The 57,356-nt window shown below is 73.0% G+C and carries 52 protein-coding genes and 1 pseudogene (1 of these 53 running past the window's edge); 21 read left to right on the forward strand and 32 right to left on the reverse strand.

What is annotated here, in order from left to right; all coding sequences use genetic code 11:
- Positions 1–1,743 (forward strand): FtsX-like permease family protein (locus tag KJS59_RS19570; RefSeq protein WP_307852679.1); only part of this gene is annotated, 1,743 nt, incomplete at its 5' end.
- A 124-nt stretch (positions 1,744–1,867) separates the two neighbouring features.
- Here the strand turns inward: KJS59_RS19570 and KJS59_RS19575 are convergent.
- A complete protein-coding gene (locus KJS59_RS19575) occupies positions 1,868–2,542 on the reverse strand; it encodes a hypothetical protein (protein WP_213454390.1) in 675 nt (224 codons plus the stop codon).
- Positions 2,543–3,024: 482 nt separating this feature from the next.
- Between KJS59_RS19575 and KJS59_RS19580 the strand changes: the two genes are divergently transcribed.
- Together KJS59_RS19580 and KJS59_RS31310 are read left to right on the forward strand one after the other, a co-directional pair.
- Entirely contained in the window at positions 3,025–3,741 is a 717-nt protein-coding gene (locus KJS59_RS19580) for a DUF1275 family protein (RefSeq protein WP_213454391.1), read from the forward strand.
- A 442-nt stretch (positions 3,742–4,183) separates the two neighbouring features.
- Positions 4,184–4,462, forward strand: coding sequence for a hypothetical protein (locus KJS59_RS31310; protein WP_249714457.1), 279 nt, complete (start codon positions 4,184–4,186; stop codon positions 4,460–4,462).
- Positions 4,463–4,654: 192 nt separating this feature from the next.
- On the opposite strand, the gene KJS59_RS19590 is transcribed toward KJS59_RS31310, so the two are convergent.
- The 3 genes from KJS59_RS19590 to KJS59_RS19600 form a co-directional block, all read right to left on the reverse strand.
- Positions 4,655–5,521, reverse strand: coding sequence for an SAM-dependent methyltransferase (locus KJS59_RS19590; RefSeq protein WP_249714458.1), 867 nt, complete (start codon positions 5,519–5,521; stop codon positions 4,655–4,657).
- 92 nt (positions 5,522–5,613) lie between these two features.
- Positions 5,614–6,789 carry a YncE family protein gene (locus KJS59_RS19595; protein ID WP_249714460.1) on the reverse strand — a complete coding sequence of 392 codons (1,176 nt, stop codon included), beginning with the start codon at positions 6,787–6,789 and terminating at the stop codon, positions 5,614–5,616.
- A complete protein-coding gene (locus tag KJS59_RS19600) occupies positions 6,786–7,586 on the reverse strand; it encodes a polysaccharide deacetylase family protein (protein WP_249714462.1) in 801 nt (266 codons plus the stop codon). The genes KJS59_RS19595 and KJS59_RS19600 overlap by 4 nt, the downstream gene beginning before the upstream one ends.
- A gap of 119 nt (positions 7,587–7,705) precedes the next feature.
- Between KJS59_RS19600 and KJS59_RS19605 the strand changes: the two genes are divergently transcribed.
- From KJS59_RS19605 to KJS59_RS19615, 3 genes are all read left to right on the forward strand, one after another.
- Positions 7,706–9,169, forward strand: a complete 1,464-nt coding sequence (locus KJS59_RS19605; RefSeq protein WP_249714464.1) for a PQQ-dependent sugar dehydrogenase — start codon at positions 7,706–7,708, stop codon at positions 9,167–9,169.
- Between the two features lie 129 nt (positions 9,170–9,298).
- Entirely contained in the window at positions 9,299–10,219 is a 921-nt protein-coding gene (locus KJS59_RS19610) for a 1-phosphofructokinase family hexose kinase (RefSeq protein WP_213454443.1), read from the forward strand.
- 217 nt (positions 10,220–10,436) lie between these two features.
- Positions 10,437–11,600: an LCP family protein gene (locus tag KJS59_RS19615; protein ID WP_213454394.1), complete on the forward strand. Its 1,164-nt coding sequence runs from the start codon at positions 10,437–10,439 to the stop codon at positions 11,598–11,600.
- Here KJS59_RS19615 and KJS59_RS19620 read toward each other — a convergent pair.
- The 5 genes and pseudogenes from KJS59_RS19620 to KJS59_RS19640 form a co-directional block, all read right to left on the reverse strand.
- Complete coding sequence (locus KJS59_RS19620) at positions 11,597–12,724, reverse strand: hypothetical protein (RefSeq protein WP_249714466.1); 1,128 nt, start codon at positions 12,722–12,724, stop codon at positions 11,597–11,599. The genes KJS59_RS19615 and KJS59_RS19620 overlap by 4 nt on opposite strands.
- A 3-nt stretch (positions 12,725–12,727) precedes the next feature.
- Entirely contained in the window at positions 12,728–13,510 is a 783-nt protein-coding gene (locus KJS59_RS19625; protein ID WP_213454395.1) for a TIGR03943 family putative permease subunit, read from the reverse strand.
- Entirely contained in the window at positions 13,507–14,565 is a 1,059-nt protein-coding gene (locus KJS59_RS19630) for a permease (protein WP_376771210.1), read from the reverse strand. Before KJS59_RS19630 ends, KJS59_RS19625 begins: the two co-directional genes overlap by 4 nt.
- Positions 14,566–14,621: 56 nt before the next feature.
- Positions 14,622–14,801, reverse strand: a pseudogene (locus KJS59_RS19635) (hypothetical protein); the annotation flags it as partial.
- Positions 14,802–14,861: 60 nt separating this feature from the next.
- Complete coding sequence (locus KJS59_RS19640) at positions 14,862–15,128, reverse strand: DUF3040 domain-containing protein (RefSeq protein WP_213454397.1); 267 nt, start codon at positions 15,126–15,128, stop codon at positions 14,862–14,864.
- 347 nt (positions 15,129–15,475) lie between these two features.
- Between KJS59_RS19640 and KJS59_RS19645 the strand changes: the two genes are divergently transcribed.
- Positions 15,476–16,810: a DUF1996 domain-containing protein gene (locus KJS59_RS19645; RefSeq protein WP_213454446.1), complete on the forward strand. Its 1,335-nt coding sequence runs from the start codon at positions 15,476–15,478 to the stop codon at positions 16,808–16,810.
- 80 nt (positions 16,811–16,890) lie between these two features.
- Here KJS59_RS19645 and KJS59_RS19650 read toward each other — a convergent pair whose 3' ends face one another.
- On the reverse strand, positions 16,891–18,384 hold the full coding sequence (locus tag KJS59_RS19650; RefSeq protein WP_213454398.1) for a glycosyltransferase family 39 protein: 1,494 nt from the start codon (positions 18,382–18,384) through the stop codon (positions 16,891–16,893).
- A gap of 183 nt (positions 18,385–18,567) precedes the next feature.
- Entirely contained in the window at positions 18,568–19,473 is a 906-nt protein-coding gene (locus KJS59_RS19655; protein WP_213454399.1) for a dihydrodipicolinate synthase family protein, read from the reverse strand.
- Positions 19,474–19,543: 70 nt separating this feature from the next.
- Here KJS59_RS19655 and KJS59_RS19660 point away from each other — a divergent pair, with 70 nt between their 5' ends.
- Positions 19,544–20,605: a LysR family transcriptional regulator gene (locus KJS59_RS19660; protein WP_213454400.1), complete on the forward strand. Its 1,062-nt coding sequence runs from the start codon at positions 19,544–19,546 to the stop codon at positions 20,603–20,605.
- Between the two features lie 62 nt (positions 20,606–20,667).
- Here the strand turns inward: KJS59_RS19660 and KJS59_RS19665 are convergent, their stop codons facing one another.
- The gene (locus KJS59_RS19665) at positions 20,668–21,240 is read right to left on the reverse strand and encodes a GNAT family N-acetyltransferase (protein ID WP_249714468.1); all 573 of its coding nucleotides are present in this window, start codon (positions 21,238–21,240) and stop codon (positions 20,668–20,670) included.
- A 517-nt stretch (positions 21,241–21,757) separates the two neighbouring features.
- Here KJS59_RS19665 and KJS59_RS19670 point away from each other — a divergent pair.
- Positions 21,758–22,198 carry a hypothetical protein gene (locus KJS59_RS19670; RefSeq protein ID WP_213454401.1) on the forward strand — a complete coding sequence of 147 codons (441 nt, stop codon included), beginning with the start codon at positions 21,758–21,760 and terminating at the stop codon, positions 22,196–22,198.
- Between the two features lie 150 nt (positions 22,199–22,348).
- Here KJS59_RS19670 and KJS59_RS19675 read toward each other — a convergent pair whose 3' ends face one another.
- The gene (locus KJS59_RS19675) at positions 22,349–22,669 is read right to left on the reverse strand and encodes an inositol monophosphatase family protein (protein ID WP_283775811.1); all 321 of its coding nucleotides are present in this window, start codon (positions 22,667–22,669) and stop codon (positions 22,349–22,351) included.
- Positions 22,670–23,260: 591 nt separating this feature from the next.
- On the opposite strand from KJS59_RS19675, the gene KJS59_RS19680 reads away from it, so the two are divergent.
- Together KJS59_RS19680 and KJS59_RS19685 are read left to right on the forward strand one after the other, a co-directional pair.
- A complete protein-coding gene (locus KJS59_RS19680) occupies positions 23,261–23,458 on the forward strand; it encodes a hypothetical protein (protein WP_213454403.1) in 198 nt (65 codons plus the stop codon).
- Positions 23,459–23,502: 44 nt separating this feature from the next.
- Positions 23,503–24,096, forward strand: coding sequence for a hypothetical protein (locus KJS59_RS19685; RefSeq protein WP_376771212.1), 594 nt, complete (start codon positions 23,503–23,505; stop codon positions 24,094–24,096).
- Positions 24,097–24,178: 82 nt separating this feature from the next.
- On the opposite strand, the gene KJS59_RS19690 is transcribed toward KJS59_RS19685, so the two are convergent.
- From KJS59_RS19690 to KJS59_RS19700, 3 genes are all read right to left on the reverse strand, one after another.
- Complete coding sequence (locus KJS59_RS19690) at positions 24,179–25,372, reverse strand: ABC transporter permease (RefSeq protein WP_213454404.1); 1,194 nt, start codon at positions 25,370–25,372, stop codon at positions 24,179–24,181.
- Entirely contained in the window at positions 25,369–26,271 is a 903-nt protein-coding gene (locus KJS59_RS19695; protein ID WP_213454405.1) for an ABC transporter ATP-binding protein, read from the reverse strand. Before KJS59_RS19695 ends, KJS59_RS19690 begins: the two co-directional genes overlap by 4 nt.
- A gap of 269 nt (positions 26,272–26,540) precedes the next feature.
- A complete protein-coding gene (locus KJS59_RS19700) occupies positions 26,541–28,301 on the reverse strand; it encodes an alkaline phosphatase family protein (RefSeq protein WP_249714470.1) in 1,761 nt (586 codons plus the stop codon).
- 242 nt (positions 28,302–28,543) lie between these two features.
- Here KJS59_RS19700 and KJS59_RS19705 point away from each other — a divergent pair, with 242 nt between their 5' ends.
- A complete protein-coding gene (locus KJS59_RS19705) occupies positions 28,544–29,794 on the forward strand; it encodes an SGNH/GDSL hydrolase family protein (protein ID WP_249714472.1) in 1,251 nt (416 codons plus the stop codon).
- Positions 29,795–29,837: 43 nt separating this feature from the next.
- On the opposite strand, the gene KJS59_RS19710 is transcribed toward KJS59_RS19705, so the two are convergent.
- The 4 genes from KJS59_RS19710 to KJS59_RS19725 all read right to left on the reverse strand — a co-directional run bounded on the left by KJS59_RS19710 (position 29,838) and on the right by KJS59_RS19725 (position 34,047).
- Positions 29,838–30,863 carry a LacI family DNA-binding transcriptional regulator gene (locus tag KJS59_RS19710; RefSeq protein ID WP_249714474.1) on the reverse strand — a complete coding sequence of 342 codons (1,026 nt, stop codon included), beginning with the start codon at positions 30,861–30,863 and terminating at the stop codon, positions 29,838–29,840.
- Positions 30,864–30,942: 79 nt separating this feature from the next.
- Positions 30,943–31,776: a carbohydrate ABC transporter permease gene (locus KJS59_RS19715; RefSeq protein WP_213454407.1), complete on the reverse strand. Its 834-nt coding sequence runs from the start codon at positions 31,774–31,776 to the stop codon at positions 30,943–30,945.
- Positions 31,773–32,711 carry a carbohydrate ABC transporter permease gene (locus KJS59_RS19720; RefSeq protein WP_213454408.1) on the reverse strand — a complete coding sequence of 313 codons (939 nt, stop codon included), beginning with the start codon at positions 32,709–32,711 and terminating at the stop codon, positions 31,773–31,775. Before KJS59_RS19720 ends, KJS59_RS19715 begins: the two co-directional genes overlap by 4 nt.
- 10 nt (positions 32,712–32,721) lie before the next feature.
- Positions 32,722–34,047, reverse strand: a complete 1,326-nt coding sequence (locus tag KJS59_RS19725; RefSeq protein WP_249714475.1) for an ABC transporter substrate-binding protein — start codon at positions 34,045–34,047, stop codon at positions 32,722–32,724.
- A gap of 163 nt (positions 34,048–34,210) precedes the next feature.
- Between KJS59_RS19725 and KJS59_RS19730 the strand changes: the two genes are divergently transcribed.
- The 4 genes from KJS59_RS19730 to KJS59_RS19745 all read left to right on the forward strand — a co-directional run bounded on the left by KJS59_RS19730 (position 34,211) and on the right by KJS59_RS19745 (position 39,489).
- A complete protein-coding gene (locus KJS59_RS19730; protein ID WP_249714477.1) occupies positions 34,211–36,265 on the forward strand; it encodes a beta-galactosidase in 2,055 nt (684 codons plus the stop codon).
- Between the two features lie 129 nt (positions 36,266–36,394).
- Positions 36,395–37,501: a glycoside hydrolase family 53 protein gene (locus KJS59_RS19735; RefSeq protein WP_213454409.1), complete on the forward strand. Its 1,107-nt coding sequence runs from the start codon at positions 36,395–36,397 to the stop codon at positions 37,499–37,501.
- Positions 37,429–38,346: an alkaline phosphatase D family protein gene (locus KJS59_RS19740; RefSeq protein ID WP_213454410.1), complete on the forward strand. Its 918-nt coding sequence runs from the start codon at positions 37,429–37,431 to the stop codon at positions 38,344–38,346. The genes KJS59_RS19735 and KJS59_RS19740 overlap by 73 nt, the downstream gene beginning before the upstream one ends.
- A 174-nt stretch (positions 38,347–38,520) precedes the next feature.
- Positions 38,521–39,489 carry a TerC/Alx family metal homeostasis membrane protein gene (locus KJS59_RS19745; RefSeq protein ID WP_213454411.1) on the forward strand — a complete coding sequence of 323 codons (969 nt, stop codon included), beginning with the start codon at positions 38,521–38,523 and terminating at the stop codon, positions 39,487–39,489.
- 122 nt (positions 39,490–39,611) lie between these two features.
- Here the strand turns inward: KJS59_RS19745 and KJS59_RS19750 are convergent, their stop codons facing one another.
- Both KJS59_RS19750 and KJS59_RS19755 read right to left on the reverse strand, forming a co-directional pair.
- Positions 39,612–40,436, reverse strand: a complete 825-nt coding sequence (locus tag KJS59_RS19750) for a MerR family transcriptional regulator (protein ID WP_213454452.1) — start codon at positions 40,434–40,436, stop codon at positions 39,612–39,614.
- A gap of 48 nt (positions 40,437–40,484) precedes the next feature.
- Entirely contained in the window at positions 40,485–41,366 is an 882-nt protein-coding gene (locus tag KJS59_RS19755; RefSeq protein WP_249714479.1) for an alpha/beta fold hydrolase, read from the reverse strand.
- 690 nt (positions 41,367–42,056) lie between these two features.
- Here KJS59_RS19755 and KJS59_RS19760 point away from each other — a divergent pair.
- Positions 42,057–42,434, forward strand: a complete 378-nt coding sequence (locus tag KJS59_RS19760; protein ID WP_213454413.1) for a hypothetical protein — start codon at positions 42,057–42,059, stop codon at positions 42,432–42,434.
- A gap of 177 nt (positions 42,435–42,611) precedes the next feature.
- On the opposite strand, the gene KJS59_RS19765 is transcribed toward KJS59_RS19760, so the two are convergent.
- Entirely contained in the window at positions 42,612–43,358 is a 747-nt protein-coding gene (locus KJS59_RS19765; RefSeq protein WP_213454414.1) for an SAM-dependent methyltransferase, read from the reverse strand.
- A 175-nt stretch (positions 43,359–43,533) separates the two neighbouring features.
- Between KJS59_RS19765 and KJS59_RS19770 the strand changes: the two genes are divergently transcribed.
- Entirely contained in the window at positions 43,534–44,190 is a 657-nt protein-coding gene (locus KJS59_RS19770; protein ID WP_213454415.1) for a class I SAM-dependent methyltransferase, read from the forward strand.
- A gap of 2 nt (positions 44,191–44,192) precedes the next feature.
- On the opposite strand, the gene KJS59_RS19775 is transcribed toward KJS59_RS19770, so the two are convergent.
- Positions 44,193–44,399 carry a phosphatidylethanolamine-binding protein gene (locus tag KJS59_RS19775; protein WP_213454416.1) on the reverse strand — a complete coding sequence of 69 codons (207 nt, stop codon included), beginning with the start codon at positions 44,397–44,399 and terminating at the stop codon, positions 44,193–44,195.
- A gap of 87 nt (positions 44,400–44,486) precedes the next feature.
- Positions 44,487–45,542, reverse strand: a complete 1,056-nt coding sequence (locus KJS59_RS19780; RefSeq protein ID WP_249714481.1) for an NADPH:quinone reductase — start codon at positions 45,540–45,542, stop codon at positions 44,487–44,489.
- 369 nt (positions 45,543–45,911) lie between these two features.
- On the opposite strand from KJS59_RS19780, the gene KJS59_RS19785 reads away from it, so the two are divergent.
- Positions 45,912–46,139: a preprotein translocase YidC gene (locus KJS59_RS19785; RefSeq protein WP_213454418.1), complete on the forward strand. Its 228-nt coding sequence runs from the start codon at positions 45,912–45,914 to the stop codon at positions 46,137–46,139.
- Between the two features lie 33 nt (positions 46,140–46,172).
- Positions 46,173–48,275, forward strand: a complete 2,103-nt coding sequence (locus KJS59_RS19790) for an alpha-glucuronidase (RefSeq protein WP_213454419.1) — start codon at positions 46,173–46,175, stop codon at positions 48,273–48,275.
- Here the strand turns inward: KJS59_RS19790 and KJS59_RS19795 are convergent.
- The 6 genes from KJS59_RS19795 to KJS59_RS19820 all read right to left on the reverse strand — a co-directional run bounded on the left by KJS59_RS19795 (position 48,269) and on the right by KJS59_RS19820 (position 56,088).
- Entirely contained in the window at positions 48,269–50,296 is a 2,028-nt protein-coding gene (locus KJS59_RS19795; protein WP_213454420.1) for a beta-galactosidase, read from the reverse strand. The genes KJS59_RS19790 and KJS59_RS19795 overlap by 7 nt on opposite strands.
- Positions 50,293–50,973 carry a DUF624 domain-containing protein gene (locus KJS59_RS19800; protein WP_213454421.1) on the reverse strand — a complete coding sequence of 227 codons (681 nt, stop codon included), beginning with the start codon at positions 50,971–50,973 and terminating at the stop codon, positions 50,293–50,295. Before KJS59_RS19800 ends, KJS59_RS19795 begins: the two co-directional genes overlap by 4 nt.
- Positions 50,970–52,496: a GH39 family glycosyl hydrolase gene (locus KJS59_RS19805; RefSeq protein ID WP_213454422.1), complete on the reverse strand. Its 1,527-nt coding sequence runs from the start codon at positions 52,494–52,496 to the stop codon at positions 50,970–50,972. Before KJS59_RS19805 ends, KJS59_RS19800 begins: the two co-directional genes overlap by 4 nt.
- A 5-nt stretch (positions 52,497–52,501) precedes the next feature.
- Positions 52,502–54,154 (reverse strand): ABC transporter substrate-binding protein, encoded by a 1,653-nt coding sequence (locus KJS59_RS19810; RefSeq protein WP_213454423.1) that lies wholly within the window; start codon positions 54,152–54,154, stop codon positions 52,502–52,504.
- Positions 54,155–54,229: 75 nt separating this feature from the next.
- On the reverse strand, positions 54,230–55,105 hold the full coding sequence (locus KJS59_RS19815; protein WP_249714491.1) for a carbohydrate ABC transporter permease: 876 nt from the start codon (positions 55,103–55,105) through the stop codon (positions 54,230–54,232).
- On the reverse strand, positions 55,102–56,088 hold the full coding sequence (locus KJS59_RS19820; RefSeq protein WP_213454425.1) for an ABC transporter permease: 987 nt from the start codon (positions 56,086–56,088) through the stop codon (positions 55,102–55,104). The genes KJS59_RS19815 and KJS59_RS19820 overlap by 4 nt, the downstream gene beginning before the upstream one ends.
- Positions 56,089–56,307: 219 nt before the next feature.
- Here KJS59_RS19820 and KJS59_RS19825 point away from each other — a divergent pair, with 219 nt between their 5' ends.
- On the forward strand, positions 56,308–57,336 hold the full coding sequence (locus tag KJS59_RS19825) for a LacI family DNA-binding transcriptional regulator (protein WP_213454426.1): 1,029 nt from the start codon (positions 56,308–56,310) through the stop codon (positions 57,334–57,336).
- 9 nt (positions 57,337–57,345) lie between these two features.
- On the opposite strand, the gene ctaD is transcribed toward KJS59_RS19825, so the two are convergent.
- Positions 57,346–57,356, reverse strand: partial view of an aa3-type cytochrome oxidase subunit I gene (gene ctaD, locus KJS59_RS19830; protein ID WP_213454427.1) — the 3' end only. It continues 1,960 nt past the right edge of the window; 11 of the gene's 1,971 nt are visible here — the last part of the coding sequence; the start codon falls outside the window, past its right edge; the stop codon is at positions 57,346–57,348.

Below are 57,356 nucleotides of genomic sequence, written 5' to 3' on the forward strand. Positions count from 1 at the left end.
GTGGAGATCCTCGCCGCGGGCGACCGGAGCAGCCCGCTGGCGTACGCGGCGCCGCCGCTGGTCGCGCTGCTCGCCGGGCTGGTCGCGGCGCGGGTGCTGGGCCGCTGGGCGCGGCGGCGGGCACGCCGGATGGCGGACCGGGGCCGGCTGCCGGCCGTGCTGACCGCCGCGTCGCTGGCCCGCCGGCCGGCGACCGGGCGGGTCGTCGCGCTGCTCACCGTCGCCGTGGCGCTGCTGACGTTCGCGGCCACCGGGTGGGACGTGGCCGCGGGCAACCGCGAGCGGACCGCCCGCGCCGCGGTCGGCGCACCCTGGGTGTACCGGGTCGACGCGCCGGACCCGGGCACCCTGCTGAAGGCCGTGCGCCGCGCGGACCCGGGCGGGGAGCGGGCGATGGCGGTCGGGCGCTGGTACCAGTTCTACGGCGAGGGCGACACCATCATGGTCGGCGTGGACAGCGCCCGGCTGCCCGCGATCGGCGTCTGGCCGGGCGGCGGCGCCGGCACCCTGGCGTCGGTCCGCGACCTGCTCCGCCCGGACGCCGCCCCGGGATTGCCGCTGCACGGCCCGACCGTCACGGTCGAGGCGGCCACCACCCGGGCCACGGCGACCCGCCCCATGTCCCTGGCGATCATCCTGGACGACGGCACCGGGCCGCGCCGGGTCGACCTCGGGGAACTGGCCCCCGGCAGCCGCGGCTACACCGCCCCGCTGACCGGCTGCGCGGACGGCTGCCGGCTGATGGCCCTTTCCGTCCGCCGGTTCCCGGGCGACGAGGCACCGATCGCCGCCACCCTGACGATCGGGAACATCCGGGACGCCGACGCGACCGCCCCGGCCGGCCTGACCGACCCGCGAAACTGGCGCGCCGCGCCGGCCGCCCGCGCCGGCCAGCGGCTGGATCTCAGCTTCTCGCCCGCCGGGCTGGGCGTCGCGCTGGAGTCCACGGCGCCCGAGGACGCGGTCATCGAGTACGCCGACACGCCCACCCGGCTCCCCACGGTGCTGGCCGGGCCGGCGCCGGCCGACGACGCGGACGCCGGGGAGTTCGCGTTCCCCGCCTTCGGCTCCGCCCCCGACCAGTGGCGGGTGGCCGGCCGGTTCCCGGCGTTGCCCGGCGCCGGTGCCCGGGCGATGCTGTTCGACCTGGAGACCGAGGTGCACCAGGCGGTGCGGGTCGGCCTCGCGGCCGGCAGCCGCTCCCAGTTCGAGGTGTGGACCCGGGGGCCGATGGAGCCCGGCCTCCGGTCGGCGCTGGCGGCGGCGGGCGTCCGGGTGGTCGCCGAGCACAGCCTCGCGGCCGAGCGGGTCGCGCTGGCCCGGTTCGCGCCCGCCCTGGCCCTGCGGCTGTACCTGGCCGCCGGCGCGACCGCCCTGCTGCTGGCCGTCGGCATGCTGCTGCTGACCGCGTCCGTCGGGGTCCGCGCCCGGCTGCGGGAACTGCACGCGCTGCGGCTCGTCGGTGTGCCCCACGCCGTGCTGCGCCGAGCGTTGCGCGGCGAGTACGCGGGTCTGCTCGCCACCGCGATCCTCGTGGGCGTGCCGGCCGGGATCGCCGGCGCCGCCCTGCTGCTGCCGGCCATCCCGCTGGTCAGCATCGACCAGGACGCGCTCGCCCCGGTGTACCGGCTGGCCGGCTGGTGGCTGCCGGGTGCCGTGGCGCTGCTGCTCGCCGTCCTCGCCGGCACGGTCATGGCCGCGCCCCGGCTGGTCCGCAGGGCCGAGCGCCCGGCGCCCCGATGAAGACCCGGACGAGACGGCCTGTGCCCTGCTCGGGTTTCTCGCCGGCGCGTAGCCCGGTACGACCGTCCCTTCAGGACCTATTCCCGACCCGTACCGCCTCGGCACGGGAGCCGTGCTCGCCGCCTCACTCCGGTTGGCGCGCGCCCAGGCGCTCCCGGCTGTTCTGCTCGCGGATGCGGGCGAGCGCGTCGTCCCACGCGGTCGGCGCGGCCTCGGTGGCCCGCTTCGCGACGAAGTAGTCGGTGTGCCACATCGCCGCGACCGCGAGCGCGACGATGACGGCGAGTGACGCCAGAACCTGCGCCCCCTGGGCGATGTCCTCCAACCAGGGGTACCAGTCGGCGTAGAAGAGAGCCTTGATCGTCGGGATATGCGCGCCGGCTGTGGACTGCGCCAGGGTGTGGTAGTACCCCTCGCGGTCCTGCAGCGCCCACGAGTCGGCGCCGATGCCCATCAACCCGAGGACGAACGTTCCCGTGCCGACGGCCAGCACGCAGGTCCGCGCCCATCGCCGCCCCCGCGCCACCAGCGGCGCCAGGGTGGCGCAGGCCGCGCAGACGACGCCGAGGACCACGAGTTCGACCGCGCCCTCCCGGCCGCCGCGGAGCAGGGCCGGCGGCGCCGCGCCGTACTCGGCCTTGAGCGAGGCGAGCAGGGCCACCAGACGGGACGCGGACGGCGTGCTCCACCAGCGCAGTTCGAGCAGCCCGGCCAGCACGAGCAGAAGGCCGGTGGGCGCCATGACCCACGTCAGTGCGGCGGCGGTGCGGACCCGTCGCGGAGTGTCCTTTCCTGTCACAGCCCGGATGGTAGTGCCCACCCGTCGCCCCCGCGCCCGCATTAACAGCGCCGGTGCTGTATCTGCTTCCGCATAGGAAGCACCACCCCTTACAGGCCGGCGCCCGCGGCCGGCGCCCGGGCCCACCCGCTCTAGCGCCGCGACCGCCCGCCAGCACCGGCTGTCCGCGTCGGCGCCGTGTCGGCGCCCGTGGCGGCCGCCGGGTGGGAGATCTTGGTACCGATTGGCCAGAAAAGCGGCGTTTCTTACCAAGATCTCGACCCGGGCTGCCCTCCGGGCGGCGTGGCTGCGCGGTGGGGGTGTGGGCTGCGCGGGTGGGGGTGTGGGCTGCGCCGGGAGGTGCCGCAAGAGTCAGGGCGAGCCTCGCTTCTGGCCTGCGGCGCCAGCGGCAAACGTCCGAGCGTCGAGGGGCACCACTCCAAGATCGACCGAGTGGGGGCGGGGCGGCGAGTAGGGGCGGGTCTGGCGGTAACTGTCCCCGGGTGCGTCACCAGCGAGACCGGGGCGCCGGCGCCGAGCGGGCCGTGCCCGAACCGGTGGTCGGGTGGCTGCTCGCGGTCCTGGCCGCCGCGGCGGGCTGCCTCGACGCCGTGTGCCTGATCCGGTTGGGCGGCGTGTTCGCCAGTGTCATCACCGGCAACCTGGTGCAGCTGGGGCGGGGCATCGTGAGCGTGGACGGCCGGGCGGCGGTGGCCGCCGCGGCGGCGGTCGCCGGGTACGCGGTGGGCGTGGCGGTGGGCACGGCGGCGCTGGGTGGCGACGCCCCGGGGTGGCGCCGACGGACGACGCTCGTGGCCGCCGCGGAGGTCGTGCCGGCGGTCGGCGTCCAGGTCGGGTGGGTGGTGAGCGGTGGCCGGGCCGTCGGGGGCAACGCCTGGCTGCTGCTGGCGCTGGCCGGCGTGGCCATGGGGATGCAGAGCACCGTCACGCTCAGTTCCGGCGTCCGGGGCGCGTCGACCACATACCTCACCGGCACCCTGACCACGCTGGTGCGCACGGTGACGGGGCGGCGCCGGTTCGCGGCGGTGCGGGGTGACGCGGCCCGGCTGGGGGCGCTGCTGCTGGGCGCCATGGTGGGGGTCGCGATGCTCCGGGTCGCGCCGCTGTGGGCGCCGGTCGTGCCGGTGGGACTGGTCTGCGGCGTGGTCGTGGCCGCCGCCGTCGCGCGGCGGCGGGCGGCCGACGCGCAGGACCCATGAGGTCCGCCGATACTGGCCCGGCAGGCCGGGCTGCCGTCGGGCAAGCCCGAGCCGGCGAACGCCGGCCTGGTCGCGACGGCGATGAATGAGCGGTGCGCCGCCCTTGTGGACATCATGCCGCGCGACCTGCGCTGGCACTCGGCAGCCCGCACCGGGATCCCGCCGGCACGGGCCCCGGCCGGGATCCGCTGGCCGCTCCGATCGTCGAAGTCGACGACTTTGTCTCCTGGGACTGCTTCGCCGGATGGTGGCCACGGTTCGACGCCCAGGTGCTCACGCCGCTACTCGCCGGCCGGGACGCCACCTACCAGGCCCGGGACTGGACGGACTGGTACGGCAACTCGCTCGGGGAGTGGAAGACGCTGCCCTGGTCACCCACCGTCATCGTCGAGGGCGTCACCTGCACCCGCCGGGAGGCGGCGGGCCGGATCGCGTACGCCGTGTGGGTCGAGGCGCCCGGGAGACCCGCCTGGCGCGGGGCCTGGCGCGGGACACCGACTTCGCCGGCAAGGAGGATCTGTGGCGGCGGTGGATGCGCGAGGTGAGCGCGCACCGGATCGTGGTCGGCACCGACAACGGCGCCTCGATCCGCGTCACCGGCCTGGAGCGCGGTTTCCTGCTCGGCCCGGACTACGCTCCGCAGCCGTCCTTCCTCTCCTGGACCGGCGATGTCCTCCTGGACCCGTCAACCCCCACCGCCGTGATCTGGCACCGCAACTAACTCACCGCCGGCACCGCAACCCGACCCGGTTGAACCGCAAGATCCCCGTCCGGCGGCGTCACAGGCCGACCCCGCCGGACACCCCCTCAACGGGACGCCACCCAAACAGGGCACCCCCGCGAGAACACACCCACCCGGATCCGTAAGCAGCAGTGACACCTCAGCTACCCCTACAGAAGGCAGGACAAACACTCAGGGCTTGCGCCCGATAGCCGCGTACACCGCACTCTCGGCCGGGCTCGGCCGCGGCTGCGGCTCGTCGTCGGCGCGCCACTGCGAGACCGGCTGGATGCCGGGCTCCACCAGGTCCAGCCCCTCGAAGAACCGGCCGAATTCCGCCCGGTTGCGCAGCGCCATGTTGATCCCGCTCCGGGCGCTGATCGCGTCGGCCTGGGCGGCGAGTTCCGGCGGCACGAAGTCCAGGGTGCCGTTGGTGACGGTCAGGTGGCTGCCCGAGGGCATCGCGTCCACCAGCCGCCGCACGATTTCGTGGGCGCCGTCCTCGTCCATGATGAAGTGCAGGACCGCGACGAGCATCAGCCCGATCGGCTGGGACATGTCCAGCGTGCGCAGCAGGTCCGGGTCGTTGAGGATCTTCTCCGGGTCGCGCAGGTCGGCGTCGATGTACGCGGTGGCGCCGTCCGGCGAACTGGTCAGCAGGGCCCGGGCGTGTACCAGCACGATCGGGTCGTTGTCGACGTAGACCACGCGCGCGTCGGGGACGATCGACTGCGCCACCTCGTGCGTGTTGTTGGCGGTCGGGATGCCGGTGCCGATGTCCAGGAACTGGCGGATCCCCGCCTCGCGGACCAGGTACGTCACCGCCCGCCGCAGGAACTTCCGGTTTTCCACGGCGGCGATGCGCACCGGCGGGTAGGCGGCGGCGATCGCGTCGCCGGAGGCGCGGTCGGCGGCGAAGTTGTCCTTGCCGCCCAGCCAGTAGTCGTACCGGCGGGCCGGGTGCGGCACGGTCGTGTCGATCCGCTGCGAGGGCGGCGTCGCGTCGCCTGTCCTGGCGCCCGGATCGGGCGTAAACGGATCACGCTGCTGGTCAGTCACCCGGAAACCTCCGCTACGCCGACTCCGCATTGAGCGCCGACATAGTATCCAGGTTGTGCCCATCCGGCACACCGGTACCGGCTGACCCGTTATCAGCGCAGGATTCCCGTGTGGCCCAGTGAGTAGCGACCCGGCTGCGGCCAGACGCAGAGCCCGTGCGGCTCCGAGCCGACCTTGATCCGGGCCAGCAGCCGGCCGTTGGTGGTGTCCATCGCGTACACCTCGCCGTTGTACCGGCCGGAGAGCCAGAGCACCTTGCCGTCCGGGGAGAGGCCGCCCATGTCGGGGCTGCCGCCGCCGGGGATGCGCCACTTGCCGGTCAGTTTCTCGGTCGCGAAGTCGAGCAGCGAGACGGAGCCCTCGCCCCGGTTGCTGATGTAGAGGAGTTTGGAGTCCCGGCTGACGTACAGCCCGTGCGTCCCCGCACCGGTGGGCAGGAAGGAGCGCACCTTGAACTGGTCGCCGTCGATCTTCCAGACCCCGGAGGTGTGCATGTCGGCCACGTACCAGGTGCCGCCGTCCGGCGAGATCTTCACGTCCTGCGGCATCGGGTGGGCGGCGGGCAGCTTGAGTGTGCCGACGAGCTTGCGGTGCTGGACGTCGATCTTCAGCAGTTCGCCGGAGAACTCGCAGGTGGCGATCGCGTAGCGCCCGTCGGCGGAGAAGTCGGCGTGGTTCACGCCCTCGCACGGGACGTTCAGTGTGCTCTGCGGCGCCATCGTCTGCGGGTCCCGGAACAGGATCTGGCGCATGGCCTCGGCCATCACCATGGCGTGCTTCCCGTCCGGGGTGAAGTACAGGTTGTACGGGTCCACCACCGGTACCGCCTGGCCGAACTCGCCGGTCACGGGGTCGATCGGGATGAGGTTGTTGCCGGTGTGGTTGTTGACCCAGAGCGTCTTCAGGTCCCAGGACGGCACCACGTGTTGCGGCCCGCCGCTCGACTTGACGGTGCGCACCACCTTGTAGGTGGCCGGGTCGATGATCGACACGGTGTCGCTGAGCAGGTTGGGCACGTAGACGAGGTGCTTGTGGTCGCGCACCACCGCGGACAGCGCGTTGGGCCGGTCGGCGGCGTAGATGTCCTTGGGGTCCAGCAGTGGTGGCATGCCCGGCAGCCCGCGGTCCGGCACGGCGACCTCGCCCGGCGGGTGCGCGGGTCCCGGCTTGGGTGCGTTGTCGTTGCTGTCGCTCGGCTTGGGTGAGGTGCACCCGCCCAGCAGCGCGAGTGCCGCCGCCACCGCGACGCCCAGCCGTAGCGCGGTCACCGGCTCACCAGCTCTGACATTGTGACCGCGCTCAGCCCCCGGGTCCGCAGCCCGTCGAGGATGCCGGGCAGCGCCGTGACGGTGTCCTCGTGCCCGAGGTGCAGGCTGACGATGGAGCCGTTGCGGACCGCGCCCAGCGTGGTGCGCGTGATGGCACCCGGGCCCGGGTCGGTGTAGTCGAGCGAGTCGACGTCGTATGACACGCAGGCGGAGTACCCCGCTCTTGCGGCGGCAGCCCGGATCGCGGGGGTGCTGTTGCGGGTCTGCGACGGCCGGAACCAGCGGCCGGGCGAGCCGGTGAGCCGGCGCAGGGTCCGGCCACACTTGTCGATCTCGGTGAACGCCCTCCCGGGTGCCAGGGTGGCGATCGCCAGGTGGTGTTCGGTGTGGTTGCCCAGTTCGTGGCCGCCGTCCAGGATCCAGCGCGCCACCTCGGGGTGCTCGCGCAGCCAGGTACCGACGGCCAGCACGGTGGCGCCCGCTCCGGCGTCGGCCAGGGTGGCCAGAACCCGGCGGGTGATCGCCGGGTCGCCCTGGCCGTGGAAGGTCAGCGCCACGTACGAGCGGTCCCGGGGTCCGTGCACGAGCTCAATCGGCGCGTCCGTTTGCCCGGGCGATGGCGCGGCCGTGCGGGGCGCCGGCGCCGACGGTACTGCCTGCGGCGGGGCCTGTGGCGCCGATGGTGGTGGTGCCGGGGTGGCCGCGTCGCAGCCGGCCAGGGCCGCCGCGCCCAGCCCGGCGACGCCCCGCAGCGCGGCGCGCCGGCTCAGCCGGGGGCCACCGTCCAGTCCGCTCACGCCCGGGAGCCTTCCCCGCAGGGGCGGGACGACGCCGAAGATCGGCGGCGCCACCCGACCGGGGGACACCCACAAACAGTGATACATTCACAAACATCATTGGATGGAGGGAGTGGAGCGTGCGCAGGCGCCTTATCGCGGTAGCGGCCGCCGGCGCGGTCGTCCTCGCCGGAACCCTGGCGCGGACGGCCATCGCCGCCGGTGATGTGACGATTCAGGCCGGAGGATTCGATCTGACCCGCCCGGAGGTCGTGGCCACGGGGCTGGAGGTGCCCTGGGGAATGGCCTTCCTGCCGGACGGCAGCGCGCTGGTCGCCGAACGGATGCGCGCCCGGATCATGCGGGTGCGCCCGGGCACGGCGCCCACGCAGGCGGCAAGCGTGCCGAACGTGTCGCCGACCGGCGAGGGCGGGCTGCTGGGCATCGCGCTGTCACCGACATACGCGCAGGACGGCTGGGTCTACGCCTACTTCACGGCGGCCAGCGACAACCGCATCGTGCGGTTCCAGCTCTCCTCGCCGCAGAACCAGCAGGTGATCCTCTCGGGGATCCCGCGGGGCAGCATCCACGACGGCGGGCGGATCGCCTTCGGTCCGGACGGCATGCTCTACGCCGGGGTCGGCGAGGCCGGGCAGACGGCCAACGCGCAGAACCTGAACAGCCTCGGCGGGAAGATCCTGCGGATGCGCCCGGACGGCAGCGTGCCGCCAGACAACCCGTTCGCCGGGTCGCTGGTCTACAGCTACGGGCACCGCAACGTGCAGGGTCTCGCCTGGGATGCGCAGGGCCGGCTGTGGGCCACCGAGTTCGGCCAGAGCACCTGGGACGAGATCAACCTGATCGTGGCCGGGGGCAACTACGGCTGGCCCACGGTCGAGGGGCGGGCCAACAACCCCAACTTCCGGGACCCGCTCGTGGTCTGGAGCACCTCCGAGTCGTCGCCGAGCGGCGCCGCGATCGCCAACGGCACCCTGTTCGCCGCGGCGCTGGCCGGTCGGCGGCTGTGGCTGGTCCCACTGAACGGGACCGCCGTCGGCACCCCCACGGCCGAGTTGCAGGGGGCGTACGGGCGGCTGCGCACCGTGATGGTGGGCCCGGACGGCTACCTCTGGGTGGCCACGAGCAACCGGGACGGCCGGGGGACCCCGACCGCCGACGACGACCGGATCCTGCGCTTCCCGCCGATGGGTGGCGGCACACCCACGGCGAGCCCCACGGTCACCCCCACGACCCCGCCGACCACGACCCCGCCGACCACGAACCCGCCCGGGGCGTGCTCGGTCCGGTATGTGGTGAACCAGTGGAGCAACGGGTTCACCGCCGACATCACCGTGACCAACGGCGGGCCGGCGCTCAACGGCTGGGCACTGACCTGGACGTGGCCGGGTGACCAGCGGGTCACCAACGCCTGGAACACCGAGCTCAGCCAGTCCGGGCGGGCGGTGACCGCGCGCAACGCCGCCTGGAACGCCGGCCTGCCGGCGAACGGGACCGTCACCCTCGGCTTCCAGGCCACCTACAGCGGCACCAACACGCGCCCGTCCGACTTCCGGCTGGGCACCGCCGCCTGCTCCGTCAGCTGAGCACCGCCCGGGCTTGCCGCCGTGCGCCGGTGGCGAGCCCGGGCACCGGCGCGCCGGTGGGGCATGTTCAACGACTGTTCACGCCGGTGGCGGCCCGGCGCGCACACTGCGAGGGTGAGCGGAAGCGTGATGGTGTTCGCCCCGGCGCCGGTGCTGACGGTGACGATCGAGCGGCACCAGGGCGGCGCGGAACTGCACATCCACCCGGGCGGCCAGGGCGTCTGGCAGGCCCGCATGATCGCTTCGCTGGGCGTCGAGGTCACCCTGTGCGCCGCCACCGGGGGTGAGACCGGCGCGATCCTGACCGACCTGCTCTCCCGCGAGCCGATCTCGGTGCGCACGGTGCACCGGCAGTCGCCGAGCGGCTGGTACGTGCACGACCGCCGGGCCGGCCGCCGCGACGAGGTGGCCCATGAGCCCGGCGACGCGCTGGCCCGCCACGACCTGGACGAGCTGTACAACGTCGCCCTCGCCGAGGGCCTGCGCGCCCCGGTCGCCCTGCTCAGCGGGCCCGCCGACCCCTCGGTCCTGGCCCCGGACGGCTACCGCCGCCTCGCGGCCGACCTCGGCGGCACCGGCTGCCGGGTGGTCGCCGACCTGTCCGGCGACCACCTCACCGCCGCGCTCGCCGGCGGCCTGGCCCTGGTCAAGGTCGCCCACGACGAGCTGCTCAAGGACCGGCGCGCCGCCGCCGACACGGTGCGGGATCTGGTCGCGGCGGCCCGCCGGCTGCGCGCCGAGGGCGCGGAGAACGTCCTGGTCAGCCACTCCGACCGGCCCGCGCTGGCGCTGCTGGGCGACCGCGTCCTGGAGATCTCCGCCCCCCGCCTCCAGGCCGTCGACCCGCGCGGCGCCGGCGACTCGATGACCGCCGGCGCGGTGGCCGTCCTGGCCCGGGGCGGTGACCTGACGGAGGCGGTCCGCACGGGCGCGGCCGCCGGCGCCCTGAACGTCACCCGCCACGGCCTCGGCACCGGCCGTGCCGACGCGATCCGGGAGCTGATCGAACGGGTGGCGATAGCCCCGCTTGAGGGCACCGGAGCGTCCTGAACCCGGGGGTGTTCGCCACCCGGCGGCCCGCTGGCCGCGGTCTACCCGGCGCTGTTGCCGCTTTTGGCCCGGCGCGGGTGATTCCTGCCCGGGCCGGCTGAGCGGTACCGGAATGCCAGCTGAAAGGTGGCTGGAGGGCTCAACCGCCCGGTGGTCGTTGGGCCGCCGGACCTCGTAGGGTGGCGGGCGTCTCGCCCCCTGACGAGAGCAGGACCCCGTGTATGACCCCTCGCGGCCCCCGGGTCGCTCCCGGCGGCGCCGCCCGTGGTGGCCGTGGCTGCTGGTCGTGTCCGGCACGCTGCTGCTGGTGGGCAGCAGCGGAGTGCTGCTGGCGGGCCGGGTGCTGTTCTCGGCGGCCACGAACAGCGTCAACCAGCAGAACCTGCTCGGCGCGGTGAATCCCGAGCGCGAGCACGTGTCGATCACCGGTGCGAAGAACATTCTGCTGGTCGGGCTGGACACCCGCCCGGGGCAGGACCCGAGCGAGTTGACCCGGTCCGACTCGATCATCATCATGCACGTCCCGGCCAGCCACCAGGGCGCGTACCTGATCTCGATCCCGCGCGACAGTTACGTGCGCATCCCCGCCTACGACAACGGCAAGGTGCCGTTCAACGGCGGCGAGAACAAGATCAATGCTGCCTTCGCGTTCGGCAGCCGGGGGCTGACCGGCGACGCCGCCCTCTCGCACGGGTTCGAACTGCTCGCCCAGACCGTCGAGGGGCTCACCGGGATCACCCCCGACGCCGGCGCGATCATCGACTTCCAGGGCTTCAAGGAGGTCGTCCAGGTCCTCGGCAAGGTCTGCATGTACGTGGACGAGGACACCACCTCGATCCACATCGGGCACACCGAGGACGGCACCTTCGCCCCGCCGTACAAGATCAACCCGGACGGCACGCTCAACCGCCGGAACCCGGGGGTCACCCCCAACTTCTACGCCAAGGGCCAGCACTGCTTCACGCCGACCGAGGCCCTGGACTTCGTGCGCCAGCGCGACCTGCTGGCGAACAAGGACTTCGACTACGGGCGCCAGCGCCACCAGCAGCAGTTCATCAAGGCCGTGCTGCAGGAGGTGGTCGACCGGGGGCTCAGCTCGCCGACGAAGCTGCCCGGCCTGCTCAGCGCCGTCGGCAAGACGATGACGGTGGACAGCGGTGGCATCCCCCTGGAGGACTGGGCGTTCGCCATGCGGGGCATCGACCCCAAGGACCTCGTCAGCATCAAGACCAACAACGGCAAGTTCAACAGCCGGTCGATCCCCGGGGTGGGCAGCGCCGAGGTGCTCAGCGACACCAGCCTGGAGTTGCTGCACGACGTCAAGAGCGACCGGGTCGACGAGTTCATCACCGCCCACCCCGACTGGGTCGCGGCCAGTTAGCCGCCGGAGATGGTGCGCAGGTCGATGGCGTGCCAGGTGAGCGCGTCCTGGTCGCCGGTGGACCACCACAGCACCCCGTTGCGGCTGAACGTGCCGGTCGCGCCGGCGGCGACGTCCACGGTCCGCCGGGTCGCCAGGTCGTAGACCAGCAACCGTTGGCTGCCGCTGACCGCCGACGAGACCTCGTCCTCGGCGAGGATCGCGTACCGGTCCAGGATGGCGGCGTCGGTGACCGCGACGCTCGCGCCCGGGCCGGCGATGCGGTGGCGCTGGGTGCCGTCCGGGTGCATGGCGTCGATGCCCGCCAGCCCATCGCTGGACATGACCATGATCCGGCACCAGGCCGGTCCGCAGGTCGTCAGGTCGTTGCCGCCCGTCTCGACGGCGATCCGCCGACCGTCGGTCAGGCTCTTCAGCACGGTGGCGCTGGTCTGGTCGTCGGGCGCGGTGACCAGCCAGGGCCAGGCGCTCAGCGACCAGACGCCGGGCTCCCGGCGCACCCGCACCGGCCCGCCTGCCAGCGGAACCGAGCGGACCTCCGTCAGCTGGGTGCCGGCGCTGGGATCGCCGGCCAGCCAGTACACCCGGTCGCCCTCGATGACCAGGTCGTGCTGCGTACCGTAGAAGATCGCATCACCGGTCTCGGCGGTGAGTTGGTGCGGGGCCGCGCCGCCGCGCAGGTCCACGCCCCAGAGCCGCAGCCCGCCGGAGTCGGTGGACTCGGTCCACACCAGGTCGTCGCCGCGGGCGGTGAGGTTGTAGAAGTCGGGGCTGTCCGTGATCGGCAGCTTACGCAGTTGGCGCAGCGAGCCGTCGCCGCCGCGCAGCACCAGCCGGGTGGACCGCCCGTCCGGGCTCGGCGCGGTGCCGACCGAGGTGCCGGCGTCCAGGAAGATGCCGGGCTGGTAGGCGGGGCCGTCCGGAAGGTTGCCGGGCGTGTCGGCCTTCTGGGCGTTGGGCCATACCGTGGCGGCGGGTGCCCGCCCCGGCGGTGGGGGCTCGCGCCGGGGCGACGGGGCGGTGAGCAGGGCCCCCGCGGCGGCCAGCGCCACCACGAGGGCGGCGGCGCGGACCCGGCGTCGCACGGGCGAGAGCGCGGGGAGGGCTTCGGTGACGGCGACCATGGGCTACTCGTACTGCTCGGTGGGCGCGGCGACCTGCTGCCAGGAGCGCACCTCGACATAGGGGACCGTGGCGTCGTTGATCGGGTCCTTGGCGGTGCGGTCGGAGTAGACGCCGACGATCCGTACCCAGGTGTCGGCCGGCAGGCCGGCGGGCACGTCCCCGGTCAGCCCGATCTTGATGGGTCGCCCGTCGGCCGCGCAGCAGGTCAGCACGATCCGGGCCAGCATCGGCTCGCCGCCGGGACCGGGGGTGAGGAAGCCGGTCAGCCGCACCTTGCGGTCGGCGAGGCTCCGGCCGCCGTCGAACACCGCCCGGGACGCGTAGTCCAGCAGCGTGACCGGCGCCGGGTCGCCCGGGGGCAGCGGCGGGTAGTCCGAGTCGGGCTCCTGGGCGGTGAGGACGGTGCCGGCCTGGCCGGCGGCGTAGGAGCCGAGCGGCGGCGGGGCCACGAGCAGCAGGCCGAGCACCGGCAGCAGGAGCAGCCACCCCACCCGCGGCTCCCCGTGCCCGTGGCCGTGCCCCCCGCCGTGCTCGTCGTGGACGCTTTCTCCGTGCGGGGCGCCGGGCTCGTCGTGCTGCCCGTGCTCACCGGCCGGCTCCCGCGGCGGCGGGCGCAGGTCGTACCAGAGGGTCATGGCGGCGGCGACGACCAGCAGCACCCCGGCGGCGATGAGCAGCGGGCGGAGCCCCTGCTTGACGAAGCGCAGGTACATGTCGCTGAGGCTGGCGCGCAGGATCGCGCCGCCGAACAGCAGCATGACCACGGCCTGGGCGCGGCGGTTCACAGCAGCACCAGCCCGACACCGGAGCCGATCAGGACGCCGGCGACCACCGTCGCCGGCGCGAACCGGGCGGCGAACCGGCCGCCGAAGGCCCCGCTCTGCATCGCGATCAGCTTGAGGTCGACCATCGGACCCACCACCAGGAACACCAGACGGGCGGTCAGCGAGAACTGGGTCAGCGAGGCGGCGACGAACGCGTCCGCCTCGCTGCAGATGGACAGCACCACCGCCAGGGCGGTCAGCGCCAGCACGGAGAGCACCGCGTTGCCGGCCAGCCCGCGCAGCCACGACTCCGGCACCGCCACGTTGATCGTCGCCGCGGCGGCGGCGCCGAGCACCAGGAAGCCGCCGGCGTGCATGAGGTCGTGCCGGCACGCCGCCCAGAAGGCGCGGCCGCGCGACCGGTCGTCCAGGTGCGGGCGGTGCGGCAGGCGGATCCAGTCGGCGCGGCCCAGGCGCAGCCACAGCCAGCCCATGGCGACCGCGACCGCCAGGCTGGCCACCCCCCGGGCGAGCACCATGCCCGGGTTGTTCGGGAACGCGATCGCGGTCGCGGTCAGCACGATCGGGTTGATGGCGGGGGCGGCCAGCAGGAACGTCAGGGCGGCCGCGGGCGCGACGCCCCGGCGGATCAGCGAACCGGCGATCGGCACGCTGCCGCACTCGCAACCGGGCAGCACCACGCCGGCCACCCCGGCGGCCGGCACCGCGAGTGCCGGGTGCTTCGGCAGCGCCCGCGCCCAGAACGAACGCGGCACGAACACGGCGATCACCGCGGACAGCGCGACCCCGAACACCAGGAACGGCACGGCCTGCACCAGGACGGACACGAACACCGTGGTCCAGGTCTGTAGCCACGGGGCGGAGACCAGCCCGGCGATCGGCGCGCGCAGCAGCACCAGCGCCACCAGCAGGACGGCCAGCACCTCCACCGAGCCGATCCGCCCGCCATCGCGCCGGGAGCGGCCCGGCGCGCGCCTGGTGGCCGGTGGTGCGCTCCAGTCGATGTCCTCGGTGGCGACCGGGCGCCGGTCCGCCACTTCCTCGGGTGCGCTCACCCGACACAGGGTAGGGGAGCCGCCCCTCGGCGACGCCCCCAACCCCGTCCGATCCGTCAGCAGTTGCGCAGTTCGGGCGACTGGTTGAGCGTGCGCCCACGCTCGGTCCCACCCGGCGGGGCCCGCTCGTGGTCGGCCACCTCGACGCCCGGCTCCGCCACCTCGGCGGCGACCGATGAGACCACGCTCCACGCGTACGGCAGCGACCGGCGCACGCGGTCGACGAACTCCGCGTCGCCGACCTCGCCGCTTCAGCAGGGCCGTTGGTACCTCCAGCGACACGGGGGCCGGTCGGGTCAGACCGGTATCCGGTGCCGGCGGCGCCACAGCAGGATGCCGAGGATCGCGGCGCCGAGCAGGGCCAGCGCCGGTAGCACCGCGGCCCAGCCGCCGAGGAGCATCAGCAGCGGGGACAGGATCCAGCCGAGGACGCACAACACCGGTATCACGGGGAACGGGCGTTCCATGGTCGGCGTGCGCATCCGCGCGGCGAGGTCCGGGTCGTCGGCGGTCAGCCGGCGCTCGATCTCCCGGCACCGCCGGCGCTCCTCGGGACTGAGCACCGGCGCTCACCTCCTTGTCGCGGTGCCGTGGGCTGGCTTCCCCGCAGCGCGGCGGTTAGGCGGAATGCCGCACCGGCGCCGGCGGTCGCCGGCCGGGCGGGCTCGGGGCGGGTGGTGACGTATTGACGGGTGCCGCGGTTTGGCGTTCACTGGGAGAGCGCTCTCCAAGCCCGTTCCCCGTCCGAACTGCCCTGTCGGCGAAGGGCCCGCCCACCCGGGAGCTCACCGTGGATCCAGCCAGCACCAGACCAGCAAGACCGAGAACCGGCCGGCCGGCGTCGCCGGCCCGCCCAGCCCGTACCGTTCCGCGTACCGCCGCCGTCCTCGCCGCCGTCCTCGGCGCCTCGCTGCTCACCGGCGGGTACCGGGCCGAGGCGGCGGACGCGCCGCTCTCCCAGGGACGGCCCGCCCTCGCCTCGTCCACCGAACTGGGGGAGACCCCGGCCGCCGCCGCCGTGGACGGCAACCCGGCGACCCGCTGGGCCAGCCAGTGGAGCGACCCGCAGTGGCTGCGCGTGGACCTCGGCGCGACCGCCAACGTCACCCAGGTCGTGCTCCAGTGGGAGGCGGCGTACGCGCGGGCGTTCCAGATCCAGACCTCGCCGGACGGCAACGCCTGGACCACGATCTACAGCACCACCACCGGTGCCGGCGGCACGCAGACCCTCGACGTCATCGGCAGCGGCCGCTACGTGCGCCTCTACGGGACGGTCCGCGGCACCGGCTACGGGTACTCGCTGTACGAGTTCAAGGTGTTCGGCACGCTGGCGGGCAGCCCGCCGCCGACCGACGGGCCCGGCTTCGTCATGGCGGACCCGCCGGTGACCGGTGTCGTCCCGTCGACCGCCACGCCGCCACCGACCAACCCGCCGACCACGCACCACGAGTTCCAGGCGAACTGCTCCGTCAGCCGCACCAACCTGCCCGACGACCCGATCGTCTTCTTCGGACTACCGGGCGCCTCGCACTACCACACCTTCATGGGGAACACAACCACCAACGCGAACACCACGCTGCCCTCCCTCCAAGCGGGCGGCACCTCCTGCATCACGCCGGGCGACAAGACCGGGTACTGGATGCCGACGCTCTACAACGGTGACGAGGCGGTGCAGCCGGTGGGCCGGCAGGTCATCTACTACAAGAGCGGCGTCCTCGACTACCGCAGCGTCCGCCCGTTCCCGCCGGGCCTGCGGTACGTGGTCGGCAGCCCGAGCGCCACGCTCGACGAGTTCCGCACCTCGCCCGGCGCCGTGGAGGGCTGGGAGTGCGGCGACAGCTCCCGCAACGGGGACTTCCCGGCCACCTGCCCGGCCGGCTCGCAGCTCAATGTCCGGTTCCAGTCGCCGAGTTGCTGGGACGGGCTGCACCTGGACACGCCCGACCACAAGAGCCACCTGGCGTACCCGGTGGTCGGCGTCTGCCCGGGCGACCACCCGGTCGCCGTGCCGATGATCGAGTTCAAGATGGCCTGGCCGGTCAGCGGCGACATGTCGCGGGTCCGGCTGTCCAGCGGACGCGGCTACTCGTTCCACTACGACGTCTTCAACGCCTGGGACCCGCCGACGCTCGCGGCCCTCACCACGCACTGCGTCAACGGCGGCCTCCAGTGTGACCCCCGCGGCTTCGACCAGTACAAGCCGGACCGCGGCGCCGCACTCAACGAGCAGTACCAGCTTCCGTGACCGCCGCCGGCCCGGCCGTCGCCCGTGTGGCGGCCGGGCCTGCGGCCCCGAGGGCGTGGGCCAGCGACGGCCCTATCTGCTCAGGCGGGTTTGCGAGCGGTGAACAGGGTGACCCGGAGGCCGGGGAGTGACCACTGCCGGAGGGCGACGAACCGCTCCCGGATCGCCTTGGCCTTCCGCTTTTCCATCGCCCCGAGCGGGTCGGAGCCGCGCGGAAGGGCGACCACCCAGAGCCGGCCGGTGCCCGCCAGGCAGGCGGCCGGATCCGGACACTCCTCCGCCCACAGGCTGTGCCGCTGCAACGCGCTGCTTCGCACCAGGGGGTCGCGCGGAAGGTGCCCGCGCAGGTGGTACGCCATGCCGGCGTCGAGGAAGCGCCCGCCGTCGCGCGGGCCGTAGGCGATGGCGTCGCCGGGGCGCGCGTTCGCCCGGACGATGGCCGCCGCGCCCGCGTAGTCGATCTGGTCCGGGTCGTGCGACCGCCGCACGGCCCGCTGGTCCGGCACGGCCAGCGCCAGGCAGAGCAGCACGATCGCCAGCGCGGCCGGCGGCCGGGCGAGGGCCAGCGCGGCCCCGGCCAGCAGGCAGGCCAGCGGGACCACGAACGTGAGGTACCGGGTCACCCACAGCGGGACCACCGAGCCGGCGGCGAACAGCAGGAGCGTGGGCAGCAGGACGCAGAGCCCAAGCACCCAGCCCCAGCGGCCCCGCAGGGCCCAGCCCAGCGCGGCGAGGCCGACCACGAACCCGGCCGTGATCGCCGAGCGGAACACGGAGCCGGGCGCCCGGAACAGGTCGCCCAGGTGAGGCATGGGGACCCAGTTGAGCTGCCGATCGTGCTCCGCGCCGCCGAGCAGCGCCAGGGGCAGCAGGGCGAGGCATGCCGCCCCGGTCACGGCCAGCCAGCGCAGCGCGGAGCGCCCGTCCCGGTCGCGCAGCCAGGTCAGCAGCGCCGCGACCGCGTGCCCCGCAACCAGGAGTACCGCGACCAGGTGCGCAAACCCGAGCGCGAAGACGGCCAGTCCGTAGGCTGCCCAGCGGCCCCACCCCGCTGGCCGACCGGCGGGTGGGCCGGGGCCGGCGTTTCCGCCGGAGTGGTCCGCGGTCCAGCGGTGGGTCAGGCAGCAGGCCAGCAGGTAGGTTGCCAGCACCGCGAGGGCGGTCGCGGCCGCGTACGGCCGCGCCTCCTGCGCGTACCGGGCGGTGCTCGGCTGCACCGCGACGAGCAGCCCGGCGGACACCCCCGCCCAGGGTCCGAACAGGTACCGCCCGAGGTGCGCGGTCAGGCCGGCCGCGACCACCATGGCGGCGAGGCTCGGCGCCCGGAGCGCCGGAACGGAGTCCCCGACCAGGGCGATCCAGCCGTGCAGGAACAGGTAGTACGGCGTGGAGACGGCGTCCACGTGCGGCACCATCCGCACGATCTCCGGGATCGACCGCCGTGCGGCGCTCCAGGTGGCCAGTTCGTCCCGCCACGGCTGGGTGGACGCGACGCCGGGGCCGGCGATGAGCAGCGTGACCGCGGCCGGGCAGAGCCAGACGAGCCAGGTCCGCGGACGCTCGGGCTTGACCACCGGCGGACCTGCCGATCATCGAGACGGGGGGCGGTCAGCCTGGACGCGCTGCGCAGCCGGCCGTTGCCCCTGACCTCAGACCATTGTGGGCGGACGCCGAGGTCAAGTGGGTGGTACGGGGCGGCCTGTCACCCGTTTCAGTCGTGGCCCGAACCCGGGCGTGAGCCGCGGGACGGGCCGTTCTCATGCCGCTTCCGTGACGGCTGTGCCCGGCTGGGCGGTCGGCGCCGCGTCCAGGAGGCGCAGCGCGGACCGGACGGTTCCGGGAGCCGCCGGCAGCAGCGGCAGCCGGACGTCGGCGCTCGGAATACGCCCCTGGGCGTGCAGGACGCCCTTGATCACGGTGGGGTTGGGTTCCGCGAACAGCGCCCCGGACAGCCGGGCGAGGCGGTGGCCGAGCGCCCGCGCCCGCCCGGTCGCCCCGGTACGCCAGGCGTGGACCAGTTCGGCGAAGCCGGCGGTCTCGACGTGCGCGGAGGCGAGGATGCCGCCGTGCGCGCCGAGCGCCAGCAGCGGTGCGACGAAGGCGTCGTCCCCGCCGAGGACCGCGAAGCCGTCCGGCGGGTCCGCGAGCAGGTCGACCGCCTCCGCGTCGATGCCGCCCACCGCGTACTTGATGCCGGCCACGCCGTCCACCGCGGCGAGCCGGCGGATCGCTTCGGCGGACAGTGGCTGCCCGGTGCGGTTCGGGACGTGGTAGACGACGAGCGGGACGGGGCTGGCCTTGGCCAGGGTGGTGAGGTGTGCGACCACACCCGCCTCGCCCGGCCGCACGAAGGGCGGGACCAGGCTGAGCGCGGCCGTGACCCCGGCGCACCGCGCCAGGGACCGCACGGCCGCCACGGTGTCGGCGCCGACCAGGAGCGGGGAACCGCCACGGTCCCGGCAGATCTGGGCGATCACGTTGAGGACGGTGTCGCGCTCGCCGGCGGTGAGCGCGCCGGCCTCGGCCGTCGTGCCCAGCGCCACGAGGCCGGCGGCGCCGGCGTCGAGCACGTCGTGGGCCAGGCGCTCCAGCGCTACCACGGCCACCGCTCCGGTGGCCTCGAACGGGGTGATCAGCGGGACGTACAGGCCGGTGAGTGTCATGGATCGAGGGTCCGCCGGGGCGACCATCAGGTCCAGTTCACATTCGTTACCGGAACCGTAAGCTGATCTGATGCTGGATGTGCGCCGCCTCGGCCTGCTCTGCGACCTGTCCCGCCTCGGCACGATCGCCGCGGTCGCCCAGGCGCACACCTACACGCCCTCGGCGGTATCCCAGCAGCTGTCCACGTTGGAACGCGAGGCCGGCGTGCCGCTGCTGGAGCGGACCGGCCGGCGGGTCGCCCTCACCCCGGCCGGCCGGGTACTCGTCGAGCACGCCGAACAGGTCCTCGCCGCCCTGGAGCGGACCTCCGCCGCGCTCGCCGCGGTCACCGCCGGGCTCACCGGTCCGCTGCGCATCGGGGCCTTCCCGACGGCGGTCCGCACGCTGCTCCCGCCGGCCCTGGTCGACCTGGGCCGGTGCCACCCCGGCCTCGACCTGATGGTGACCGAACTGGATCCGGTGGCCGTGCCGGCGGCGCTGCGCGACCGCCGCCTCGACGTGGGCCTGCTCCAGGACTACGACGCCGTACCGGCCCTGCCGGACTCCACACTGGACGCCGTGCCGCTGATGGACGAGACCGTGTACCTCGCCGTGCCCGCCACCGGCACCGCGGGTGCGCTGCCCGCCGCCGGCTACCCGGCTGGGCTGCCGGCCGCCGGCGCCGTGGACGGGCTGGCCCCCCTGGCTGGGCTGCCCGCTGCCGGTATCGCGGCTGGGCTGGCCGCCCTGGCTGGGCTGCCGGCCGCCGGTATCGCGGGCGGGCTGGCCGCCGCGCGCGAGGCAAGCTGGATTCTGGCCAGCCCCGGCACGCTCTGCCACACCGCCACCCTCAACGTCTGCCGGGCCGCCGGCTTCGCGCCCCGCGCCCGCCACCACGCCGACGACTTCGCGACCGTGCTCGCCCTGGTCGCCGCCGGGCTGGGCGTCTCGCTGGTCCCCGAACTGGCCGCCGCGGAGCTGCCCGGCGGCGTGCGCCTGATCCCGCTGACCACCCGGCGGCGCACCCGTATCGCCTACCGCCGGGGCGCCGGCGCCCACCCGGCGGTGAGCGCGTTCGTCACCGCCCTCCGGGCCTCGGCCGGCGCCTTCCCGGCCGCCACACCCGGCCAGGCACCGGCGGATCGGGCATAGCGGTCAGGCTTAGCTGGGTGGTCGGGCATTGCGGGTCGGGCACCGGCCGGGGCGGGGTGGCGTCAGCGGTTGGCGAACCACTCGTCCGCGAGCATGGCGAAGTCCAGTTCGGTGCTCCACTCGCCCTTGAACCACTCGTTGCGCACCAGCCGCGCCTCCTGCCGCATGCCGAGCCGGCGGGCCAGCCGGGCCGAGGGCTCGTTGCGCTCGTCGATCCGGGCAATGACGCGATGCAGGCGCAGCTCCTCGAAGCCGAGGCGGAGCATCTCCCGGGCGGCCTCGGTGACGTAGCCGTGCCCGCCGTGGTCCGGGTGCACCACGTACCCGATCTCGCCGGTCCCGTGCAGGCGGCTGTGCCAGAACAGGATCACGTCGCCGATCAGTTCCCCGGTCGCGGCCACCTCGATGCCCAGGGTCAGGTGCTGGCCCTCGTCGGTCAGTTCGGTGTTCGCCCACTGGGTGGCCAGCCGGTCGTGGATGACCTCGCGGGTCATCGGGTGGAAGGGCACGTAGCGGCACACCTCGGGGATGCTGCGGTAGGCAAGGAGCGCGTCCACGTCCTTCCCGGTCAGGGGCCGCAGCAGCAACCGCTCGGTCCGGACGGGGTAGGCGGGGCGAAGCACAGGATCCGACACGGCGACCATCGTGCCAGCCACCGGCGCCCGCATCGAGCCGGTTTCGGGGTTGGCTGACCTGCTGGCGGCTCTGGCGTGGGTTCCTGACCCGGGTGACGACCCGCGAGGGATCCGGTACCCCTGGCGAGCGCGCTCGCGGTGATTGCCGACTGGGCCGAGGATCTCGATGCGCTCGGGTTCGACGGCCGGTTACCGATCTTGATCACGGCGTGCTGTTGCCCGGGCGAGTTATCCCAACAGGCATGGTCGAGTCGACTATGGACCGAGCGGATCGGGCGTCGTAGGAGCGCGTACCCTCAAGTCCGTGATCGTTGCCGACGTGCCCCATCGCAGCATGCTTAGGACAGCTGTCGACCAAGACCCCAGGTCCCGGCCGGAAGCCTCGCCACGAGCTGTCCTACCCCGCCGCAGGGCCATGCGCTTCGCCGGGGCCCTAGCCACCTGCGTCCTGGGACTCGGCCTGACTGCCTGTTCCGCCGACACCGCCGAGCTCGGCCAGCTGCACGATCCGTGCCCGTTGATTACTGACGACATGCTCGCGCGGCTCGCCCCCGGCGCCGCCCGCGAACCCGACCGGGACGTCAGCTCGCATGGCGCCACCCTCGGGTGCGGCGTCGACCTGAACGCCGCTGACGGGTTCCGCGGCGACCTCAACGTCAAGGTCATCGCCGAGTCCTCGTCCTCCTACAACCCCAGCTACAACGAGAAAACACAGACCGAGGAGTGCGACGGCATCGGCGCACCGCTCAGCCAGGACGGCCCCGGCGACCGTTCCTGCTTCGTCGTACACCCGTGGGACGGGAGCCAGTCCCGGATCGATGGCTGGGCCTTCGTCGGCGGACACTACGCCGCCAAGGTCGCGTACCAGCTCCAGGAGCCGCAGCAGTTCCCGGCCGGTGCCGAACAGGATCTGCGTGACCTGCTCGACGCCGCAGCCGCCAGCCTGCCCGCCGACTGAGCACAGTGGAAGAACGGACGGCAACAGGCCGTCGGTCATGCTCGGCGGGTTGCGGTAGACGGGTGTCGCCCTATTCGGGGTGACGCGCCGATCACGCCGTCGACCTGCGGCGACGGCGATGGAGTGGTCGCTACTCCCGGCCGGGTGCGCCTACCATGTCGTAGATGTGGCGGTGGCTGCCTCGGCCCTACCGAGCAAGGCGAGCAGTTCCCTACTAATACCGGGTGTAGCAGCGATGGTTGCTCGGGAGCCTAGGGTGTGCTCACTGCCGTCCTGGTCCATGATGATGGCTCCGGCCTCTCGGGCGATGACTACACCCGCCGCGACGTCCCATGGATGGTTGGCGAGTGTTACTGAGGCGTCGAGTTTGCCTTCGGCTAGCCACGAGAGGTCCACGGCCGCTGATCCGTTCATGCGAACCCGGCCGTGCTCAACGAGGTGCGCCAGGCGTTGGCGCGGCGCGGGGCCCACCTGGGGATGCTGGACGCACCGCTGTAACGACGGTGTTTCAACGAAACGCCCGCGGGCCCGCCGAGAGCGGCGGCCCCGCCGGGGCGTGGCCTCAGCGCGGGGCGATGTCCGGGAGCGTCGCCGGGGCCGGCAGGCGGTGTGCGGGAGCGGTAAGCGTCGCCGCCGTCGTCGCCCCCAGCGGGGCCCGGCGGAACAGGCGTCCGCCGTACCGTAGCCACGCGACCTGGCCGCGGGCGCCCCGGACGAAGTCGGATCGGGTGCCGGGGCGCCGGCGCCGGGCGTCAGCGGCGGAAGAAGACGTTGAGGCAGAGGGTCAGCAGGATCGAGCCCACCACCGAGATCAGGATCATGACCAGGCAGCCCGGCCCGCCGCCGAGGGGCCTGATCTCCACGTTGCCGAACCGCATTCCGCCCGGTACCCCGCCCGGCCGCCCGTCATGCGCCGCACCCGAGTTGGCCCGCGGTACCCGGGCGTGGAAGCCAAGCTCGCGGGCGGCGCGTGCCTGACCGTGAGCGCGTTTGCCCCCGCCGTCGCCGGGAAGGACACCGGGGGTGCGTGCCTGACGGCGCGCCGGCACCGAGGGGGACGCGATGGACGAACGCCCCGCAGCGCGGGTGGAGCAGGGGCTCGACGATCTGCTGGCGGGCGCGCGCGACAAGCCCCCGGACGAGCGGGTGAAACGCATGGGCACGGCCGGCGTGCCTGTCGAGGGCGAGGACGACGCGATGACCGACGATGACGCGCGCACCCCGGACGGCGCGACGTTCGGCAGCACGAAGGAGCCGTGAGGCGCCGGGCCGCCTCCTGCCAGTATCGATTCGGAAGGCACGCCATGATCGCAGCGACGCTGCCCACGATGTTCAAGACCCACCGCCGACCCCACACCATGCACCCGGCCCGCCTGCTGCACATGGGAGGCAGCCAGCGACGAGCTCGGGGAAGCAACGGGATGGACGGGACCGCCGGACTGCTCGCCGGAGCGGCCGCCGGCGCCGCCGGTACCGCCGCCCTCAACGCCGCCACCTACCTCGACATGGCCGTCCGCGGCCGTCCCGCCAGCGACACCCCCGAGCGCACCGTGGAAGCCGTCGCTGGCCGCGCCCACCTGCCCATCCCGGGCAAGGGTGAGAAGCGCTCCCACCGCGTCACCGCCCTCGGCGCCCTGAGTGGCATGACCACCGGTGTCGCCGTCGGCGTCGCCGCGGCTGCCCTGCACCGCCTCGGTGTGCGTCCACCCACGCTGGTCGGCGCCGCCTTGACCGGCCTTGTCGCGATGGCCGCCACCGATGCCTCGATGGCCGGGCTGAAGGTCACCGACCCCCGCACGTGGTCCGCCACCGACTGGATCAGCGACCTGCTCCCGCACTTCGTCTACGGCGCCGTCACGTACGCGACCCTCCGGGCCCTGCACGATCCCACCCGCTGATGGCACGGCGCACCGGGCCGCATTCCGCTCGGTGCGCCGTACCGTCCGGGAGCCCGCACCGCCGCGGCGTGACCGAAACGGATCAGCGCGCCGACAGCGCCTCGGTCAGCTTGATCCGGGCGCCCACCCGCAGCACCGCGTTGTGGTAGACCCGCCCGGCGAACCAGACCAGGCCGGCGATGAGCGCGACCGTCAGCACCAGGGACAGGGCGATCTGCCACGCCGGCGCCACGCCCAGCGCGATCCGCATCGGCATGATCATCGGGGCGAAGAACGGCACCTGGGAGGCGATCGCCATGGCCTGGTTCTCCGGGTCGGCCGGGAGGATCGAGATGGCCAGCACGTACGGCAGGATGATCGCCATGAGCGCCGGCGCGGTGGCCCCGCCGACCTCCTCCTGCCGGGACACGAGCGCGCCCAGCGCCGCGAACAGCAGCGCGTACGCCAGGTAGCCGAGCAGGAACCAGAGCACCGCCCAGGCCGCGGCGCTGGCCACGATGCCGGTGGGGAAGTGGAACGCGTCCAGGGCGAGCCCGGCGCCGACCCCGACGACCGCGGTCGAGCCGAGCTGGATCAGGCCCACCGTGCCGATGCCGACCACCTTGCCCAGCATGAGCTGCCACGGCCGGATCGTGCTCAGCAGGATCTCCACGATCCGGCTGGCCTTCTCCTCCACCACACCCTGCGCGACGAGCTGCCCGTAAATCATGATCGACACGTACACCAGGATGCCGGCGATGATGGCCAGCACCATCCGCGGACCCTGGTTGTCGCGGGCCGGCTCGAGGCTGCGCACGTCGGGGCGGGCGGCGTCGGCGGCGGCGTTCACGGCGGCCGGGTCGCCGCCGGCGCGGGCGATGCCGGCGTTGAGCGCGAGCTGGCGGGCCAGCACGGTGAACGCGTTGCGCAGGTTCGGCGAGAGGTCCTGCTTGACCACGACCTCGAAGTGCTCGGGCGTGCCGGTCACGAACGCGTCCAGCTTGCCCTCGCGCACCTGGTTCTCGCCGGTCGCCTGGTCCACCGTGGACGGTTTGATCCGGTTGCCGAACCCCTCCGCCACCGCGGCCAGCGGCTGGGACAGCGGTTCGGCGGACGGCGTGAAGCCCACCGCGTCGCCGGAGCTGCCACCGATCAGCTTCATCGCCAGCAGGAACCCGACCACGACGACCAGGTTCACCACCGTGGTGATCCGGAACGACTTGGATCGCAGCCGGGTGGAGATCTCGCGCCCGGTCACCAGCCGGATCACCGCGACGGTACCCATCGACTCGCTCATGCCTCGCTCACGACGTGCCGGAACAGTTCGGTCAGTGACGGGGGGTTGGGACCGAACTCGTGCACCGGTCCCGTCTCCAGCGCCCGTCGCAGCAGGGCCTGGTCGTCGGCGTCCCGCTCCAGCAGCACTAGCGTGGTGCCGTCCGAATAGGACGTCTCCCGCACGCCGGGCAGGCCGTCGGCCCAGCCGTGCGGCGCCTGCGGGGCGGCGACGGTCAGCCGAACAGTGTCGCCGGTGCGCAGTTCGTCGACCGGCCCGAGCGCCACCATCCGCCCGCTGCGCACGATGCCCACCCGATCGCACAGCCGCTCCACCAGGTCGAGCTGGTGGCTGGAGAACACGACCGGGATGCCCTCGTCCGCCTTCTCCCGCAGCACCTGGCTCATCACGTCCACGGCCACCGGGTCCAGGCCGGAGAACGGCTCGTCCAGGACCAGGATCGACGGGTCGTGCACCAGCGAGGCGGCGAGCTGCACCCGCTGCTGGTTGCCGAGGCTGAGCTTCTGCACCTCGTCGTCGAGGCGGCCGGCCACGCCGAGCCGCTCCGTCCAGGTGCGCACCGACTCGCGGGCCGCCGGTTCGGACAGGCCGTGCAGCCGGGCCAGGTACACCAGCTGCTCGCCGACCTTCATCTTCGGGTACAGGCCGCGCTCCTCGGGCATGTAGCCGATCCGCCGGCGGGTGGGCAGGTCCAGCGGGCGCCCGGCCCAGCGCACCTCGCCCGCGTCGGCCGAGAGCACGCCGAGGATGACGCGCATGGTGGTGGTCTTGCCCGCCCCGTTGCTGCCCACGAAGCCGAACAGCTCGCCGGCCCGCACGTCGAAGGTCATGTCCTCCAGCGCGACCAGGTCGCCGTACCGCTTGGAGACGCCGTCGATCTCCAGCCGCTCGCCTGTCATCCCCCGCCTTTCGTCGCCGGCGACCCTACCAACTCTGATCAACTGACGGGTAGCCGGGCGCCTCGGCTCATTTGCCCGGGATGTCATCGATCCACGGGTCGGAGTTGAGATGCGCCTCGACACGGTCACGGTCACGGTCGCCGCTTCGCCGCGAGAGCACGCCGCACTGATCGCCGTCCCCGCCTGGCGGCCGTGCGCGAGGCGGCCGGCTGACCACCCCGCGCCGGCCCCGGGCGGCGACCGCTCGCCGCTCGGGCTCGGGGGAGACCTCACCGGCCGCCGGCGTCGGCCGGCTTGGCGCGCGGGGCGGCCGGTGGCGTCGCGGCGGGCTGCGGGCCGAAGGCGGTCAGGAAGCGGTCGCGGAACGCGTCCATCCGCCAGACCGGGGCGTCCGGGGCCGGGCGCAACCCCGCCGACCAGTCCCAGCCGGCGATCCGGTCCAGCACCTTCGGGTCCCGGGCCACGATCGTGACCGGCACGTCGCGGCTCGCGCCCTCGCCTGTGACGACCGGCGCCGGCTGGTGGTCGCCGAGGAACACCAGCACCAGTTCCCGGTCGCCGTAGGCGCGCACGTACGAGACGAGGGTGTTCAGCGAGTACTCGATCGACCGGCGGTACTCGGTGCGGATCCGGGTGGTGTCACGCCAGATCACGTCGGCCGGGTCGCTCTGGCTGGCCATCGGCCCGTACAGCGCGCCGTCGCCGATCTCCGCCCAGTCGACCAACCGGGGGATCGGCGTCCACGGGACGTGACTGGAGATCAGTGGGAGCTCCGCCATGACCGGCGCCCGACCGGGGTCTGATCGCTCGGCGCGCTGGAACGCGGACAGCGTGTACTGGTCCGGCATGCTGCCGAGGGTGTACGGCGGACCGGCATACCCCATGTCCCGGGCCGCGTAGACCTTGTCGAAGTCGAAGAACTTCCCCTCCGGCCAGTCCCGGGTGACGCCCGGCATCACGCCGACCGTGCGCCAGCCCGCCCGGCGGAACGCGCCGTTGAGGGTCAGCCGGTCGCCGGCGACCAGTTCGCGGTACCGCCGTTGGTTGTCGATCCACAGCCCGGACTCCAATGTGGAGTGGGCCAGCCAGCTCCCGCCACCGGCCGTGGGGGAGGTGAGCCACCCGCTGCGAGCCGCGTAGCCGGCCTCGGCCAGCGCCTTCGTGCCGGCGTCGAGCACGGCGTCCACGTGCGGGGCAAACTCCGGGTCCTCCACCGCGTCCCGGCCGTAGCTCTCCACGAACGCGACGATCACGTCCTTGCCGCGCAGCGGGGTGAGCAACCGGTCGCTCGGGGTGTCGCGGAAGGCGTCCACCGCGGCCTGCGCGGCGAACTCCCGGTGGTCCGCGAACCCGGCCCGGGCCTGGAGCGCGCGGTCGTAGGCGAGCGCGGCGGTGTCCCGGTCGGCGACCGGCACGCCCGGGGCGAGGTGCGCGCCGAAGACCGCGCACGCGATCCACGCCGCCGTGAGGGCGCCGAGGCCGCTGGCCGTGACCCGCCGGTGGCGGGCGGCGGCGCCGCTGAGCCGCAGCGCGGCGAGCGCCGTCAGCGCCGGCACCGCCAGGGCGATCAGCGCGGCGAGGGCGGTCGCGGCGGTCGCGCCGCCGGTACCGATGGACTTGCCCAGCACGTCCACGGCGTCGCGGACCGCGACCCAGTCCAGGACCGGGTCGAACGGGCGGGCCAGCGCCGCGTAGAAGCCGATGTCCAGGATCTTGAGAATCACCAGCAGGCCGAGCAGCAGCCCGCCCACCGCCGCCACGATCCGCCGGACCCGGCCCGGCAGTGCCCACACCAGCGCCGTGCCCACCAGCGCCTCGACCGGCACCCGGAGAAACGCCTCCGGCGCCAGCCGGGTCGACCGGTTGGGCAGCAGCAGGGCCGCCAGCACCACCGCGGCCGCGAGCGGGGTGACGGTCCGGCCCAGCACCCGGCGGACCGCCGCCCACCGGCCACCGCCGGCCGTTTCGGCCGCCGGCCCCTTCTCCGCCGCCGCCCGGTCCCGCGCGAAAACCGGCCGGAGGCGCGCCATGAACGACAAACCGGGTGCCCTTCCCTGCGTACGGTGCCCGACGGCGCCACGCGCCGGCTGAAGATACGGTCGCCGCCCGCCGACGGTTCAGTGCCGGCGACCCTGAAACGGGGCCCGAGGTTCCGGAAATGTTCCGTTGCATTCAACGGAGTCCATCTGCTTGGGTAGGGGTGGCGGCGCGTGTGAGCACCGCAAAAGTGCCGGCAGGTTTCGAACCCCACGACCGTCCGAAGGAGACCTCCGTGCAGCGGACGCCGGACACCGCCGGGGCGGCCGCCTCCGGGGTCAGCCCACGCTGGGTGAACACCTGGACGTCGATGCCGCAGCTGACCGAGCCGGGCAACCTGCCGCCCGCGCCCTTCGTCCGGGACGGGATCGTGCTGGCCGACGCGACGCTGCGCCAGACGGTGCAGGTGTCGATCGCTGGACGGCCCATCCGGCTGCGCTTCTCCAACGCCTTCGGCGGCGCGCCGCTGCCGATCACCGCCGTGACGGTCGCGCTGCCGGCCGGCGGGCGGGCGGGGGTCGCCGCGGTGGTGCCCGGCTCGGTGCGCCCGGTGACGTTCCACGGCCGGTCGTCCGTGGTGATCCCGGTCGGCGCGCAGGTGGTCTCGGACCCGCTGGCGTTCCCGGTCGCGCCGCAGTCGAACCTCACGGTGACGCTGTACCTGGCGCAGGGGCAGGCGTCCACGGACGTCACCTCGCACCCCGGCTCGCGCACCACGTCCTACCTGCTCGCGGGCAACCACGTCGGTGACGTTGACCTGCCGGGCGCCGCCGAGGTGGCGCACTGGTACTTCCTGAGCGGGGTCGAGACCTGGGCCGCCGGCTCGGCGGTGGTGATCGTGGGCGACTCGCTCACCGACGGTCGCGGCTCCACCACGAACCAGCACAACCGCTGGCCGGACCGGCTGCTCGCCCGACTCCAGGCCGGCCCGTCCACGACCGGCGTGGCGGTGCTGAACCAGGCGGCGGGCGGCAACCGGGTGCTCAACGACGGGCTCGGGCCCAACGCGCTGTCCCGGCTGGACCGGGACGTGTTCGCGCAGAGCGGCGTCGCGTGGATGATCGTCTTCGAGGGCGTCAACGACATCGGCACGGCCGAGGCGACGCCCGCGGCGCAGAAGCAGGTCGCGGACGACCTCATCGCCGCGTACGACCAGATGATCGTGCGGGCGCACGCGCACGGCATCCGCGCCTACGGGGCCACGATCACGCCGTTCGGCGGCAACACCGACTACGACGACGCCACCGGGTACCGGGAGCAGGCCCGGCAGGCGGTCAACGCGTGGATCCGGGCCAGCACCCGCTTCGACGCGGTGATCGACTTCGACCGGGCGGCCCGGGACCCGGCGAACCCCCGAAACCTGCGACCCGCGTACGACGTGGGCGACCGGTTGCACCTGAACCCGGCCGGCTACCAGGCGCTCGCCGACGCCGTGCCGGTGGTCCTGTTCCGCGTCGGCGGCCCGCGCCCGCCGACCTTCGAGTAGCGCCGATCGTGGATACGCCCGGAGCGGACGGCGGGATGGGCCGTCAGGCGGAGTCGCGCACGACCAGGTCGGTGGGGAGGATGACCGCCGCGTGCTCGTCACCGGAGATCAGTGCCAGCAGCAGGCGGACCATCTCCGAACTGAGCCGCTCCCACGGCTGGCGGATCGTGGTCAGCCGGGGGGTGGTGGTGACCGCCAACCGGGAGTCGTCGAAGCCGCCGACGGCGATGTCCTCCGGTACCCGCTTGCCGGCCCGCTGGAGCGCCGCGATGGCGCCCACCGCCATCAGGTCGGAGCAGACGAACACGGCGTCCAGGTCGGGCGCCTGCCGGAGCAGTTCGGCCATCGCGGCCTCGCCGGCGGCCTGGGTGTAGTCGCCGGTAACGACCAGGCGCGGGTCGGTCTCGCCGAGCACGTCGTGGTAGCCGGCCAGGCGGTCCACGCCGCCCGGGGTGTCCGGCGGCCCGGTGATGACGCCGATCGTGCGGTGGCCCCGCGAGCGCAGGTAGCCGACCATCTGGCGGGCGCCGTCGCGGTCGTCCGCGGCGACGTAGCTGACATCCCGCCCGTGGCCGATCGGGCGGCCGCAGAGCACGAACGGCAGCCCCCGGCCCTTCAACTCGTCCAGCAGCGGGCTGCCCTGGTGGGTGGAGACCAGCAGCGCACCGTCCACGTGGCCGGCGGTGAGCCAGCGGCCGATGCGCTTGCGGTCCTCGGCGGTGGCCGCGACGGTCAGCAGCGTGGTGATGTCGTACCCGGCCAGGCTCTGCGTGCAGCCGCGCAGCAGGTTGTTGAAGTTCGGGTCCTCGAACAGCCGGTCCTGCGGCTCGGAGAGGATGAACGCGACCGAGCCGGCGCGCTGCGTGACCAGGCTGCGGGCGTGCTGGTTCACCACATAGCCGGTCTTGCGGATGGCCCGCTCGACCGCCTCCAACGCCGGGCCGCTGACGTTGCGCCCGCCGTTGAGCACCCGGGAGACGGTGCCCCGGGAGACGCCGGCGACGGCCGCCACGTCGTCCATGGTCGGGCGGGGCGGGCGGGTGCTGCGGGAACGGTTGAGCTCGGGCACGGTCACATTGTCCCGCCCGGCCCGGCCGGGGCCCGGGCGGGCGCGCCGGGCCGCCGCGCGCCCGCCGGAGGCCGCCCGCTCACCCCTTCACCGCGCCGGACATCAGGTCGACCCGCCAGTACCGCTGTAGTGACAGGAACAGCGCGATCAGCGGCAGGATCGACAGCGCCGCGCCGACGATCACCAGCCGGTACAGGGCCGGCACGGTGGAGCCCTGGTTGAGCAGCGTGTAGAGGCCGACCGTGACCGGGAACTTGTCGTCGGACGAGAGCATGATGAACGGCAGCAGGAAGTTGTTCCAGATCGCCACGAACTGGAACAGGAAGATCGTCACCAGGCCGGGCCCCATCATCGGCAGCGCGACCGAGCGGAAGATCCGAAACTCCCCGGCGCCGTCGGTGCGGGCCGCCTCCACCATCGAGTCCGGCACCGCCGCGGCGGCGTAGATGCGGGCCAGGTAGATGCCGTACGGGCTGACGATGCTGGGCAGCAGCACCGACCAGTACGTGTCGGTCAGCCCGACCTTCGCCAGCAGCAGGTACTGGGGGATCGCCAGCGTCACGCCGGGGACGAGAACGCCGGCGAGCAGCACGTTGAACAGCGCGTCCCGGCCGGCGAACCGGAACTTGGCCAGCGTGTACCCGGAGATGGCCGACAGCAGGGCGGAGAGCATGGCCCCGCCGCCCGCGTACAGGGCGGTGTTGAGCAGCCAGCGCCAGTACAGGCCGCCGCCGTAGCCGGACAGGTCCCGCAGGTTGGCCAGCAGGTCCCCGCCCGGGGCGAAGGTGAAGCTGGTGAACAGGGACGATCCGCTCTTGGTCGACGCCATCGCCACCCAGGCGATCGGCAGCAGGCAGTACAGGGCGCCGACGAGCAGTACCGCCGTGGGCAGGGGCGCGGCGCGGCGGGTCATCGCTGCTCCTGGCCGAACGCCTGGCGCTGGACCAGGCGCAGGAAGCCGAACGACAGCACCAGCGTGACCGCGGCGATCACCACGGAGCTGGCGGCGGCGGCGTAGATGTCGTCGCGGGCGAACGCGTCCCGGTAGATCTTCATCAGCGGGGTCCAGAACGAGGAGATCGAGTTGGTCAGGGGGCGCAGCGTCATCGGCTCGCTGAACACCTGGAGGGTGGCGATCAGGGAGAACACGGTCGTCATGATCAGCGGGGGGAACAGTAGCGGGATCTTGATGCGCAGCGCGATCTGCCACTCCGAGCAGCCGTCGAGGCGGGCCGACTCGTAGATCTCACGGGGGATGGCGCGCAGCGCGGTGAACAGCACGATCATGTTGAATCCGACGCCGCCCCAGAGCGCGATGTTCACCACGGCGTAGAAGACCGGGCCGCTGCCGAGCAGGTTGGGCTCGGGCAGCCCCGCCCCGTGCCGGTTCAGCCAGCTCACCAGGTCGTTGAGGGGGCTCACCGCCGGCAGGTACAGGAACCCCCAGAGCAGGCTGGCGATCACCGCCGGTACCGCGTACGGAAGGAAGATCGTGATGCGGGCGAAGCGCCGCAGCCCGGTGCCGGGCCGGTCCAGCAGCAGCGCGAAGACCAGCGCCAGGCCCAGCATGACCGGCAGCAGCAGCGCGCCGTAGGCGAGTACCCGCAGCGAGCCTGACCACAGGTCCGGGTCGGTCAGGGCGGACCGGTAGTTGTCCAGTCCGGTGAAGACCTCCCGCCGCGCGCCGCGCCCCAGACCCAGCCCCTTCACCTGGACCTTGCGGAAGCTCAGGTAGACCGCGTACCCGACCGGGACGACCAGGAACAGCGTGAACAGCAGCACGGCGGGGGCGAGGAAGAGGTACGGCACCCCGCGGGGCGCCGCACCTCTGGTTCCGGGTGACCTCATGGGAGGGACCTCACTCCGCCACCGTGAAGCCGTTTTTGCGCATGTCGTTCACGGTCGCCGTCTGCATCGCGTCCACCGCCGCCGGGAACGGGGTCTTGTCGGTGATGGCCTTGCCGAACGCGTCCTTGTACGTGTCGTAGGCGACGTTCACGTTCGGGCCCCAGGTGAAGCCGGCGGCCGTGTCGGCGATCGCCTTGGCCTGGGCGTAGAAGTCCCGCTGCCCGGGGAAGAACTCCGGCGGCTCCTGGAGCAGCGGGCTGGACTGGGCATCCCGGGCCGCCGGGTAGACGGCGCACTCCCTGATGAGGATGTCGGTGCCGGCCTGGTCGCTGTTCAGCCAGATCGCGAACCGCACCGCCGCCGCCTTGTTCTTGGACGCGTCGGTCACGCCGGTGGACGAGCCGCCCCAGTTGCCGGTCCGGTTCTCCCCGGCCGTCCACTGTGGCATCGGTGCCATCGCCCACTTGCCCTTGGTGTCCGGGGCGTTGCCGGCCAGCACCCCGGGCGCCCAGATCGCGCTCGGCCAGGCCAGCAGCGTGCCGTCGTTGAGGGCCTTGTTCCACGCGGGTGTGTACATCGGCTGGCCGTCGATGGCGCCCTCGCGGACCAGGCCGCCCCAGTAGTCGGCGACCTTCTTCGTGGCCGCGTCGTTGACGGTCACCTTCCACGCCTCGCCCTGCACGCCCCACCAGGAGGCGTCCGCCTGCTGCGCGAGCCCGGCGAACCAGCCGGGGTCGTTGGCCGAGAACGTGGTCAGGTACTGCTTGGGGCTCTTGGCGCGCAGTGTGCGGGCGGTCTGCGCGAACTCGTCCCAGGTCGCCGGCACGGTCAGGCCGTACTTGGCGAACAGGTCCGTGCGGTAGTACAGCATCATCGGACCGGAGTCCTGCGGGATCCCGTAGACGGCGTCGGTGCCGAGCGTCACCTGCTGCCAGATGCCCTCGGCGAACCGGTCCTTGACCGGGGCCGCCTGCTTGGCGATGTCCGCGAGCACGTTGTTGCTGACCAGGGTCGGCAGTGACTGGTACTCGACCTGGGCCAGATCCGGCGGGTTGCCGGCCTTGGCGGCGGTCAGCAGCTTGGTGACGATGTCGCCGCCGCCGGCCTGCTTGCTGAGCGTCACGTGGATGTTCGGGTTGGCGGCGTTCCAGGCGTCGACCGCCTTGTCGATGTTCGGCGCCCAGGACCAGAAGCTGAGCTCGACCTTGCCGGTCGGCTCGGCGGCGGCGCCGTCGTCGTCCGCGGACTTGGCGGTGCAGCCGGCGGTGGCGAGGGCGGTCGCCACGGCCGTGGTCAGGGTGAAGGCGAGCAGTCGGGTGCCCAACGAGAGCCTCACGGGTGGCCTCCCGGGTGTGGTGTCGGGGTGTAGGAGCTGTGAGCGCTCACAGATTGGCGCTCAATTCCGGGCGTGTCAATACCGAGTTCACCGCTACTTACGCTGCTCAAGCGCGTGTACGCTGACCCGAACACGTTGGGAGCGCGCACAGTTCGGAGCCGTAATGAGGCAACTTACCCCCGTCGACCCGCACGATTCCCCCGCGGGCCGGCTCGCGCCGGTGGTCCCACGGCTGGCCGGGATCGCGTACGGCGGCGACTACAACCCCGAGCAGTGGCCGGCGGAGGTCTGGCGCGAGGACGTGGCGCTGATGCGCGAGGCGGGGGTGAACCTGGTCAGCGTCGGCATCTTCGCCTGGGCGATGCTGGAGCCCGCGCCCGGGCGGTACGACTTCGGCTGGCTGGACCGGGTCCTGGAGCTGCTCGACCGGGCCGGCATCGGCGTGGACCTCGGCACCCCGACCGCCGCGCCCCCACCCTGGTTCCTGCACCGGAACCCGCAGGCGCGCCCGGTGACCAGGGACGGGCGGGTGCTGGGCGGCGGCGCCCGGCAGTCGTTCTGCCCCAGTTCCCCCGCGTACGCGGACGCCGCCGCGGCGATCACCGAGCGGCTCGCCCGCCGGTACGCCGGCCACCCGGCGCTGATGCTGTGGCACGCGCACAACGAGTACGGGGGAGCGAACGCGTTCTGCTACTGCCCGGTCTCCGCGGCCGCCTTCCGGCAGTGGCTGCGCGCCCGGTACGGCACGCTCGAGGCGCTGAACGAGGCGTGGGGCACCGCGTTCTGGAGCCAGCGGTACGGCGACTGGGCGGAGATCGAGCCCCCGGTGACCGCGCCGACCGCCGTGAATCCGGCCCAGGAACTGGACTTCTACCGGTTCTCCGCCGACGCGCACCTGGCCAACTTCCGGCGCGAGCGGGACATCCTGCACCGGCTCAGCCCCGGCACTCCGGTCACCACCAACTTCATGCTCGCCAACTGCAAGAACATCGACTACTGGCGCTGGGCCGGCGAGCTGGACCTGATCTCGAACGACCACTACCTGCGGGCCGAGCGGGCCGACAACCACATCGAGCTGGCGATGTGTGCGGACCTGACCCGCTCGGTCGCGGGCGGGCGGCCCTGGCTGCTGTTGGAGCACTCCACCGGCGCGGTCAACTGGCAGCCCCGCAACATCGCCAAGCGCCCCGGCGAGCTGCGCCGCAACAGCCTGGCCCACCTGGCCCGGGGCGCCGACGGGATCATGTTCTTCCAGTGGCGGGCGTCCCGGTCCGGCGCCGAGAAGTTCCACTCGGCGATGCTGCCGCACGGCGGCACCGGTACCCGGATCTGGCGGGACGTGGTGGATCTGGGCGCCACCGTCCGCGGCCTGGCGGACCTGCGCGGCAGCCGGGTGGTGGCCGACGCGGCCGTGCTGTGGGACTGGGAGTCCTGGTGGGCGCTGGAGCTGGACTGGCGCCCCTCGGTGGACGTGACGTTCCGGGAGCGGGTCGAGGCGTACTACGAGCGGCTGTGGCGTGCCCACCTGACCGTCGACTTCGCCCACCCGGCCGCGTCACTGGACGCGTACCCGCTGGTGATCGCCCCGAGCCTGTACCTGACGACCCCCGCCGCGGCCCAGAACCTGCGCCGGTACGTGGCCGGCGGCGGGACGCTGGTCGTCTCGTACTTCTCGGGCATCGTGGACGGCAACGACGCGGTGCATCCGGGCGGCTACCCCGGCGCGCTGCGCGAGCTGTTGGGGCTGTCCGTGGAGGAGTTCCTCCCGCTGCGCGCGGGCGAGACCGTGCGCCTGAACGGGAGCGCACCGGATGGCGGCGCGACCGCCGACGTCTGGGCGGAGCGCGTCGTTCCGGCCGGGGCCGCCGTGGAATGGTCCTACCTGGACGGTCCGGCCGCCGGGCTGCCGGCCGTGACCCGCCACCGGTACGGGCGGGGGACCGCCTGGTACGTCTCCACCCGCCTCTCCGGCACGGATCTCGACGGGGTGCTCGCCCGCGCGTACGCAGACGCCGGCGTGGTTCCCCCGGCGGGGGTGCCGGACGCCGTCGAGCTGGTGCGGCGGCGGGGACAGGGCGTCGAGTACCTGATCGCCATCAACCACGGCGAATGTGACGCGCGGCTGCCGGGTGCCGGTCTGGAGATGACCACCGGTACCACCGTGGCGGGGCACCTGGTCGTGCCGGCGGGGGAGGTGCGGGTGCTGCGTACCCCTTGACAGTGATCGATGAGGGTGGTTCTGTGAGCGCTCACAGGTCGGTGCGGAATATGCGCGGACGTGCGCACCAAAGAAGCAGGCAGCGCCCGTGCGGCGCACTGGGAGCGAGCACACTTTAGGAGGGTTCCCATGCGGTACTGGCCCGCCGTTCCGCTTGCGCTGGCGTTGACCGTCTCCATGGGAGGGTCACCCGCGCGGGCGGCGGGCACCGTGCAGATCCGCGGCGTGGACATCTCGACGCTGAAGAAGAGCGAGGACCGGGGCGGCGTCTACCGCACCGCCTCGGGCACCCTCACCGATCCGGTGGCGCTGCTGAAGGCCAACGGCGTCAACTATGTGCGGCTGAAGGTCTGGGTGAACCCGGCCGACGGCTACAACAACAAGGCCCGGGTCCTGACGATGGCGAGCCGGGCCAAGGCCCAGGGCATGAAGGTGCTGGTCGACTTCCACTACTCCGATTCGTGGGCCGACCCGGGCAAGCAGACGAAGCCGGCGGCGTGGGCGAGCATGAGCTTCAGCGCGCTGACCCAGGCCGTCTACAACCACACCTACGACGTGCTCAACGCGCTGAAGGCGCAGGGAACGACGGCCGACATGGTCCAGGTCGGCAACGAGATCAACGACGGCATGCTCTGGCCGGACGGCCGCAGCAACAACTTCAAGAACCTGGCCACGCTGCTCAAGTCAGGAATCAGCGCGGTGCGGGCGGTGAGCTCGTCGACCCGGGTCATGCTGCACCTGGCCGAGGGCGGCAACAACGCCCAGCACCGCTGGTGGTTCGACAACGCGGTCGCCAACGGCGTCTCCTTCGACGTCATCGGTGTCTCGCACTACCTGTACTGGCACGGGACCGCGGCCAGCCTGCGCGCCAACCTGATCGACCTGTCCGCCCGGTACAACAAGGACGTGCTGGTGGCCGAGACCGCGTACGGCTTCACCACCGCGCCCAACGACCGCGAACCGAACATCTTCAACGCCTCGCTGGCCTCCGCGGGCGGGTACCCGGCGACCTCGCAGGGCCAGGTGAGCGCGTTGCGGGCGGTGTTCGACGCGGTCAAGGCGGTACCCAACGGGCGCGGGCTGGGCGTCTTCTACTGGGAGCCCACGTGGACGGCGGTGCCGGGCAACGGCTGGGACCCGACCAACCCGTCCTCCGGAAACGGGTGGGAAAACCAGGCGCTGTTCGACTACTCCGATCGGGCGTTGCCCGCGCTGTCCGTCTTCGCATCCCCTTAAATCACCCTCCGCCCCCTTGGGCGTGGCGGGGCGGCCGGGCACGATCACGGCCCGCCCGGCTGCGCTTCGCGTTCGCCAGCTGCCAGGACTTCCAGGCCGGCTACTACACCGCGCACCGCCACCTGGCCGCCGAGGACGTCGCCTTCGTGGCGTTCCTGGGCGACTACATCTACGAGAACGGCCCGATCCCGGCCGCGCCCCGCCAGCACACCGGAACGGGCGAGCCGTACACGCTGGCGGAGTACCGCGACCGGTACGCCCAGTACAAGGCGGACCCCGACCTCCAGGCCGCGCACGCCGCCGCGCCGTGGGTCGTCACGCTCGACGACCACGAGATCGACAACAACTGGGCAGGCCCGCTGCCACCGGACCCGGCCCGGCAGCCACCGGCGGCGTTCCGGGCCCGCCGGGCGGCCGCCTTCCAGGCGTACTGTCGTGCTGACCGGGGACCGCCACGCACCTGGGTCTGCGACCTGCGCACCGACTTCGACGACCCGTCCTCGCCGGTGGTCGGCGCCGAACTCACCGGCATCTCCCTCACCTCGGGCGGCCATCCGGACCCCGCGGCCTTCCACGCCACCTACGACCCGATCATGGCCGAAAGTCCACACTGGAAGTACGCTGACCTCCAGCGCGGGTACGTGCTCTGCGACGTGACCCCGGAGCGCATGGTCAGCGCACTGCGCGTGGTGGACACGATCTGGCTGCCGTCCTCGCCGATCCGCACATCGGCCCGGTTCCTCGTCGAGGCGGGCGTGCCCGGCGTCTCCGTGCTGCGCCAGGAACCCGCCCGCACCCGTCCGATCGCCACGCCCCAGTACCCGGCGGTCAACGACAAACCGTGACTCCCAGCGAACGTCCAGCCCGCGCCGGTAAGGTACCGGGCCGAGGGGAGTACCTCTTCAGGACCGTTCCGGTCAGTACGGGCCGCCCGCGGCCCCCGGGCGGTCGTCCGTGCCGGTGTATCCGGGTGCGGGCGGGGGAGACCTCGAACGGTTCCGCGCGTTCGAGGAGACCCCGTGTCCGTAGAGACCATCGCATCGCCAGCGCTGTGGGCCGCCAGCATCGCCGTGCTGCTCGCCCTGCTGGCGGTCGACTTCGCCGTCACCCGCCGCCCGCACGAGGTCCCGATGCGGGAGGCGGTGGCCTGGAGCGCGTTCTACCTCGCCCTGCCGGCCGTCTTCGGGCTGTTCGTCTGGAGCCGGTACGGCGGCACGGCCGCGGTCGAGTTCTTCACCGGGTACGTGGTGGAGAAGTCCCTGTCGGTCGACAACCTGTTCGTCTTCATGCTGCTGCTGGCGGCGTTCGCGGTACCGGCGGCGCTGGCCCAGCGGGTCCTGCTGTACGGCATCGTCGGCGCGCTGGTGCTGCGCGGCGTGTTCATCGCGGTCGGCGCGGCCGTGCTGAGCGCCGGAACCTGGGCGTTCCTCCTGTTCGGCGCGGTCCTGCTGGGCACCGCCATCAAGATCATGCGGGACGCGCTGCGCGGCGCGGGACACCAGGTCGACATCGACCGCCTGCGCGGCGTGCGGTTGCTGCGCCGCCTGGCACCCGTGACCTCGGAGTACCACGGCACGCGGCTGATGATGCGGCAGGCCGGGCGCCGGGCGTTCACCCCGATGGCGCTGGTCGTCGCGTCCGTGTTCCTCACCGACGTGGTCTTCGCCGTGGACTCGGTCCCGGCCGTCTACGGCGTCACCGAGGACCCGTACCTGGTGTTCGCCACCAACGCGTTCGCCCTGATGGGCCTGCGGGCGCTCTACTTCGTCCTGCGCGACGCGCTCACCCGCCTGCGGCACCTGAACCATGGACTGGCCGTCATCCTGGGCTTCATCGGGCTCAAGCTCGTGCTGCACTGGGCGCACGGCGTGTGGCCCCCGGTGCCGGATGTGCCCACTTCGCTGTCGCTGGTGGTCATCGTCGGCACCCTTGCCGCGATCACCGTCACCAGTGCGCTGGCCAACCGCCGCGCCAGAGCAACAAACTAGCGTCCTAGGACGCCTTAGAGGGTGTGAGCGGCGCGGTCAGGGTGTCTGTCGAGGGGCCCCGGCTTCACGACTGCGCAGCCGTACTGGGGCCCCGGCCACCTGGGCCGGGGCCCCAGTAGCCGCTACGCTCGGCGGACCTCGATCTGGAACTCGTGCACCCAGTTCGCCGGGTCGTTCTCGTCGAACTCCAGGCACACCTCACGGGCGTAGCCGACCGGGCGGTACCCGTTGTCGTCGATCCACCGGGCGAGGATCTGCATGCTGCGGTCCGCCTCGTCCATCGAGCCGCGGTGGACGATCGTCGCGGCGGACTCGATCCCGGGCAGGTCCCGCAGGTCCAGGTCACCGCCGGCGGCGGTGCCCGGGGCGACCTCGAACGCGGTGTGCACCCGCACCGCCGGGGCCTCCCCGGTGTCCTCGTAGTAGGCGACCGGCGCGCCCGCGGGGCAGACGTGCGCCTGCTCCGCCCGCCGCCACACCTCCCGGTACAGCGGACCCGAAACCGGGCTGATGTCCTGCGCCGCGTAGCTGGCACAGATCGCCGACAGCTCCGCCACGCGCGCCGGCGGCACCCGCTTGAGTACCACGTCCTCCGTGTCCATGCGTCCCTCCTCCTCGATCATGCGCAACCGCGCCTCCACACGCGCCAGCCGGGCGGCGTCGGCGGCCATCCGCTCCGCCAGTTCCGCCCGGCGCAGCCGCAGCATGCCGTGCAGCTGCTCGACGCCGATCTTCTCGTCGAGGATGCCGCCGATCTTGTCAAGGGTCAGGCCCAGATCCTTGAGGGCGATGACCCGGTTGAGCCGGCGCAACTGGTCCGCCCGGTAGTAGCGGTACCCGCTGGCCGGGTCGACGCCGGCCGGCTTCAGCAGCCCGATCGCGTCGTAGTGGCGCAGCATCCGCACGGACACCCGGCCCAAAGCGGCGAATTCCCCGATGCCGAACATGATCCCGATCGTGGGCCCTGACACGGTGTCAGGGTCAAGCGGGCGGCCCTATCGGGTGTGGCGGAGGATCGCCGGAATGACCGTCTCCCAGGTGGACGGCGGCGGCACCTGGTGGCCGACGCCCTCCAGCAGGAGCAGTTCGGCCCCGGGGATCTCCTCGGCCAGCGCCCGGCCGTGCGCGGGCGGGAACAACGGGTCCGCGGTGCCGTGGATGACCAGGGTCGGCGCCTTCACGCCACCGAGGTGGGGGCGGGTGTCCTCGCCGCCGCCGACGTGCCAGTGGTTGGCCGGCGAGCGCGGGTTCGCGGTGCGCTCGACCGTCCGGCGGGCCGCCGCGCGGACCCGCGCCTCGTCGAACGATCCCGGCCCGGCGTACGGGCGCTCGTCCGCCACGAGGTACTCCACGACCGCCTCCGGGTCGGTCCAGTCGGGCTCGGGCGGCGGGTTCTCGAACACGGCGCGCATCCGGTCGGTCACCGGTGGCAGGCCACTGTTCGGGCCGGGGCCGGGGCTGGTGGCGATCAGGGTCAGCGAGGCCACCCGCTCCGGCTCCTTGACCGCCAGAACCTGGGCGATGCCGCCGCCCATGGAGACGCCGACCACGTGCGCGCGACCGCCGGCGCGGGCCTCGATGACACCGGCCGCATCGGCGACCAGGTCCGGTCCACTGTAGCCGGGCGCGCCGGGCGGGTAGCTGACCGAGCGGCCGGTGTCGCGGTGGTCGTACCGGATGACGTACCGGCCCCCGGAGTGGGCCCCAGACCGGTCGCCGGGTCGGTCGCCGCGGGCGAGGCGGGCGCAGAACTCGGGATCCCAGGCGTCCATGGAGCTGGCGGCGCCGGCGATGAGCAGAACGGGCGGGTCGGCCGGGTCGCCGATCGTGTCGATGCACAGCTCCACGCCGTTGACCCGTACCACCGTCTCTGTCACGCGCCCTACCGTAACGCAGGACGCCCACGCGCGGCGGTACCGGGCGTGCTTCGGGCCGGTCGAGTCGCGGCGAGGCGTCCCGCCGCGTGGGCCGCACCCACGGCGAAGGCCGCGCCGACCAAGAAGGTCGCGCCGAAGAAGACGGCGACCGCCCCGGCGGGCGGCCCAGGTAGCGGTGCCCCCCGGCCCGGTCGACGCCGGCCGCGGCACAGGCCCGCCGCGGTGATGCCAGGGCCGCTGTCGGGCCGGGCGCCCGCGCGAGAGGCCGCCCGCAACACACGCCTCGGCGGGCGGCCGGAGGTGGCAGTAGCGAGTCGCAGCGTTTGCTCTGTTTCCGCGTTTCCGCATAGGAAGCGGCACCCGCGCCACCGCCGCGCCGCGCCGTAGGAGCCCACTCAACACGCGGTCACGGCGTGACTGGTGCCCGCCCACCGCGCCGCCTCGGCGGAGCAGTAACGGCCCTACCGGCTACCGACGTTGTCGCACGACACACGGCGATGTAGTGCGCGCCGCCGCAGCGCCGGGTTGTTGAGGGGCCCCGATCTCGGTCTGGCGGCGCGGCAGGCAAGCGGCATACGAGGGCTCTGACCGGGTATCCGCCGGGTTCGGGTGCGCCGTGGCGACCGGGCTTGGGTGTGCCGTGGCGTACCGGGCTGGGGCCGGCGTGGCCGCCGGTCGAAGGGGGAGCCGATGCGCGCTGATCAGACGGTCACCCTGGCCCGTCCGGTGGTGCGCGTCGTGGGCGACGCGTGCTGGACCGCGGGGCTCAGCCAGCGCCTGCCGGCGTCATGGGCGGTGCGGCCCGGCACCGGTCCGGACGACGCCGCCCCTGGCGAGCTGGTGCTGCTGGTCCGCCCGGACCCCGCGGCGGTGGCCGGCGCGGTCGACCGGCTGCCGGCGGCCTGCCCGGTTGTGGTGCTGCTGGAGGAGGGGGCGCCGGCGGAGGCGGTCGAGCGGGTGCTGGCGGCGGGCGCGGACGCGTGCGTGCGGTCGGGTTCCACCGCCGTCCTGGCCGGGCACCTGATGGCCTGCCACCGCCGACGGTTGACCTGGCCGGGCGGCGCTTGAGCCCACCGGGTTACCCCGGCCGGCCGCCGCGCTCCCGCCAGCCGCCCTGATTCCGTCGGCCGCGTGGTCCCACGGCCGTAGCGCCCCCGCCAGTGCCCGCGTTCCCGCCCGCCGTCAGGTTCCCGGCGGGCGCGGCGGGAACGCCGCGCCCGGCCGTTGGGGAGGGTGGAGGCGGCGTTACCGCTTCTTCAGGGCGAAGACGCCCCAGCCGAGCAGGTCGCGGCACCACCGTACGTAGTCCAGGGGCTCGCGTTCCAGCACCGAGCGCATCTCGCCGGCCAGGTCGTGCCCCGGATTCGCGTCCAGCCAGGTGCGGATGGCCAGCCACTGGGCGGCCGTGTACCGGTCCCAGGTGTCGGGGTCGGCCAGCATCATCTCGACCAGGTCCCAGCCGAGCGCGCCGAACGAGGCGACCAGGTCGGGCAGGGTCGCGAAGTCGTCCCGCGATTGGGCGTGGCACGCCTCGACCGCCCGCTGGTGGGGCGGCTCGGCACGCCAGTACGGCTCGCCGACCAGGGCCAGGCCGCCGGGGCGCAGGCTGCGTTCCAGCAGGGCAAGCGTGCCCGCGACGCCGTCGCCGATCCAGGTCGCGCCGAGGCAGGACGCGATGTCCGCCGGCCGGTCGGCGACGTAGCCGGACGCGTCGGCGTGCACGAACCGGACCCGGTCGGCGACGCCCAGGTCGGCCGCCCGGGCGCGGGCCGCGGCCAGGAACGCGGTGCTGATGTCGACGCCGGTGCCCGTGACGCCGTGGTCCCGGGCCCAGGTGGCGAGCAGTTCGCCCTTGCCGCAGCATAGGTCCACGATGGATGCTCCGGCCGGCGGGGCGATCGCGGCGCCGAGCGCGGTCAGCTTGGTGGCGTCCAACGGGCTGATGATGCGCAGGTTCAGCGCGCGGATGACGAACTTCTGTGGCAGGTCCAAGGCAGGGGGTCCTTACGGGAGATGGCGGGACGACGGCGGGGTACGTCCATCACGGCCACAAAGCCACCACCTTCGAAGCTGCCTGGGTACCGCCGCACGCTAGGCCGGCGCGAACGGCTCGGCAAGGGAATTACCGGGTTTTCGCCGGGCGGCCGGGGCGTTTAGGGTGCCGCGAGTGGATCTCGCACAGACCCGCTCCGGGTACGACGCGGTGGCCGACCGGTACGCGGCCGAGATCGGGGACGAACTGGCGGGCAAGCCCCTGGACCGGGGCCTGCTCGCCGCGTTCGCGGAACTGACCGCCGGCGGCCCGGTACTGGACGTGGGGTGCGGTCCCGGGCACCTGACCGCCTGGCTGGGTGGGCGCGGGTCGGCGGTGGCCGGCATGGATCTCTCGCCGGGCATGTGCGCGGTGGGCCACCGTACGACCAGACTGCCGTACGCCGCCGCGGACATGACGGCGCTGCCGGTCCGGTCGGGCGCCCTCGTCGGGCTCCTCTGCCTCTACGCGGTCATCCACCTCGACGCCACCGCGCGGGCGGCCGCCTACCGCGAGTTCGCCCGGGTGCTGCGTCCCGGCGGGTACGCGCTGGTCGCCTTCCACACCCGCGACGCCGGTACCGGACCGGGCGGCGAGCGCGTCCTCTCCGAGTGGTGGGGGCACGAGGTGTCCCTCACGTTCCGGTTCCTCGACCCGGACGGCGAGGCGGCGGCGATGGCCGGGGCGGGTTTCCAGCGGGCGGCCCGGCTCGACCGCGCGCCCAACGTCGGCGCCGGGCCGGACGCGGAGCACGCGAGCGAGCGCGCCTACCTGCTGATGCGCCGCCGCTAGGGCTACCGGTCCTCGCCCGGCATCCGCTCGGCCTTCGGCCCGCGCCCGCGGTCCCCGCGCAGCACGCCGGTGCGTCCCCGGTCGTGCTGGAGGATCTCGTTGGCCCGCTCGTCGGCCTCCTTGTCCCGGGCCTTCCCGTCGTCCTCCAGGAGGCTGCGCAGGCGGCGGCGCTGGTTGTCGTAGCTCTTGCTCCCCGGTCGTCCCGTCATGGCCGTCGTGTCCCCTTCCACTGGCGGTCGAGGGTTCATGGTCGACTACCCCGCGCGGCGGTGACCGAACGTGGCCCGCGCCGGGGATCAGGGCGCGATGTCGATGAGCACCTTGCCGACCGCGCCGTCCTGCACGGCGGCGTGCGCCTCCCGGGTCCCGTCCAGCGGGTAGTGGTGCAGGGGCAGGCCCGCGTCCGCACCGACCCGCAGGGCGCCGTCGTAGATGGCGGCCATGATGTCCTCGACCGCGAGGTTCTTGGCCTCCGGCGGCGCGGTGTACAGCAGCACGAACTGCCAGCGGGCGTTGGCCGCCATCAGCGCCCGGACCGGCAGCGTGAACTCGTCGCCGCCGTCGTTGGCGTAGACGGCCACCGAACCGTACGGCGCCAGCACGGCGGCGTCGATCGTGGCGTTGGCGGCCGGCGAGACCTCCACGATCGTGTCCACGCCGCGCGGGGTGATCTTGTGGATCTCCGCGACCACGTCCTGCCGCTTGTAGTCGATGACGTGGTCCGCGCCGGCTGCCGCGGCCAACTGCGCCTTCTCGGGGCCGCTGACGGTCGCGATGATCCGGGCGTCGGACCACCGGGCGAGTTGGACGGCGGCGTTGCCGACCGCGCCCGCGCCGCCCTGGACCAGCACCGTGCGCCGGTCCAGCGTCCCCGGCCCGAGCCGGCGCGGCCCCTCCTCGGTGACCGTCAGGCAGCGGTGCGCGGTGATGAACGGCACCCCGAGCGCGGCGCCGAGGTCGAACGAGGCGGTGTCCGGCAGCGTCACCACGCGACGCGCGGGCACCACCGCGTGCTCCTGGGCCGTGCCGTCCGGGCGCTGGTAGGCCGCCTCCCACACCCACACCCGCAACCCGTTCAGCGCCGGCTCGACCCCGGTGCCGATCGCCTCGACGACGCCCGCGCCGTCCTGGCCGGGTACCCGGGGCGGCTCGACCGGGCTCCGGCCGCCATCGCCGTGCCGGAACTTCCAGTCCGTCGGGTTGACCCCGGCCCGGTGCATCCGGACCCGCACCTCGCCCGGCCCGGGCCGGCGCACCGGCCGCTCGATCACCTGGAGCACGTCCGGACCGCCGGTCTCGGTGTACACGACCGCCCGCGCCGTCCCCTCGGGGTGCTCACGCACCGCACTCACCGCCTCTCCGTCGACTACCCGTCGCACGCCCGCTCCGCACGGCGCAGGTCGACGCGGCGCGGTTACCCGGGCGGCGGCGTTTGAACCCTGGACGCGCATCATCCGCAATGGACGCGGCGACGGCTACGCGGCGGTGGTGGCAGGTGTTTCCTATGCGGAAGCGGAGCGGAGCGCGTCGACCAAACGCCATGCCGCTCGGGCCGGCCTGCTCGCGAGCGCTTCGCCGTGGCTTTCCCGGGTGGGGTTGCCCGCCGTACGCGCACCGTTCTGGCCCAGCCGCACGGTTCCCGGCATCCCCGGGCCGGAAGGCCGAGGGTTTACCGGCGAGCCGTTCGGCAAAGTATCGCCCGACATGGGAGGGGGCGGATCGTGAGGCGCGACGCACGCACCGGGGAGCAGCCCGTCGAGCCGGACCGGGCCGAGGAGGACATCGACCCGGCGATGACGCAGACCGACATGGACCCGGCCCGGCGCCCGCGCGACCTGCCGGAGGCCGACATCGTCACCGAGGACGACGGCGCCGGGGTGGCCGGCGGCACCCACGGCGGCAGCGGCGGCGGCTCGACGATGCCCGGGCATCCGGACGCCGCCGACTGACCTCCCGGCCGCGCGGCCGGGTACGGTGGCGGGGTGCGGTCAGAAGATCTCCCCGGCATCGATCCCGCCTGGCTACCGCCGGAGGCGTTCCGCGCGCTCGGCTCCCGCCGCGTCATCCTCCGCGCCGCCCGCCCGCCGGCCGGCGACCCCGTGCTGGAGACCGTGCGGGATGAGGTCGCGCGGGCCTGCGCCCGCTTCGGCGGCACCCTCCGCGACGACGCCCTCGACAGCGCCCCGCACGATGCCGCCGCCGGCGCCTCTGACAGCGCCCCGCACGGCGCCTCCGATGGCGCCCTGGACAGCGCCCCGCGCAGCGCACCCGACGGCGCCGCGGGCGGCCGGCGCGACGGCGCCGGTGCGGATCTCGTTCTGACGCTGGCGAACGGCGCGTCGCTGCCCGAGGAGGGGTACTCGCTGGAGCGGCGCGACGGGGTGACCACCGTGCTGGCCGGGGAGCCGACGGGGCTGCTCTACGGGCTGTTCCACGTGGTCCGGCTGGGGGAGTCGGCGTTCGCGGGCGACCGGCCCGTCGAGCGGCACGCGCCGGCGAAGCGGCGCCGGATGCTCGACCACTGGGACAACGTCGACGTGCACCCCGCGATGGGGCAGGTCGAGCGCGGGTACGCGGGCGGGTCCCTGTTCTGGCGGGACGGCGCGGCGCGGCGCGACGCCGAGCGGGTCCGGGCGTACGGGCGGCTGCTGGCCGCGTGCGGAATCAACGCGATCTCGGTCAACAACGTGAACGTGCACCGTACCGAGGCGCGCCTGCTGACGGACCGGCTCGGGGAGGTGGTCTGGCTCGCGGACGCGTTGCGCCCGTACGGGGTGCGGGTGCACCTGTCCGTGAGTTTCGCGGCCCCGGTCGTGGTCGGTGGCCTGCCCACCGCCGACCCGCTCGACGAGGCGGTGCGCGCCTGGTGGGCCGGGATCACCCGGCGTGTGTACGAGGCGATCCCGGACTTCGGCGGCTACGTGGTGAAGGCGGATTCGGAGGGCCAGCCGGGGCCGTTCGGGTACGGGCGCACTCACGCCGAGGGTGCGAACGCGCTCGCGGACGCGCTGGCGCCGTTCGGCGGCGTGGTGCACTGGCGCGCCTTCGTCTATAACCACCGGCAGGACTGGCGGGACCGCTCGACCGATCGGGCCCGCGCCGCGCACGACCACTTCACCCCGCTGGACGGCGCGTTCCGGGCGAACGCGATCCTCCAGGTGAAGCACGGGCCGATGGACTTCCAGACCCGCGAGCCGGTCTCCCCGGTCATCGCGGCGATGCCCCGGACCCGGGTGTCCGCGGAGTTCCAGGTGACCCAGGAGTACACGGGCCAGCAGCGGCACGTGTGCTACCTCGCTCCGATGTGGAGTGAGGTGCTGCGTTGGGGGTGGGCGCGGGGCACGGTCGCGGGCACCGCGGACGGCCTGGTCGCGGTGTCCAATGTGGGTGATGACGCGTTCTGGACCGGTCACCCGCTGGCGCAGGCCAACCTCTACGCGTTCGGCCGGCTGGCGTGGGATCCGGGCCTGGAGCCGTCGGCCATCCTCGACGAGTGGATCGACCTGACGTTCGGGGCGGAGACCGGCGCCCGGCGGGGGATCCACGACGTCATGGACGACTCGTGGCGCACCTACGAGCGGTACACCGCCCCGCTGGGCGTGGGTTTCATGGTGCGCCCGGCGGACCACTACGGCCCCGACGTGGACGGGTACGAGTACACGCCGTGGGGTACGTACCACTTCGCGGACCGGGACGGCGTGGGCGTCGACCGCACCCGCGCCACCGGTACCGGCTTCACCGGTCAGTACCCGGAGCCCTGGTCCGAGCGGTATGAGTCGCTGGACGAGTGCCCGGACGAGGTGCTGCTGTTCTTCCACCACGTGCCGTACGGGCACCTGCTGCGCGGCGGCTCGACGGTCATCCAGCACATCTACGACACGCACTTCGCGGGCGCCGAACGGGCCGCCGAGATGCTCCAGCGGTGGCGGGCGCTGAAGGACGACATCCCGCCCGCCTACCACGCCCGGGTCGCCGACCTGCTGGACGAGCAGGTGCGCTCCGCCGAGGAGTGGCGGGACCAGATCAACGCCTACTTCTTCCGCGCGTCCGGCGTGCCGGACGCGCGGGGGCGGCGCATCTACTGATCCTCGCGCAGCACCACCACGCCGTGCGTGTCGAGGGTGAGCGGCTGCCCGGCCTCGACGCGCGCGCCCGTGAGTAGGTCGACGCCGCCGGTTCGGGCGGGCACCTCGACCGGGGCGGGCCCGTGGTTCAGCAGGAACAGCAGCCGGCTGCCGTCCGGCGTCACGCGTGCGGTCGTCTCCAGGTCCGGCACGTCCGGGTAGGGTCCGCGCAGCCCGTGCCGGTCCAGAACCTGGTCCATCACCCACGAGACGCCCGGTTGCTCCAGCCCCGCGGCCACGTACCAGCCGTGGCCGGCGCCGAACGCGTTGCGGGTGACGGCCGGGGTACCGGCGTAGAAATCCGCCCGGTAGGTGCCGACGACCTCGGCGCCCTGGGGGATGACCAGCTCGAAGATCAGCCGGGCCGGGAAGTCCCGGGGACCCAGGCGCACCGGGTTGACGAACTCCCGGCCCCGGGCGTCCCACTCGTCGACCCGCACGCCCATCAGCGCGCCGAGCGGCCCCGGCACGTCCATCAGGAAGGCGTTGTCGTCCTCGTCCACCCGGCCGGACAGGAACGTGGTGACCACCGACCCGCCGCGCTCGGCCACCGCCTCCAGGCGTCGGGCCAGGTCGCCCTTGAGCATGTGCAGCACGGGGGCGACCACCACGTCGTACCGGGACAGGTCGGCGGTCACCGGCAGCACGTCCACGTCCACGCCGGCGGCCCACAGGGCGCGGTAGTAGGCGAGCACGGTCGGCTGGTAGCGGACCAGCCGGGACGGCCCGTCGGAGATCTCCAGGGCCCACCAGCTGTCCCAGTCGAACAGCAGCGCGACCCGGGCCGGCGTGCGGGCGCCGAGGGTGGCGGGGCCCAGCCGCTCCAGTTCGGCGCCCAACCCGGCCACCTCGCGGAACACCCGGGTGTCCGACCGGCCGGAGTGCCCGATGACGGCGCCGTGGTACTTCTCGCTGGCGCCGCGGGCGGCACGCATCTGGAAGAACAGCACCGCGTCGGCGCCGTGCGCCACCGCCTGCCAGCTCCACAGTCGCATCAGCCCGGGGCGCTTGAGCGGGTTGGTGTCCCGGCAGGCGGTGGTGCTCGGCGTCTGCTCCATCAGCCAGAACGGCTGCCCGTCCTTCAGGCCGCGCATGAGGTCGTGGGCGAGGGCCATCCGGACCCGGGAGTCGTCGTCGGGCGGGTAGTTGTCCCAGGAGGCGAAGTCCAGGTGCGGCGCCCACCGGTGGTAGTCGATCGGCCGGTACATGCCCATGAAGTTCGTCGTCACGGGCGTGTCCGGGTCGGACTCGCGGATCGCGGCCTTCTCGTCCCGGAAGTTGGCGAGCATGGCGTCGGACATGAAGCGCAGGTAGTCCAGCGTGATGCCCGGGAACGCGGTGTGGTCCGGGCCGCGCCAGTGCTCGGTCAGCGCCGAGGGCGGCTCGATGTCGGCCCAGTCGGTGAACCGGTGCGACCAGAACGTCGTGTACCAGGCCGCGTTGAGCCGGTCCAGGGTGGCGTACCGGTCGCGCAGCCACGACCGGAAGCCGGCCGCGCACTGGTCGCAGTAGCAGGCGCCGCCGTACTCGTTGCCGACGTGCCACGCGACGACCGCCGGGTTGCCGGCGAACCGGCGTGCGACGCGCCGGGCCAGCTCGGCGGAGAGCCGGCGGAAGACCGGCGAGCTGGGGCAGGCGTTGTGCCGCTGCCCGTACCGGTGCCGCCGCCCCTCGAAGTCTGTCCGGTTGACCTGCGGGTGGGCGCGGGCCAGCCACGGCGGCAGCGCGGCGGTCCCGGTGGCCAGGACCACCTGGCGGCCCGCGGCGGCGGCGCGCGCCACGATGGCGTCCAGGGTGGAGAAGTCGTAGACGTCCGGTGCGGGCTGGGTCAGCGCCCAGGTGAAGACGCCGACCGTCACGGTGTCGATCCGGGCGGCGTCGAAGAGGCGGTGGTCGGCGTCCCACACGTCCTCGGGCCACTGTTCGGGGTTGTAGTCGCCGCCGTAGCGAACCTTGCCGGCCCCGTCGCTACCGTCCGTCATGCGGTGAATTCCCGTCGTACCGTGTCGATCATCGGACGGCTGGTGCGCAGCAGCACCAGCACCAGGACCGCCCCGACCAGCGCCAGGACCGCCTCCGAGGCGAGGGCGGTCACGGCGACGGCCGCCACGAGCACCCCCGCGTTACCCAGCGTGGCGACCGGGGTGCGGCCGAGGAAGTACAGCGCCAACCGCGCCACGTCGACCGCCCGGAACGCGAACAGCGAGGTGATGACCAGCGCGTTGGCGCCCCACAGCGCCCCGGCGACCGCGACGACCACCAGCATGGGGGCCCACCAGCCGGGCACGTTCGCGGCGCCGAAGTGGGCGAGGTTGATCGCGACGACGGCCAGCAGCACCACCAGCGGCACCCAGACCCGCAGCGCGCCGGCCGCGTTCATCCGGTAGCCGCGCCAGAACAGGGTGGTGGGGTGCAGGTCGGTCAGGTCCCGCTGGCGGTGGTGCAGCGCGTACAGCGCCGCCGACAGGGCCGGCCCGACCGGCAGCGCGCAGAGCGCGGCGAGCGGGATGTTGCTGGCGTCCCGGTCCAGCAGCACCACGGGTACGAGCAACGGCACGGTGGTGAGCAAGACCAGGCACTCCACCACGAGCACGGTGTAGATCAGGGCGGCCGCGCGGGACAGCGGGCCGACCCCGAACCGTGCCGTGGGGGCGGTCACGGCCCGGCCTGCGGATGGTGACCGCCGAGCAGGCGCCGGTCGTCCCACCACGGCGGGGTTTCGTCCACCACCGGGGTCACCTCGACCAGGGTCACCTCGTGGCGGGCGAGGTCGAGGTCGAGGTCCACCCGACCGTCCACGACGGGCAGCGCGCGGTGGGTGCGGGCCGGCTCCGCGGCCGCGCGCAGCGCGTCCAGCTGGCGGGGGAGCGGCGAGGCCGGCCGGCCCATCTCGCACCAGGCCGCCCAGGCGTTGCCCGCCTCCTCGCTCACCGACGAGCGGAGCGCGAAGGCGGACGCACCCGGCCCGACGGGCAGGCTCAGCCGCAGCGGGTGGCCCGCCACCGGCGGCGCCTCACCGGTCACGTCGACCGGCGCCCAGGCCAGCACCGTGACCCGGCCGCCCGCGTCGCGCGTCACCAGGTGGTCCTCCCCGCGGGCCAGCACGTCCTCGCCCATCCGGGCCATGAAGGCGTACAGGTGGTAGGTCGGCTTCTTCACCTGCCGGTGGGTCAGCAGCCCGAACCCGCCGTGGAACAGCGCCGTGGGGATGCCGACCTCCTCGAACATGTCGCTGAACGTCCAGTACGAGAACGAGTCGACGAGGTCGCCGCCGGCGGCCAGCACCGGCGCCAGGTAGGCGGCGTGGAAGGCGGTGTCGTGGATCGGGTTGTCCGGCCGGTAGGACGAGTTGAACTCGGTGATGTGCACCGGCAGGCCCGCGAGGGCGGTTCCGGCCAACCGCCGCCGGGGCGTCGCGAACTGGTCGAGCAGGTGGGTCGCCGGCTTCAGGGTCTGGTGCACACCGAACGGCACGTGCTGGGCCGGGCCGGAGGTGTAGGCGTGCTTGCTGACGAAGTCCACCGGCACCGAGCGGTCGGTGACGAACTCGGCGAACGCGTCCAGCCACTCGTCCGCGCCGGGGGAGATGGCCGGGCCGCCCACCTGGAGTTCGGCGTCCACCTCCTTGACCGCGGCGGCGGTCACCTCGTACAGGCGGTGGTAGGCGTCCCGGTCCGCGCCCTGCCAGAACTCCTTGAGGTTCGGTTCGTTCCACACCTCGATCGGCCAGCCGCGCACCTCGGCCAGCCCGTACCGGTCCACGAGGTGCCCGATGGTGGCCCGGACCAGGTCCGCCCACTCGCGCCAGTCCGCCGGCGGCGTGACGTTGCCCCGCCACCAGAACACGGTCTGCTCGCCGGAGGCGAGGCCGGAGGGCATGAAGCCCAGTTCCACGAACGGGCGGATGCCCAGCTCCAGGTACGCGTCGACCACCTGGTCCAGGTACGTGAACGCGTGCCGCACCCCGCGCCGCCCGCCGTGCTCGTACGGCCGGTGCACACCGACCCCGTCGCTGAGCAGGCCGTGCCCGCGGATGTGCCGGAATCCGATCTCCCGCTGGACCAGGGCGAGGGATTCCTGGTAGTCGCGGCGCAGGGCGAGGTCGAACCGGCCGGTGCCGACGCATGCGCGCCAGGCACCGGCCAGTCGCCCCGAGGACCGCTCGGGAACGGTGATTCGCATGACCGTCAGCCGTGGTCCTTCTTGAACCGGTCGTACGCCTTCGTGATCAGTTCCATGTACTGGTCCATGTTCTTGGCCTTCAGCTCACTGACGTAAGCGTCCCACTGGTCCAGCGGCCGCTGGCCGAGGATGAACTTCACCGTCTGCTGGGTGACGAAGTCCTTCAGCGGCGACTCCAGCAGCGTCGCCTGCTCCCGCTCCTCCTCGGTGAACGGGTGCGGCGGCGGCACCGGCAGCGTCTTGCGCGAGTTCATCGCCTTCTGGAACTCCCGCTCCTCGTCGGAGAAGAACGACTCCAACAGTTCGGTCTTGCCGCCGTAGGCGAACACCCCGTTGTAGAAGCCGAAGTCCTTCTGCAGGTGCTTGGTGCCCTGGGGGTTGAGGTCGAGCATGTTGACGTCCGGCGTCAGGGTGCGCTTGCCGGAGCCGTCCTTGGTGTAGGTGACGCCCTCGACGCCCCAGCGGGCGAACTCCTCGCCCGCGTCGGAGTACCACAGCCAGTCGACGAACTGCATCATCGCGACGAAGTTCTTGCTGTCCCGCGCCTTCTTGGAGATCATGACGCCGTTCTCCAGCCGGGACGCGCCCGGCCCGGAGCGCACCGGACCCATCGGCCCGATCGGGATCGGGATCTTCGCGACCGTCGCCCCCTGGACCTTCGCCAGGTCCGGGCGGTAGTCGTTGACGATGCTCTGCGCGTTGGCGCTGATCACGAACGACTTGCCGGAGGCGAACTTCTGCCGGGCCTGGTCGTCGGACTGGGTGAAGCTTTCCGGGTCGAGCAGCCCCTCCTTCACCAGCGTGTTCAGGTACTCGATCATCTGCTTGTACCCGTCCGCGGCGCCGGTGAAGACCCACTTGCTGGCGTTGTAGTCCCACGTGGCGTTCTGGTAGTTCCAGCCGCCGTTGACCCCGTACGCCTGGCCGAGGATGTTCAGCAGGTTGCCACCGGGCGCGGTCGGCGGCGACTGGTTGAACCGCTCGGAGAACGGGTAGCTGTTCGGGTAGGCGGCCTTCAGCGCCTTGAGCGTGTCGCGCAGTTCCTCCCAGGTGGTCGGCACCTGGAGGTTGTGCTTCTGCAGGACGTCGGTGCGGACCGCGAGCGTGTAGTCGGTCCAGACGTCCTCGTGCAGGCCGGGCAGCAGGTAGAACTTACCGTCGGCCTGCCGCAGCGAGTCCATGTCGGACTGCAGGTTCCACTTGTTGATCTTGTCCTGGAAGTTCGGCATCAGGTCGAGGTAGTCGCTGACCGGCAGGACGGTGCCGGAGGCGACGAACGGTTCCTCGTCCGGGCGGTAGGTCTTCGGGATGATGAACGGCGCGTCGCCGGAGCCGAGGATCAGGCTCCGCTTGCTGTTGTAGTCGCTGAGCGGTACCTCGGTGGTCTGGAACTTGACCCCGGTGCGCTTCTCCAGCTCGGACCAGAACAGCCAGTCCTTCTGGATCGGGTAGTTCGGGTGGTTGTTGTAGAGGACGGTGAAGGTGAGCGGCTCGGTGGCCTTGAACTGGTCGCCGGCCTTGTAGTCGGACATCGCTCCCACCCGGTTGTCGGAGAGCTTCTGATCCGAGTCCGAGTCGTCGCCGCTGCAGCCGGCGAGGGCGAGCAGGAACCCACCCCCGGCGACGCCCAGAACCTGGCGCCGGGTGAGTTCAAACATGGGTGCCTCCCTAGCGGTGGAAACCTTGTGGTGGGTGTTGTGGTGGGTACTGCGGTGGATCGATGGACTCCCGGTCTACCCCTTCACCGCGCCGAGCATGACGCCGCGGACGAAGTACCGCTGGATGAACGGGTAGACCAGCAGGATGGGGATGACGGTGAGCACGATCGTCACCGCCTGGATGTTGGCGGAAATCTGGATGTCGGTCGTGCTCCCGCCCGCGGCGGTCGCACCGGTGGCGCCGGCGATGAGGTTGCGCAGGTAGACGGTGACCGGGAGCAGTTCCGAGCGGTCCATGTACAGGAACGCGGTGAACCACGAGTTCCAGAAGGCGACCGAGTAGAACAGCACCATCGTGGCGATCATCGCCTTGGACAGCGGCAGCACGATGCGCAGCAGGATCCCGTAGGTGTTCAGCCCGTCGACCGCCGCGGCCTCCTCCAGTTCGAGCGGCAGGGCCTCGAAGAACGCCTTCATCACCAGCAGGTTGAACACGTTGATGGCGTTGGGCAGCACGATCGCCCAGATGCTGTTCTTCAGGCCCAGGCTGGTGATGAGCACGTAGTTCGGGATCAGGCCGCCGGTGAAGAACATGGTGACCACCGCGATGCTGACCAGCGCGGTCCGGCCCCGCAGGTGCTTCTTGGACAGCACGTACGCGTAGCAGATGGTCATCGCCATCGCGATGAGCGTGGCGACCACGGTGTACACCACGGTGTTGCGGTAGTTGGTCCAGAACATCGAGTCGGAGGTCACGTAGCGGTACGTGCGCAGGTTGAACCCGCGCGGCAGCAGGTTCACCTCGCCGGCCCGGATCGACGGTTCGTCGCTGAACGAGCGGGCCAGCACGTTGAGGAACGGGTACACCGTGACCACGACGACGGCGGTGAGGATGACCGCGTTGAGCACCCGGAAGACCCGCACGCCGCGGGTGTCGCGCACCTTGGTCACCACAGGCTCGTCCCTACCGCGCGGCGGGAGATGGTGTTCGCGGTCAGCACCAGCGTCAGCCCGATCAGCGACTCGAACAGGCCGATCGCCGCGGCGTAGCTGAAGCTGTTGGAGACCACGCCCATCCGGAACAGGTAGGTGGAGATGACGTCGGCCGTCGGGTAGGTCAGCGGGTTGTACAGCAGCAGCACCTTCTCGAAGCCGACCGCCATGAACGTGCCGATGTTGAGGATCAGCAGCGTCATCATCGTCGGGCGGATCCCGGGCAGCGTGACATGCCAGGTCTGCCGCCACCGCCCGGCGCCGTCCACCCGGGCCGCCTCGTACAGGTTCTCGTCGACGGCGGTCAGCGCCGCGAGGTAGAGGATCGTGCCCCAGCCGACGGTCTGCCACACCTCGGACGAGACGTAGATCGTCCGGAACCACCCCGCCTCCTGGATGAACGGGATGGCGTCGTGGCCGACCGCGCGCAGGCCCTGGTTGACCACACCGTCCAGGGCGAGCATCTGCATGACGATCGCGGCGACCACCACGATGGACAGGAAGTGCGGCAGGTAGGACACCGACTGCACGAAGCGCTTCCAGCGCCGGGACCGGACCTCGTTGAGCAGCAGCGCGAGCACGATCGGCAGGGGGAAGCAGACCAGCAGGGTCAGCCCGCCGAGGATCAGCGTGTTGGTGAAGACGTCCCAGAACGTGTCGTCGGTCAGGAACATCTTGACGTACCGCAGGCCCACCCAGTACTCGCCGAACAGGTTGCCGCCGGGCTGGAACCGGCGGAACGCGATGACGTTGCCGATCATCGGCAGGTACCGGAAGACGAGGAAGAACAGCAGCGGCAGGACGGCCAGCGAGTAGAGCTGCCAATCTCGGCGCAGCGCCTTGCGCCAGGGGCGCCGGTGGCCCCGGGTGCGCGGCGGGGACGTCGCCCCGTCGCTGCCCCTGGTGCCGGTGGGCGGGTCCAGGGTTTTGGTCGTGCTCATCCGCCGGCCTCCCGCGCAACCGTGCCGGTGTTTCCCGAAAGTTTCCGCAAGTTCGCTGTTACATCTGGCGGCAACTTAGGCGTCCGGCTCGACATGTGTCAAGACCTGCGAATGCGTCGACGATCCACGGTGCCTGGATCCCGTGTGTTCGCCCTTGTCGGCGCGTCCCGCGGTGCTATGGTGACGCCGAAACTTCCGGACCAGCCCTGGGAACTTTCGATGACGAGGTCTCCTGCCGCGGCCCGACCCACCCCCGCGACGATCGCCAGCATCGCCGGCGAGGTCGGCGTCTCGGTGACCACCGTGTCCAAGGTCCTCAATGGACACTCGGACGTGGCGGCGGACACGCGGGCGCGGGTCGAGGAGAGCCTCGAACGCAACGGCTACCGCCGGCGGGCCCGGCGCCGCCCGCCCGCCGCCCAGCAGATCGACCTGGTGTTCCACGAGTGGAACGCCGGCTGGGCCATGGAGATCATCCGTGGCGTGCAGGTCGTCGCCGCCGCGGCGAACGTGGGCGTGACACTGTCCCAACTCGGCGGCGCGCACCACCCGCCCTCGCTCTGGCTGGACGGGGTGCTCGCCCGCCGGCCGCTGGGGGTGCTGCTGGTGCTGTGCCACCTGACCGAGGCGCAGCGCCGGCAGTTGGAGCGCCGGGGCATCGCGTTCGTCGTGGTGGACACCGACAGCGCGCCCGACGCGTCGGTGCCCACGGTCGGCTCGAACAACTGGAACGGTGGCCTGCTCGCCGCCCGCCACCTGCTGGAACTGGGCCACCGGCGGATCGGGGTGATCTCCGGCCCGCGGGACGTGCTGTGCAGCCGGGCCCGGATCGCCGGCTTCCGCTCCGCCCACGACGAGGCCGGCGTCCCGGTCGAACGGGAACTGGTGCGCTACGGCACGTTCTACGTGGACGCCGGCTACGCGTACGGCACCGAGCTGCTGACCCGGCCGGACCGACCCACGGCCATCTTCGCCGGCTCCGACATGCAGGCCATGGGGGTGCTGCGCGCGGCGCGCCGGCTCGGCCTGCGGGTGCCCGAGGACCTGTCCGTGATCGGGTACGACAACCTGCCGATGGCGGCCTGGCTCGGCCCGGCGCTCACCACGGTCAACCAGCCGCTGGGAGACATGGCCGGCACGGCCGCCCGGATGCTGCTCGACCTGGCCCGGGGTGCCGCCCTGCCGACCAGCCGGGTCGACCTGGTGACCGAGTTGGTGGTGCGGGAGAGCACCGGCCCGCCGGGCTGACCGCCCGGTTCACTCCCGGT

The organism is Rhizomonospora bruguierae, from assembly GCF_018397995.1.
Lineage (GTDB): Bacteria > Actinomycetota > Actinomycetes > Mycobacteriales > Micromonosporaceae > Rhizomonospora > Rhizomonospora bruguierae.

Bases quoted from the DNA above. Each gene is read 5' to 3' on its own strand.
- KJS59_RS19610 (WP_213454443.1), top strand. From the start codon at position 9,299: ATGGTGTTCGCCCCGGCGCCGGTGCTGACGGTGACGATCGAGCGGCAC.
- KJS59_RS19620 (WP_249714466.1), bottom strand. From the start codon at position 12,724: ATGGTCGCCGTCACCGAAGCCCTCCCCGCGCTCTCGCCCGTGCGACGC.
- KJS59_RS19655 (WP_213454399.1), bottom strand. From the start codon at position 19,473: ATGACACTCACCGGCCTGTACGTCCCGCTGATCACCCCGTTCGAGGCC.
- KJS59_RS19660 (WP_213454400.1), top strand. From the start codon at position 19,544: ATGCTGGATGTGCGCCGCCTCGGCCTGCTCTGCGACCTGTCCCGCCTC.
- KJS59_RS19680 (WP_213454403.1), top strand. From the start codon at position 23,261: ATGGACGAACGCCCCGCAGCGCGGGTGGAGCAGGGGCTCGACGATCTG.
- KJS59_RS19685 (WP_376771212.1), top strand. From the start codon at position 23,503: ATGATCGCAGCGACGCTGCCCACGATGTTCAAGACCCACCGCCGACCC.
- KJS59_RS19690 (WP_213454404.1), bottom strand. From the start codon at position 25,372: ATGAGCGAGTCGATGGGTACCGTCGCGGTGATCCGGCTGGTGACCGGG.
- KJS59_RS19695 (WP_213454405.1), bottom strand. From the start codon at position 26,271: ATGACAGGCGAGCGGCTGGAGATCGACGGCGTCTCCAAGCGGTACGGC.
- KJS59_RS19700 (WP_249714470.1), bottom strand. From the start codon at position 28,301: ATGGCGCGCCTCCGGCCGGTTTTCGCGCGGGACCGGGCGGCGGCGGAG.
- KJS59_RS19715 (WP_213454407.1), bottom strand. From the start codon at position 31,776: ATGACCCGCCGCGCCGCGCCCCTGCCCACGGCGGTACTGCTCGTCGGC.
- KJS59_RS19720 (WP_213454408.1), bottom strand. From the start codon at position 32,711: ATGAGGTCACCCGGAACCAGAGGTGCGGCGCCCCGCGGGGTGCCGTAC.
- KJS59_RS19730 (WP_249714477.1), top strand. From the start codon at position 34,211: ATGAGGCAACTTACCCCCGTCGACCCGCACGATTCCCCCGCGGGCCGG.
- KJS59_RS19735 (WP_213454409.1), top strand. From the start codon at position 36,395: ATGCGGTACTGGCCCGCCGTTCCGCTTGCGCTGGCGTTGACCGTCTCC.
- KJS59_RS19750 (WP_213454452.1), bottom strand. From the start codon at position 40,436: ATGTTCGGCATCGGGGAATTCGCCGCTTTGGGCCGGGTGTCCGTGCGG.
- KJS59_RS19760 (WP_213454413.1), top strand. From the start codon at position 42,057: ATGCGCGCTGATCAGACGGTCACCCTGGCCCGTCCGGTGGTGCGCGTC.
- KJS59_RS19775 (WP_213454416.1), bottom strand. From the start codon at position 44,399: ATGACGGGACGACCGGGGAGCAAGAGCTACGACAACCAGCGCCGCCGC.
- KJS59_RS19795 (WP_213454420.1), bottom strand. From the start codon at position 50,296: ATGACGGACGGTAGCGACGGGGCCGGCAAGGTTCGCTACGGCGGCGAC.
- KJS59_RS19805 (WP_213454422.1), bottom strand. From the start codon at position 52,496: ATGCGAATCACCGTTCCCGAGCGGTCCTCGGGGCGACTGGCCGGTGCC.
- KJS59_RS19810 (WP_213454423.1), bottom strand. From the start codon at position 54,154: ATGTTTGAACTCACCCGGCGCCAGGTTCTGGGCGTCGCCGGGGGTGGG.
- KJS59_RS19820 (WP_213454425.1), bottom strand. From the start codon at position 56,088: ATGAGCACGACCAAAACCCTGGACCCGCCCACCGGCACCAGGGGCAGC.
- KJS59_RS19825 (WP_213454426.1), top strand. From the start codon at position 56,308: ATGACGAGGTCTCCTGCCGCGGCCCGACCCACCCCCGCGACGATCGCC.